Here is a 57,671-nt window from a genome sequence, read left to right as displayed (position 1 = left end):
ACGAATGGGTCGCACAACCGGCAAGGACTGAGGTGACAAGCAATACGGAAATGGCGAGAAAACGGTTCATGGCGAAGGTCCTGCGAAACGGGTTGAAGTCAATGAGCACAGGCTACTCCCGCCCCTGCATGGTGAAAAATCATCAGCCGTGATAGTCGCTATCAACCTTTGCGACACCTGTGATAGTCACGCCATATATTCCATACAGATCTATAAATATGGAAATACGTTCATTTACGGAATAAATACAACCCTCTATAAATGGCCTCAGCACTCACGCCACTGTTCGCCTGGCAACTGTTGCCCAGGCAACAGTCATTCAACAAAACACCAGGCAGACAACACCGCCATTTTCCAACACCTGGCCCAGAGGCCTCGCCAATCAAGGGCTGCGCAGTTTGGTACAGCTCTTGCTCAAGCCCAGCTACTGCTCTTGCCCTGAGCCACTGTTGAAAAAGGAACTGTTGATGACTCGTCCACTGAATGTCGTTGCCCTCTCCGGCGGAACCTGGCGCCCGTCCCGCACCCTGGTACTGACCCAGGCCGTGCTGGCCGAACTGGCCAATCAATTGCCGATCCAGACCACCCTGATTGAACTCGGCGACATTGCCCGGCCGCTGGGCGGCGCACTGTCGCGCCAGGAACTGCCCGCCGACGTCGAAGCCCAACTGCAAGCCATCGAACAGGCCGACCTGCTGATCGTCGCCGCCCCGGTGTATCGCGGCTCCTACCCTGGCCTGCTCAAGCACCTGTTCGACCTGGTCGACCTCAACGCGCTCATCAACACCCCGGTGTTGCTGGCGGCCACCGGCGGCAGCGAACGCCACGCCCTGGTACTCGATCACCAGTTGCGCCCGCTGTTCAGTTTCTTCCAGGCCCTGACGTTGCCGATTGGCGTGTACGCCACCGAGGCCGATTTCACCGATTACCACATAACCAGTGAGCCCTTGAAGGCCCGCATTCGCCTTGCTGCAGAACGCGCCGCGCCATTGTTTGCCGCGCATCCCACCTCTCTGCTGAAAATCGCTTAAGGATTTGTCATGGATGTTTTCTGGTTTCTGCCTACGCACGGTGACGGCCATTACCTGGGCACCACCCAAGGCGCTCGCCCGGTCACCCTCAACTATTTGAAACAAGTCGCCCAAGCGGCGGACAACCTCGGCTACCACGGCGTGCTGATCCCCACCGGCCGCTCCTGCGAAGACTCCTGGGTGATCGCCTCGGCGCTGGTGCCATTGACCGAACGCCTGCGTTACCTGGTGGCGATTCGCCCGGGGATCATCTCGCCGACCGTCTCGGCACGCATGGCCGCCACCCTCGACCGCCTGTCCGGTGGCCGCCTGTTGATCAACGTGGTGACCGGCGGCGACCCCGACGAAAACCGCGGCGACGGCAGCTTCCTCGATCACAGCGAACGCTACGAAGTGACCGACGAATTCCTCAAGATCTGGCGCCGCGTGTTGCAGGGCGAATCGGTAGATTTTGAAGGCAAACACCTGCGCGTACAGAACGCCAAGGCACTGTACCCACCGGTGCAGAAGCCGTATCCACCGCTGTACTTCGGCGGTTCCTCGGACGCCGCCCACGACCTCGCCGCCGAACAAGTGGATGTGTACCTGACCTGGGGCGAACCACCGGCCGCCGTCGCCGAGAAACTCGCCGACGTACGCGAGCGCGCAGCGCGCCATGGCCGCACCGTCAAGTTCGGGATTCGCCTGCATGTGATCGTGCGCGAAACCGAAGAAGACGCCTGGAAAGCCGCCGCCAAACTGATCGAACACATCAGCGACGAAACCATCGCCGCCGCGCAAAAATCCTTCTCGCGCTTTGACTCCGAAGGTCAGCGCCGCATGGCCGCGCTGCACGACGGGCGTCGCGACAACCTGGAAATCGCCCCCAACCTGTGGGCCGGCGTCGGCCTGGTGCGGGGCGGCGCGGGCACGGCCCTGGTGGGCAACCCTGAGCAAGTCGCCGAGCGGATCAAGGAATACGCGGACCTGGGCATCGAAAGCTTCATCTTCTCCGGCTACCCGCACCTGGAAGAGGCGTACCGCTTTGCCGAACTGGTGTTCCCGCTGTTGCCGGAGCCCTACGCCAGCCTGGCCGGGCGCGGCGTCACCAACCTCACCGGACCGTTCGGCGAAATGATTGCCAACGACGTCCTGCCGGCAAAAGCCCAGGCCTGACCTGCCGTCTGCCGGGGTACGCCCCGGCACACCATGAGGAATACCGCGTGACAGCCAAACCCAACAGCGTCCTGCCCTCACCCTTGCAGACCGCCAAACTGCTGGCCGCCGAATTCGCCCTCACCGCCGTCGAACGCGACGAGCGTGGCGGCACCCCGAAGACCGAACGTGACGCCCTGCGCCAGAGCGGCTTGCTGGCCCTGAGCATTCCTACCCAATACGGCGGCCTAGGCGCCCGCTGGAGTGAGACCCTGGAGATCGTGCGCGAGTTCGCCAAGGTCGACAGTTCCATCGCCCACGTCTTCGGGTTTCATCATCTGATGCTCGCCACCGTGCGCCTGTTTTCCCGCCCGGAGCAATGGCAACCCTGGTTCGAACAGACCGCGCGTAAAAACTGGTTCTGGGGCAACGCCCTCAACCCGCTGGACACACGCACGGTGGTCAAGGCCTTCGGCGGCTGGCGCGAATTTTCCGGCAAGAAAAGTTTCTGCTCCGGCGCCAGCGACTCGGAAATGCTGATCGCCTCGGCGGTGGATGAAAGCGCCGGCGGCAAACTGCTGATCGCCGCCATCCCCAGCGGCCGCAGCGGCATCACCTTGCACAACGACTGGAACAACATCGGCCAGCGCCAGACCGACAGCGGCAGCGCCACCTTCGAGCGGGTACGCGTGGAAGAGTCGGAATTGCTCCTCGATCCCGGCCCGCTCAGCACGCCCTTCGCCTGCCTGCGCCCGCTGATCGCCCAGCTGACCTTCACCCACATGTTCCTCGGCATCGCCGAAGGCGCCTTTGCCGAAGCCCGCAACTACACCCTGACCGAAACCCGGCCCTGGCATAAATCCACGGTGCAGGACATTCGCCAGGACCCGTACGTGCTCAACCACTACGGCGAATTCTGGGTCGCGCTGGAAGGCGTGCGCTTGTTGGTGGAGCGTGCCGCCGAACTGCTGGACCAGGCCTGGGCCAAAGGCCCGAGCCTCAGCGAAAGCGAGCGCGGCGAACTGGCCATCGCCATCGCCACCGCCAAAGTGGCCGCTACCCGCAACGGCCTGGAACTGTGCAGCCGCCTGTTCGAAGTCACCGGCGCGCGCTCCACCCACGCCTCCCTGCGCCTGGACCGGCACTGGCGCAACCTGCGCACGCAAACGTTGCACGACCCGGTGGACTACAAACTCCACGAACTGGGGGACTGGGCGTTGAACCAGTCCCTGCCGATTCCCACGTTCTACTCCTAGAAGAGGTGCCCATGCAGCTTTTAACCTTACCGCCCTCGCCCGCTCTTGCGACCTCGATCCGCGCCACGGCCCAGGTCTTCGAAGACCCGAAATCCCAGGCGTTGCTGGCGCACATCCAGCAAGTCGCGCCGAGCGAAGCCAGCGTGCTGATCATCGGCGAAACCGGCACCGGTAAAGAGCTGGTGGCGCGCCATATCCACAACCTCAGCGCGCGGCGCAACCGGCCGTTCGTGGCGGTCAACTGCGGCGCGTTTTCCGAATCCCTGGTGGAAGCCGAGCTGTTCGGCCATGAAAAAGGCGCCTTCACCGGTGCCCTCAGCGCCAAGGCCGGCTGGTTCGAAGAGGCCGACGGCGGCACCCTGTTCCTCGATGAAATTGGCGACTTGCCGATGGCGATTCAGGTCAAGCTGCTACGCGTCCTGCAGGAACGCGAAGTGGTGCGCCTGGGCTCGCGCAAAAGCATTCCCATCGACGTGCGGGTGTTGGCTGCCACCAACGTTCAGTTGGAAAAAGCCATCAACGCCGGGCATTTTCGCGAGGACCTGTACTACCGCCTTGACGTGGTCAGCCTGGAGCTGAGCCCGCTGCGGGACCGCCCCGGTGACATCCTGCCGCTGACCCGGCACTTCATCGAAGCCTACAGCCAGCGACTGGGTTATGGCCCCATCACCATCAGCCGCGAGGCCGAGCAGAAACTCAAGAGCTACAGTTGGCCGGGCAACATCCGCGAGCTGGAAAACGTCATCCACCACACCCTGCTGATCTGCCGCAATGGCGTGATCGAGCGCGACGACCTGCGCCTGTCGAACATGCGCATCGAGCGTCAGGACGACAGCCAGCACGGCATCGACAACAGCGCCGAAGCCCTGCTGGAACGGGCCTTTCAAAAACTCTTCGAAGAACAGGCCGGCGCCCTGCATGAAAAGGTCGAGGATGCGTTGCTGCGTGCCGCCTACCGCTTCAGCCATTACAACCAGGTACACACCGCCAACCTGCTGGGCCTGAGCCGCAACGTGACGCGAACCCGTTTGATCAAGATCGGTGAGCTGGCGGTAAACAAGCGACGCCCCGGCGAGAACGTACAGGGCGAGCGCATGCTGCACCTGTCAATTTAGGCGGCAGTGCAAGGCGTTGTCATGGCTGCGCTCGATGCTGCGCAGCACCTGGAACGAACCGAAGGTCACTGCCGTGGCCTGGTGGGCGCGGATCAGCGTCCAGAAATCTTCCTCACCGTGCTCAAAACACTTGAAGGCCGCCTCCCCGTCTTCGCGGGAGCGCCATTGCAGGCAACTGAGCACCCGGCGTCCATCATCGCTGACCTGCACACTGGCATTGATAAAGCCGCCATGGCCTTGGGCCAAACGCTCGCTCTGGGATGACAGGGCCGCCACCAAAGCCGATTGCTGCTGAGGTTCGATCTGGAATTCGACCATCTGGGTGAAACTCAGACTCTTCTCTGATACCTGCATGAACATTTCCCTCTCACTGTAGGCACAATCTTGCGATTCGATGCCACGCAGGGTAAAACCTTTAGTTAAGTCAAGGTCAAGGGCTTTTTCATGGTCACCAAAGAACTCACCGTCGGCCAGTTGGCGGCCCGCAGCGGCGTGGCGGTCACCGCGCTGCACTTCTATGAAACCAAGGGGTTGATCAAGAGCAACCGCAACGCCGGCAATCAACGACGCTACCCGCGGGACGTGTTGCGCCGGGTGGTGGTGATCAAGATTGCCCAGCGTTTGGGCATCCCCCTGGCGACGATCCATGAGGCGCTGCAAACCTTGCCCGATGGCCGCACGCCAACGGCTGCCGACTGGGAACGCCTGTCTGCGCTGTGGCGTGAGGATTTGGACCAGCGCATCGACAAGCTGGTGCTGCTGCGGGACAAACTCAGTGGCTGCATTGGCTGCGGGTGTTTGTCGCTGGAGGCGTGCCCGCTGCGTAATCACGATGATGTACTGGGTGAGCGCGGGCCTGGGGCACAACTCTTGGAGCCGTCCACATAATGGCGGGGTAAAACTCGATCAATGTGGGAGCGGGCTTGCTCGCGAAAGCGGGGTGTCAGTCGCCAGATGCTGTGGCTGACCCGCCGCCTTCGCGAGCAATCCCGCTCCCACATTTCGATCTCCATCGAGCTTAGAAACCCGGGGCTATCTGGCCCTTGTAGCGGGTCAGGATGAACTGGCGCACTTCATCGGAGTTCAACGCCTTGGCCAGTTTCTGGATGCCCGGGTCGTTGATGTTGTCCGGGCGCGCTACCAGGTACTCGACGTACAGGCTCTTGCCCTTCTCGACGATCAACGCGCTGTTGGTGTCGATCCCGGCTTCCAAGGCGTAGTTGGCGAACACGAACGCCAGGTCCACCTGGCTCACTGAACGCGCGAGCAACGCCCCTTCCAGCTCACGAATTTTCAGGTGCTTGGGGTTCTCGACGATGTCCCGTGGGGTGGCCAGGGTGTTGCTCGGGTCCTTGAGCTTGATCAGGCCGGCTTCGTCCAGCAGCACCAAGGCGCGGCCGGTGTTGACCGGGTCGTTGGGGATCGACACCGTGGCGCCGTCTTTCAGCTCGGAGATATTTTTGATCTTGGTCGAATAAGCGCCGAACGGCTCGATGTGCACGCCTACCACCGGCACCAGATTAGTGTGCCGGGTCTTGTTGTAGTCATCCAGGAATGGCCGGTACTGGTAGTAGTTGGCGTCGATGTTCTTCAGCGCCAGTTGCTGGTTGGGCTGGATGAAATCAGTGAAGACCTTGATCTGCAGGTCCACGCCTTCCTTGGCCAGCACGGGTTTGACGAACTCCAGGATCTCGGCGTGAGGCACGGGTGTGGCACCCACCACCAACGTCTCGTTAGCGAGGGCATTCAGGGAGAAGACAGCAGCCAAAATGGCCAGGGATTTTTTCATGATTGCTCCGAAAGCAGTCGTTCTAGGAATAGGTTTTAACGGCGGCTGTAACGCGCCACCAAGCGGTCGCCGGTCATTTGCAGGGCCTGCACCAGCACCAACAGCAGCAACACGGTGACCACCATCACGTCGGTCTGGAAACGCTGATAGCCGTAGCGGATGGCCAGGTCGCCCAGGCCACCGCCGCCAATCACCCCGGCCATGGCGGTGTAGTCCACCAGCACAATCGCGGTGACGGTGACCGCCGCCAGCAGCCCGCCCCGGGCTTCCGGCAACAGCGTGTGGCGGATCACCTGCCAGGTGCTGGCGCCCATGGACTGGGTGGCCTCCACCACGCCACGGTCGACTTCACGCAAGGCGGTTTCCACCAACCGCGCGAAGAACGGCGTACAGCCCACCACCAACGGCGGAATCGTGCCGGGCACGCCCAATGAGGTGCCCACCAGCAAGGTGGTCACCGGGATCAGCACAATCAGCAGGATGATGAACGGCAGCGAACGCAGCACGTTCACCACCACCGACAACGCGCGGTACACCACCAGGGTTTCGTGCAACTGGCGCTTGCCGGTGAGGAACAACACCACCCCCAGCGGCAACCCCAGCAGCACGGTAAAACCCAGGGCCGCGCTGAGCATGCTCAGGGTTTCCAGGCACGCTTGGCCGATGTCGGCCCAATAGATGTTTTTAAACAGCTCGGCCATGGTTCAAGACCAGTCGTGACGCGGGGGCTTGGCGCCGTTGAGCAACCAGTTACCCACCACGTGGTACTTCCACCGCACCGGGTCATGCAGGGTATGCACCCGGGCATTGCGCCAGTGCCGGTCGAAGTTGTGCTTCTTCAAGGTGGACCGGGTGCCGCCGAGTTCGAAGAGTTTGTTGCTGGCGTCGATGGCGATTTCGGTGGTCAGCACCTTGGCCCGGGCAACGGCCAGTGAGGCATGGGCGACGCTGTCTTCATCGGGTGCCGGGCGCGCGGCGTCGAGGGCTTTTCCGGCCCTTTCCAGCAAGGCTTCCGCCGCTTCCAGGCGAATATCCAACGCACCGACCTGGATAATGGTCAGCGGGTCTTCGCTGGCTTTTTCCACCCCGGCATCGATCCATGGGCGGGCAAATTGCCGGACGAACTGCACCGTATCGCGCAACGCGGCACGGGCAATGCCGGCGTCGATGGCCGCGGTGGTCAGCTGGGCGAATGGGCCGGCCAGGGTCGGCGAATCGTAGGAGCGATGGGTAGGAAACAGGTTGAACGCCGGCACCTTCAGGTCTTCGGCCAACACCGTACCGCTGGACGTGGTGCGCTGGCCCATGCTGTCCCAGTCATCGACCACCACCAGGCCTTCAGTGCCGCGCGGCACGAACGCCAGCTGTGCGTTTTGCTGTTCATCCAGCGCCAGCACCGCCAGCCAATGGGCGTACAGCGAACCGGTGCAATAACCCTTGCGGCCGTTGATCACATAGCCGTCGCCTTGCCGGCGGATGGTCGCCTGGATGTCCTGGACGTTCTTGCCGCCGGTTTCCGACAGCGCATTGGCAAACCGATGCCCCTCCAGCGCGAGGCCAAAAAAGTACGCCTGCTGTTCAGGCGTGCCTTGCAGGCGGATGTCTTCCAGCAGGCAGTAATGGTTCTGCGGGATTTGCCCCAGCGACGGGTCGGCCGCCGAGATAATCGCAATCACCTGGGCCAGTACCGCGTAGGACACCTGGGCACCGCCAAACTCGCGGGGCACGCTGATGCCCCACAGGCCGCTGTTGGAATACAGGTCGACCACGTCCGCCGGCACCTGGCGGGTGCGGTCGCGTTCGGCGTCTTGTTCCAGCAATACGGCGGCGACTTGGTGGGCAACGGCCAGGGCCTGGGCCTCGTCGCGGATCAGCTCGGCGTGAGGTGAGTGAATCGGGTAATCGGCAGATACAGGCAGTACAGACATACAACGCTCTCGGGCGAATGATTTACCTGAGGCATTGCAGCTTCTGTGCCTGAGGCACCGGGCCTTCAAACACAAGGGTTTGCGCCCGATGTACACGCGGCAGACCGCCCACGGCGCAGCAAACTGCCGGTTTGCTGTTGCCTGGGCAACACCTCGTCGGCTGCCCGCAGGCCACGGCGCACGTGGCCTATAGTGAAAAAGCCGTCCCTCCATAACCACAATCTGAGGAGAACGAAATGAGCGTTAAACCTATTCCCGAGGGCTATCACAGCATCACGCCGTACCTGGGCATCGACAAAGCCGCTGAAGCCATCGAGTTCTACAAACAAGCCTTTGGCGCCACCGAAGTCATGCGCCTGGACATGCCCGACGGCAAGGTCGGCCATGCCGAACTGCGCATTGGTGATTCACCGATCATGATGGCCTCGCCCTGCGGCGAAATGTCGTTCGGCAGCCCGGGCAAGGAACACCCCAGTGTGTGCCTGCATCTCTACGTGCAAGACGTCGACCAACAGTTCGCCCGGGCGATCAAGGCCGGCGGCACGGCGATTTCAGAGCCCAAGGATCAGTTTTACGGCGACCGTTCCGGGACGCTGAAAGACCCGTTCGGGCACGTGTGGTTCCTGGCCACCCGCAAGGAGGATTTGACCGAGGCACAGGTTCGCCAGCGTGCCGAGGCGTTGTTCAAGCAAGGATGAAGTCGCCTGGGCGACACAACCCAACTGTGGGAGCTGGCTTGCCTGCGATGGCATCACCTCGGTGCGACTGATACACCGAGTTGCCTGCATCGCAGGCAAGCCAGCTCCCACAGTTGACCTGCACTGCCTGAAAGATCGGGCTTCAACACACTTCATGAACAACCCCTCCACGTTTTCCCCCTTGCCCCAGGCGCCGTGTGATTTCAGGATGCAGGCAATCATCACAAGGAGTCATTCCATGTTCGCCGGATTCCAAAAAGACCAGCGCCACGTCAACGGTGTGGACATCAGCTACCGCAAAGGCGGCGCGGGTCCCGGCCTGCTCCTGCTGCACGGGCACCCGCAGACCCACGTCATCTGGCACAAAGTCGCCGAGCAACTGGCCGAACACTTCACCGTGGTCGCCGCCGACCTGCGCGGTTACGGCGACAGCAGCAAACCCGCCGCCGATGAGCATCACATCCACTACTCCAAGCGCGAAATGGCCCGCGACGGCGTCGAGTTGATGAAGGCCCTGGGCTTTGATGAGTTCTCGGTGCTGGCCCACGACCGTGGCGCCCGCGTCGCCCATCGCCTCGCCCTGGACCACCCCAAGGCCGTGCAACGCATGGTGCTGCTGGACATCGCACCGACGCTTTCGATGTACGCCCAGACCGACGAGGCCTTTGCCCGCGCCTACTGGCACTGGTTCTTCCTGATCCGCCCGGCGCCGTTGCCGGAAAGCCTGATTGAAAGCAACCCCGAGCTGTACCTGCGCAGCGTCATGGGCAGCCGCAGTGCCGGGCTCAAGCCGTTCACCGATGAAGCCTTCGCCGAATACCTGCGCTGCCTGAAACTGCCCGGCACCGCCACCGGCATCTGCGAAGACTACCGTGCCGCCGCCGGCATCGACCTCGAGCACGACCGCGCCGATATCGACAACGGCAACCACCTGAACCTGCCATTGCTGGTGATGTGGGGCGCCGAGGGTACCGTCGGGCGCTGTTTCGAACCCCTCAAGGAATGGCAAAAAGTAGCCACCGACGTACGGGGCAAGGCCTTGCCGGCCGGCCACTACATCGCAGAAGAAGCCCCGGAGCTGTTGCTCGGCGAAGTCCTGACCTTCCTTCGCTGAGCCTTTAGTCAACCGCTGATCTGATCGATCCCGCCCCGCAGGCTTGAAAAGGCCTGCGACGGGATCTGCTTGCCCAAAAAACGTCTCGAGATAATAAAAATGACAATCAGAAAACTGCTGGGAACCCTGTATGTGCAGGTGATCATCGCCATTGTGCTGGGCGTGTTGATCGGCAACCACTGGCCCCAGGTGGGCATTGACCTGAAGCCCTTGGGCGACGGTTTTATCAAGCTGATCAAGATGATCATCGGCCCGATCATCTTCTGCACCGTGGTCTCCGGCATCACCAGCATGCACGACGTGAAGCAAGTAGGACGCGTGGGCGGCAAGGCGCTGCTGTATTTCGAGATTGTCTCCAGCATCGCCCTGGTGATCGGCATCCTCGCCGCGCACCTGCTGCACCCGGGCGTGGGGTTCAACATTGATGTGAAGACCCTCGACAGCTCGGCCATCGCCGGTTTTGTCGGCCAGGCCGAACACGGCGAAGGCGTCACCGGGTTCCTGATGCACGTGATCCCGACCACCTTCTTCGACGCCTTCTCCAAGGGCGAAATCCTGCCGGTGCTGTTTGTGTCAGTGCTGTTTGGCCTCGGGCTGGTGATGATCGGCGAGAAGGGCCGGCCCTTGGTAGGCGTGATCAACCAGGCCAGCGAAGTGTTCTTTCGCATCGTCGGGATGATCAGCCGCGTCGCGCCGATCGGTGCATTCGGCGCGATCGCTTTCACCATCGGCAAATACGGCCTGGGTTCGCTGCTGCCGCTGCTGAAACTGGTGGGCACGTTCTACGTCACCGCGTTTTTCTTCGTGGCGGTGGTGCTGGGCAGCATTGCCCGCTATGTCGGCTTCAGCATCTTCAAGCTGCTGACGTACATCAAGGCCGAGCTGTTGATCGTACTGGGCACCAGCTCCTCCGAATCGGCCTTGCCGCAACTGATCCAGAAACTCGAAAGCCTCGGCGCCTCCAAAGGGGTAGTGGGCATCGTGGTGCCCACCGGCTACACCTTCAACCTGGACGGCACCAACATCTATATGACCCTGGCGGTGCTGTTCCTGGCCCAGGCCACCAATATCGACCTGACGCTGGAGCAACAACTGACCCTGCTGGCGGTGGCGATGCTCACCTCCAAAGGCGCCGGTGCAGTGGTGGGCGCAGGCTTCGTCGCGCTGGCCGCCAGCCTGGCGGTGGTGCCGACGGTGCCGGTGGCGGCGATGGTGCTGATCCTGGGTGTCGACCGCTTCATGGCCGAGTGCCGTTCGCTGACCAATATCATCGGCAATGCCGTGGCCGCCCTGGTGGTGGCTGCCTGGGAAGGCGAACTGGACCGCGAGAAGATGGCGCCTATCGCCCTCAAGCATGGCCGTCATGCGCGGGCTGCTGCGCAGGCGAAGATCGCCGCTGAGTAGACCTTAAGTACCAATCCCCTGTGGTGAGGGAGCTCCCTCGCCACACCGGTGCTATTCTGGCGGCTCATGCCGCCACGCCTGTTTCTGATGACTAACAAGAAAGATACCGTGCCCCTACCTGAAGACCTGCGGGTATTCCTGACCGTGATCCGCAAGGCCGGCTTTGCTGCGGCTGCCGATGAGCTGGGGTTGTCCCCGGCCTACGTCAGCAAGCGTATCCAGATTCTCGAAACCACCCTTGCCACCCGCCTGCTGCACCGTACCAGCCGCCGTATCGCCCTGACCGAAGACGGTGAGCGCGTGCAGCGCTGGGCCGTGCGTATTCTCGAAGACTTCCAGCAACTGTCCGATGAGCTTTCCGACGCCCACGACAGCCCCCGTGGCCATCTGCATTTGTGCAGCAGCTTCGGTTTCGGCCGCAACCATGTGGCGCCGGCTCTGTCGTTGCTGGCTGAGCAATACCCGGACCTGGAGATTCGCCTGGACCTGTTTGACCGGGTGGTGGATATCGTCAGCGAGGGTTTTGACCTGGAGATCCGCGTGGGCGACGACATTCCCGGGCAACACATCGGCCGCCGGCTGGTGAGCAACCGCCGGGTGTTGTGTGCAGCGCCCGCCTACCTCGAACGCCGAGGCACGCCGCAGCACTTGAGCGACCTGGAGCAACACGACTGCCTGGTGCTCAAGGAGCGCGACAACGCCTTTGGCATCTGGCACCTGGAGCGTGATGGCGTGCAGGACAGCGTGCGCGTGCGTGGGCCGCTGTCGTCCAACAATGGCGAGATCGTTTTGCAATGGGCACTTGATGGGCGTGGGGTGTTGTTGCGGTCGATGTGGGATGTGAAGCCGCTGCTGGAGCAAGGGAAACTGGTGCAGGTGCTGCACGACTACACCCAGAGTGCCAACGTGTGGGCGGTGTATCCGACGCGGTTGGCGTACTCCGGGAAGTTGCGGGCGTGTGTGGAGTTTTTGCAGGAGCACTTCAAGGGGTTGTCGATTTGACGGCCCAGGTCTTGGGTACATATCCGTTTCTTCGGTGATGGCTGGTATTGGTTCCGCTCTTACAGCGGCTCACTTTTGAACAGCGCAAAAGTAAGCAAAACGCTCTTGCCCCACCACTCGGCACCTCGCTTGGGCTCGGTGTGCCCTCACTCCGGCTTTGGAGCGTGGGCCGCCGCGATGGGCCATCCTTGGCCCAGCGCGGCTAACCCGGCGTCCTGCCGGGTTACCCACGCTCCAAAGCCTGCGTTCGGCCAGCGTGGTTTAACGGGGCGCCTAAGATCAAGATCAAAAGCAGATCAACAGCACAGCGGCCTACAGGCCGGCTTGAGTGGTGTGAAGCAAAGGCAAGATCAAATTCTAAAGCGGGCACGGTCAAATGTGGGAGCTGGCTTGCCTGCGATAGCATCAACTGGGTGTACCTGAAAAACCGAGGTGTCTGCATCGCAGGTAAGCCAGCTCCCACAGAAAAGCAGAGCTGCATCAGTTTCAGATTTGGTTTTCGCTTTGGCTTTTGATCTGGCTTCTACCACTCAAGCCGGCCTGTAGGCCGCTGTGCTCTTGCTCTTGATCTGGCCCTGACTGCCCCAATAAGCCCGAGGCCGAACGCAGGGATTGAGGAGCGGGTAAACCGGCAGGACGCCGGTTTAGCCGCGACGGGGCAGGGACGCCCCGTCGCGGCGGCCCGCGGAGCAATCCCGGAGTGAGGGAACACCGAGCCTAGGCGAGGTGCCGACAGGCGGGGCAGAGCCCTTTGGTTACTTTGGGGCTTTTCCAAAGTGACCCGCTGTAAGAGCGGAACCCTAAGCCGCCGTTACCTAAATAACGGATATGCCCCCCACAGTCACCGCACTCAAACTGCAACAACAACCCTATCACCCCAACCAAGGATTGGCCGCCAGATGTTCACGCTCAAACGCCCTGATCTGCTCACTGCGCTGCAACGTAGTACCGATGGCATCCAACCCCAGCAACAACGCAGTCTTGCGCAACGTATCAATCTGGAACGAAATCACCCGCCCGTCCGCCAAAAGAATCTCCTGCGCCTCAAGGTCCACACTGATCTGCGCCTGTTCAGGCTGACTGACGGTCTGCCCCAACCGCTGCAACACCGCCTCGTCCAGCGTAATCAACAACACCCCGTTACGCTGACAGTTGTCATAAAAAATCCCGGCAAAACTGCTGCCGATCAGCGCCCGAATGCCCATCTGCTTCAAGCCCCACACCGCATGTTCCCGGCTGGAACCACAACCGAAGTTCGGCCCCACCACCATAAAGCTCGCACCCTGCCAGGCCGGCTGGTTCAGCACGAATTGCGGGTTGGCCTCGCCCGACGGCAAGAAGCGCAAATCAAAGAACAACCCGCGGTCCAGCCCATTGCGATCGATGCCCTTGAGAAACTGCTTGGGCATGATCACGTCAGTGTCGATATTGGCCGCCAGCATCGGCGCGGCCTTGCCGGTGATGCGAGTGAAGGGTTGCAGGCTCATGTGCGGTCTCCAAAGTGGCGAATATCGGTCAACCGGCCAGTGATGGCAGCGGCGGCAACCATGGCCGGGCTCATCAGGTGGGTGCGTGCCCCCGCGCCCTGGCGGCCTTCGAAGTTGCGGTTAGTGCTGGAGGCGCAGCGGTCGCCCGGCTCCAGCACATCATCGTTCATCGCCAGGCACATCGAGCAGCCGGACTGGCGCCATTCAAACCCGGCGTCGATAAAGATCGCAGCGAGGCCTTCGGCTTCGGCCTGGTCGCGCACTTCGGTGGAGCCCGGCACGATCATCGCCCGCACGTGGTCCGCCACGTGCTTGCCACGCACCACGCTGGCGGCGTCCCGCAGGTCTTCGATGCGGGCGTTGGTGCAGGAACCGATAAACGCATGGCTGATGACGATCTCGCTCAGCGGCATGCCGGCTTCCAGGCCCATGTAGTTCAGGGCCCGGCGCATGTCCTGGCGCAGGATCAGGTCGCTGACGTCTTGCGGGTCGGGCACGCGGGCGCCGATGGGCGCGGCCTGGTCGGGACTGGTGCCCCAGGTGACCATCGGCTCCAGGGCCGTGGCGTCCAGGTGCACTTCGAGGTCGAACACCGCCTCGGCATCCGAGTGCAACTGGCGCCAGCCTGCAAGGGCGCGGTCCCACAGTTCGCCCTTCGGCGCGCGGGGTTTGCCCTTGAGGTAGGCGAAGACTTTTTCATCCGGCGCCATGAAGGCACCGCGTGCGCCCGCCTCCACCGCCATGTTGCAGATGGTCATGCGGGCCTCGACGCTCAGGGCATCAATGGTCGAGCCACGAAACTCAATGGCGTAGCCGGTGGCACCCGAGGCGCCGATCTTGCCGATCAGCGCCATGATCACGTCCTTGGAGGTCAGGCCGTGGGCCAATGCACCGTCCACGGTCACGCGCATGCTCTTCAGGCGTTTGTAGACCAGGGTTTGGGAGGCCAGCAAATGCTCGATTTCCGAGGTGCCGATGCCAAAGCCGAATGCGCCCAGTGCGCCATAGGTGGTGGTGTGGCTGTCGCCAGCGGCAATCACCATGCCCGGCAGGATAAAGCCCTGCTCCGGGGCGATCACGTGTTCGATGCCCTGGCGCTTGTCGAGGATGTCCAGCAGTTCAATCCCGAAGTCCCGGCAGTTTTCCGCCAGGTACGACACTTGCCGCGCGCCGCCCGCATCCGGCATGGCCGCAATGCGCTTGGGCGTGGTGGGGTTCACATGGTCGACCACCGCCAGCGCCGTGCCGGGGCGCCACACGCCACGGCCTGCCTCGCGCAGGCCGCTGAAGGCCTGGGGGCTGGTGTATTCGTTGATCACCTGGCGGTCGATGTACAGCAGCACATGGCCCTGGTCATCCAGGCGGCACACCGTGTGGGAATCGATGTGTTTGTCGTAGAGGGTTCTGGCAGAAGTCATTAGGGGGCTCGCTCAACGGTATGACCCCATCATAGGCAGCGCCCCCGCCCCATCAATCCCGCCTTGGTGATGACTCGGAACATGTTTCGTGTTGCATGAATGAGTATCTGAAACATTTACTTTCATATCTGCCTTAGGGTTTTGCATTTCTCATCCGTCTTAACTTAGATACAGCCGCTCGCGTCAGCAAAAGCTACGGGTGGCGTTTTCCGGGCCTTTACTGCCCCCCTCCGATCAAGACCCTCATTCACATGTCGAAGAAGTCACGCTCAAAACTCTGGTTTCTCGTGCACAGCTGGCTGGCATTGCCCATCTGGTTCTTTGTGCTGATCGTCTGCGTCACCGGCACCCTGGCGGTGGTCAGCCAGGAGATCGTCTGGCTGGCCAACCCGGACATCCGCGCCAGCAAGCCGTCGGACGATGCCGAACCGCTCACCTACGACCAGGTGATCGGCGCCATCAAGCGCGCCGAACCCCAGGTGATCGTCGAATCCCTGAGCCGCCCGGACGAATCGCATTTCGCCCTCAGCGCCGACCTCAGCTACCCCGACGGGCGCTCGCTGGAGGTTTACGTCAACCCGTACACCGGGGTGATCCAGGGCATCAGCCCATCGTTCAACTTCCAGCAATTTACCCGTGCCCTGCATGGCTGGTGGCTGGTGCCGTTCACCAATGGTTACAGCTGGGGCTGGTATCTGGTCTCGCTGCTGGGCTTGCCGCTGTTGGCCTCGCTGGTCACCGGCCTCGTGGTCTACAAGCGCTTCTGGAAAGGTTTTTTCAGGCCGACGCTGCGCATTCGTCACGGTGCGCGGATTTTCTGGGGCGACTTCCACCGGTTGAGCGGCATCTGGTCGATCTGGTTTATCGCGGTGATTTCGATCACCGGCACCTGGTTCCTGATCCAGGCGATCCTGGGCGATAACCAGATCACCATTTCCAGCGAGCCTATCGTCCCGGCGATTGCCCGCGACAAAGTGCCGATGTCCGCCCCGGGCGTGCCGGCGCCCATGATTCCGCTGGACGAGGCGATCACCATCGCCACCCAGCGGATTCCAGGGCTCGAGGCCAGCTTTGTGAGCCTGCCCAGCAACGCCTACAGCCACCTGCGCATCGGCGGGCGTGGCTGGTACCCGCTGATGTTCCAGACCGCAGAAATCAACCCATACAACGGCGAAATCGCCGCCTCGCACCTGCTGTCAGACCGTTCGGCCCTGGAGTTCGTCACCGAATCCATGCGCCCGTTGCACACCGGGGATTTTGGCGGGATCTGGATCAAGCTGATCTGGGCCTTCTTCGGCCTGGTACTGAGCATGATGGTCTTGAGCGGCCTGCTGATCTGGACCAAACGCACCGCCCTGGCCACCCTCAATGCCCTGAAACGCGAAGCCAAGGCGTCCCGTCAATCGGTGCAAATCCAGGCCTTGCAGGCTGAAACCACGGAGGGTAACCGATGAACAAGGCTACGACCGTTCAACCGCCCTCGCCCCTGCGGGCCTTTTGGCTCAAGTGGCGCTTCCACATCAATATCCTGCTGATCCTGGTGCCCTTGGGCTTCATGCCCAAGTACTTTGCCGACGCCGCGTTGTTTCGCGGTGACAGCGGCCTGGGTGAACGGGAGATCGGCGAAGTGCAAGTCGGCCCGTGGAGCGTAAAGCTCGCCGAATTGCGTAACGAGGGCCCGCGCCCCGACCCGGCGGGCCCGATGAAATCCTTCAACGCCGCCCTGTGCGCGACCTGCGTCGACCAGGTCAAGGCGACTTACCTCCGCATTGGCAAGCCCCGCAGCCTGCGGGCCGCCGGGGTGATCTTCTTCGGCACACCGTATCGCATGGGTGCCATGCTGCCGATCCCCGAACGTACCCCGCTGGACGCCGAAGTGTGGATCACCATGGAAGGCTGGGACGGCGTCATGCACCAGGCGTCCATTCCCTTGAGCCAGGCATCGCCGGCCACCATCGACTGGCTGAAAAAACGAGGAGTAAAACCATGACTTTGCCGCAACTGGCACGCACCGTTGGCGTGCTGATCCTCAGCGCCGGCTTCAGTACCGTTGCCCTCGCCCACAACCCGATGTGCGAATGCAAGGAAATCGCCGGTGAGCAGATCCAGTGCACCGGCGGTTTCTCCGATGGCAGCGGCGCCCCCGGCGTGACGCTCGACGTGATCGGCTATGACGAAACCATCCTGGTGCCCGGCAAGCTGGGTGAAGACTCGACGCTGACCTTCAAGAAACCGTCCGCCGAGTTCTACGTGTTGTTTGATGCCGGCCCCGGCCACGTGGTGGAAATCGACCAAGCGGATATCCAGCCCCAATGAGCACGACTCACGTTGTTCGCCCGGCCGGTGCCGGGCACGAAACCCTGTACGTCCTGCTGCTGTGCCTGATCATCCTCGCCGTCGCCGGCACCGTGGTAGCCTTGCGCGGTGAACGCCAGGAGATCGCCGCCGTGCCCAGCCACCAACTGGACGCCCGTCGCGACCTCAGCGCCGCCGAGCAAGGCATCTATGCCGACCTGCGGGTGACCCTGGATGAAATCCACTTGCTGCAGGAAGAACACAGCGCCCTGCCGACACCCGGGCAACTGGCCGAAGAAGGCTTTGCGCCTTTCGCCCAGGACGCCAGCTCGGTGAGCCGTGGCGACCACCACTGGCAGTTGCTGGACACCGCCTACCTGGGACTGAGCCAGACCCCGGCCCTCAGCGGTTCGCTGCTGATGCGCATCAGTGGCGCCGAGCCGGATATCTGGCTCAACCGCAGCGCCAACCTCAAGCCTCCCACCGACCTCACTGACCAGGCGCTGATCAGAGCGGGCTGGCAGCAAGTGGTCGCGCAGTTCGATGCCGGTGTCACCCGCCAGCATCGTCATTGAATTCACGCTGTAGCCGAGAGAAGACCATGTCTATTTCATCGCCCTTATTACGCCTGGTGCTCGCAGGCTTGTTCAGTTTGCTGCTGGCGCCCATGGCCAGTGCCGACGCTGCCAAGCGCCTGCGCATCGGTATCACCCTGCACCCGTATTACAGCTACGTCGCCAACATCGTGGGGGACAAAGCCGAGGTGGTGCCGCTGATTCCGGCCGGCTTCAACCCTCACGCCTACGAGCCCCGCGCCGAAGACATCAAGCGCATCGGCACCCTGGATGTGATCGTGCTCAATGGCGTCGGCCATGACGATTTCGCCGACCGCATGATCGCCACCAGCGAGCGCCCGGACATCCCGGTGATCGAAGCGAACGCCAACGTGCCGCTGCTGGCCGCCACCGGCAACGCGGCGCGCGGTGCCGGCAAGGTGGTCAACCCGCACACCTTCCTGTCCATCAGCGCCTCGATTGCCCAGGTGAATAACATCGCCCGGGAACTGGGCAAGCTCGACCCGGACAACGCCAAGACCTACACCCAGAACGCGCGCGCCTACGGTAAACGCCTGCGCCAGATGCGCGCCGACGCCCTGGCCAAACTCACCAGCGCGCCCAACCCGGACCTGCGGGTAGCCACGGTGCACGCGGCTTATGACTACCTGCTGCGGGAGTTCGGCCTGGAAGTCACCGCCGTGGTAGAGCCCGCCCACGGCATCGAGCCGAGCCCCAGCCAGTTGAAGAAAACCATCGACCAGTTGCGGGAACTGGACGTGAAAGTGATTTTCTCGGAAATGGATTTCCCGTCCAGTTATGTCGACACCATCCAGCGTGAGTCGGGCGTGAAGCTGTACCCGCTGTCGCACATTTCCTATGGCGACTACAGCGCTGAAAAGTACGAAGTGGAAATGACCGGCAACCTCAACACCGTGGTACGGGCGATTCAGGAGTCCGGGGCATGACGGCGGCGGAACATTTGAAGGTGGCCAGCGTTGGCCCGACCCTCGACTTCAATAACGTGGCGCTGACCCTGGGCCGCACGGTGATCCTCGATGCGGTGAGCTTCCAGGTCCAGCCCGGCAGCATCCATGCACTGGTCGGCCCCAACGGCGGCGGCAAAAGCTCGTTGATCAAGACCCTGCTGGGGCAAACGCCGCACCAGGGCCAGTTGAGCCTGCACTGGCCCGAAGGGCCGGGCACCATCGGCTACGTGCCCCAGGCGCTGGAGTTCGACCGGGGCTTGCCGATGACCGTGGACGACTTCATGGCTGCCATGTGCCAGCGGCGTCCGGCGTTTCTCGGGCTGTCCAAACATTACGCCGCCGCGATTGGCGAAGCACTCGAACGGGTCGGCATGCAGGACAAACGCAAACGGCGCATGGGCGCCTTGTCGGGGGGTGAACGCCAGCGGGTGCTGCTGGCCCAGGGCTTGATCCCGGCGCCGCAATTGCTGGTGCTGGACGAACCGATGTCGGCGCTGGACGAAGCCGGCATCCAGGTGTTCGAACGGCTGCTGAACGACTGGCGCCAGGCCGGGATCACCGTGCTGTGGATCGAACACGACCTGGAAGCCGTCGGCCGTTTGGCTGACCGTGTTACCGGCCTGAACCGCCGCGTGCTGTTCGATGCCACGCCCAAGGAGGCGCTGACCCCGGACCGTCTGCTGACCCTGTTCTCCACCCATCCACGGAGCGCGGCCTTATGAGCTACGAAGCCTTTCGCTTGATGGTCCAGGCTTGGGCGTCCTCCGGGTATTTGCCGGAAGCGCTGGCCTATGGGTTTGTGGTCAATGCGTTGCTCGCCGGGCTGTTGATCGGCCCGGTGCTGGGCGGCCTGGGCACCCTGGTGGTGGTCAAGCGCTTTGCGTTCTTTTCCGAAGCCGTGGGCCATGCCGCGCTGACCGGCGTGGCCGTGGGCATTCTGCTGGGAGAGCCCTACACCGGGCCTTACGGCAGCCTGTTCGGCTACTGCCTGCTGTTCGGCATCCTGCTCAACTACCTGCGTAACCGCACGGGGCTTGCGCCGGACACGCTGATCGGGGTGTTCCTGTCGGTGTCCCTGGCCCTGGGCGCGAGCCTGCTGCTGATTCTGGCGGGCAAGATCAACGTGCACATCCTCGAAAACGTGCTGTTCGGTTCGGTACTGACGGTGAACGGCAATGACCTGCTGGTGCTGGCGATTGTCGGCTCGCTGGTGATGGCCCTGGCGTTGCCGCTGTACAACCGCATCATGCTCGCCAGCTTCAACCCGCAATTGGCGGCAGTGCGCGGGGTGGCGGTCAAAACCCTGGACTATCTGTTTGTGATCCTGGTGACGTTGATCACCGTCGCAGCGGTCAAGGTCATCGGCGCGATCCTCGTAGGCGCGTTGCTGGTGATTCCGGCGGCCGCCGCACGCCTGTTGAGCCAATCGCTCAAAGGCTTCTTCTGGATCTCGGTGCTGATCGCCACGGTCAGCACCCTGTGCGGGATCCTGCTGCCGATCATCTTCGACCTGCCGATTCCGTCCGGTGCCGCAATCATTCTGGTAGCCGGTATCGCCTTCGCCCTCGCCGCCATTGCCCGCGGCACGGTCCCCAGCCTGAAAGGGAATCTTGGATAATGCGCCCGATTTTTCGACCACTGCTTCTGGCCCTGGCAATCGCCACACCAGCGTTCGCCGCCGACGGCGTCAAGCCGTTGCAAACCACCGCCAACCCAGGCGTCGGCCATGCGGCCCTGAACAAGGCCAAGGCCGCAGCGCCGGTGAAAGTCCTTGCCGCCCTGCCGATCACCTATGGCCTGGCGCAGGTACTGCTCAAAGGCACCGACGTGCAGCTTGAGCGCGCAGCACCGGCCAACCTGCCCGGCTCACGGCAAGTCGCGTATTTCACCGGGCGCGGCGCGCAGGCCCTGAATACGCTGGCGCTCGACGCCGATGCGGCCATCGGCCTGCGCTCGTTATGGCCCGACGACCCGCTGTACCCGGTGGCCCGGCGCAGCAATATCCGCATCGTCGAAATCGACGCCGCCCGCCCGGTAGACGGCGGTTTGCCGGGGATTGCCGTACAGCCAGGCTCCACCGATGGCCTGAACAGCCAGCCGTGGCAGGCCAGCAACAACATGGGCCGCATGGCCGACGTGATGGCCGCCGACCTGAGCCGCCTGGCCCCCGAGGCCAAGCCGCAGATCGAAGCCAACCTGGCCACCCTCAAGCAACGCCTGCTCAAGCTCACCGCCGACAGCGAGGCACGCCTGGCCAAGGCCGACAACCTGACGGTGGTCAGCCTGAGTGATCATTTTGGTTATCTGGTGAGCGGGTTGAACCTGGAACTGGTCAGCACCGATCCACGGGCGGATACCGAGTGGACACCCGAGGCGTTGCAGCAATTGAGCGAAGGCTTGAAAGAGAATGAGGTGGCCGTGGTGCTGCATCACCGCACGCCTAGCGAGGCGGTACAGGCGGCAGTCACGGCTGGCGGGGCGAAGTTGCTGGTGCTGGGCACCGATGGCGCCGACCCGGTGGCGGAGCTTGAGGGCAATGTGGATCAGGTGATCAAGGCGTTGTAACCCTGATTCCTACAGGTAAAACACAATAAGTGTGGAAGCGGGCTTGGTGAGGGGCTGCTTCGCAGCCCAGCGCGGGGCAAGCCCGCTCACCACAGCAGGCCCGCTCCCACATTGGGTTCTATGTGATGCCCGAGACCTGGATCAGCCGGCCAGCGACTGGCTGTCCATCTTCTGGCGCAGGCTCAGCGGGCGCATGTCGGTCCACACCTCTTCGATGTAGGCCAGGCACTCTTTCTTCATCCCGCTCTTGCCCACGGTGCGCCAGCCTTGCGGCACAGCCTTGTAGTCGGGCCAGATGGAATATTGTTCTTCATGGTTGACCACTACCTGAAACAGGATGTCTTCGCGGTCGAATACTGAGGTCATTGCTGTTCTCCGTCGGTGTAAGGCTGGCTGCGCACCACGCACAGCTGATGTAAGAAAGAACGTGCCAGCCCGGTAAAAAATTAGAGGCTGGCGACGGCTGCCGCCAGGGCGCGACCGAAGATCTCGGCCACCCGGTCGATTTCTGCGGCGGTAATCACCAACGGCGGCAGGAAACGCACAACGCTGCCGTGTCGCCCGCCCAGTTCAAGAATCAGCCCGCGTTTGAGGCATTCACGCTGCACCAGCGGCGCCAGTTGGCGATGCACCGGTGGATGGCCCTGGGTGTCGGGCGTGCCGGCGGAGTCCACCAACTCCACACCGAGCATCAGCCCGCGGCCACGAATGTCCCCCAACTGCGGGAAGTCGCGCTGCAGGATGCGCAGGTGTTCGCCGAGGCGCTCGCCCATGGCCGCTGCGTGGGCGGGAATGTCGTGGTCCTTGAGGTAGCGCATCACCGCTGAACCCGCGGCCATGGCCATCTGATTGCCACGGAAGGTCCCGGCATGGGCACCCGGCAACCAGGTGTCGAGCCAGTCGCGATACACCACTACCGCCAGCGGCAGGCTGCCGCCAATGGCCTTGGACAGCACCACCACGTCCGGAACGATGCCGGCGTGTTCGAAAGCAAACATCTTGCCGGTACGGCCGAAGCCGCTCTGGATTTCGTCGACAATCAACGCCACGCCAGCCTGTTCGGTAATGCGGCGCAGGCCGCGCAGCCAGTCGAGATCGGCCGGGATCACACCGCCCTCGCCTTGGACCACCTCGACGATCACCGCCGCCGGCAGCAATACACCGGCCTCGGGGTCGTTGAGCAGGTTTTCCAGGTAGTGCAGGTTGACCTTCACCCCTTCCGCCCCGCCCAGCCCGAACGGGCAACGATAGTCGTAAGGGAATGGCAGGAATTGCACGCCACTGCCGAGCAGCGCGCCCAAGGGTTTCTTCGGCCCCAGGCTGCCCATCAGGCTCAGCGCGCCCTGGCTCATGCCGTGATAACCGCCCTGGAACGACAACACCGTGCTGCGCCCGGTGGCGGTGCGCACCAGTTTCAGCGCGGCTTCCACCGCGTCGGTGCCGGTAGGGCCGCAAAACTGAATCTTGGCTTCCCGCGCCAGCGCCGGCGGCAGCAGGCCGAACAGGTCCTGCACGAACTGGTCCTTGACCGGCGTAGTCAGGTCCAGGGTGTGCAACGGCAATTCATCGCTCAGCACCTGGCGAATCGCCTCAATCACCACCGGGTGGTTGTGCCCCAGCGCCAGGGTACCGGCACCGGCCAGGCAATCGATAAAGCTGCGGCCTTCGACGTCCTCGACATAAATCCCGCGCGCCCGCTTGAGCGCCAGGGGAATGCGCCGCGGATAGCTGCGGGCATTGGACTCCTGCTGGCGCTGGCGGGCCAGCAACGGGGTTTCGTCGAACTGGTAGAGCGTTTCCGCAGGGACCGCCTGGGTCTCTTCAATACGGCTGGTAGCGACTGACATCTCTAGATCCCTCAATACGCTGATGATGGTGACCACACTGCCAACCCGTTGGCGTCTGGCCCAAGAGCAGCGCACGGATTTCCTGTTCTGGAAACGCATCAGCGCGGGGAGGATTTACACCTGTGGTCGTTAAAAACCGCTTTAGCGGTTTTACCCGGCAACCCCGGTGTATTTTTCATTCAACGCATACAGGATGGCGCAGGTCTGCGCATCCAGCCGCCCGCTGTAGTCACAGGGACGAAAATGCATCTGGAACGCGCGGACACGTTGCTGAAAACCCAGGCGATTTTTTGCCGGGGCATAACCGTAGCGCTGAAACGCCCGTTCGACCTCAACCTCTGGCGGCAGGCTGATGTCGAACCGGCGTTGAAAGGCCATCTTGGCCACGTCCTCATACCAGGCACCCACGCCCGCCTCGAACAGGCAGCGCCACGGCAAACGCGGCCCCGGGTCGCTCTTGCGCCAATAGGCAATGTCCGAATGCCCGAGAATGTCGGTGGGGCCGATCGCCGGGTACCGTCCCTGGATGTCCCGGAGCAGGTCGATCAACACGTCGATCTGCTCTGCGCCATACGCAGGGAAGGTAAACACACCGGCGTCGTCCCGGGCCTGGTTGACGATTTCAATGCCAATGGAGCGGCTGTTGAGGTTGTCGCGCCCGGCCCAATGGCTGGCGCCCGCATGCCAGGCGCGATGGGCTTCATCCACCAGGCGAAACACCCGCAACTCCTGATAACCCGCCGCGCGGTAACCGGGGTCATGGGGATCGGCCAACAAGTAATGCGAACTGACGCCGCCACAGGTCAGCGTCTTGAGTGACGGGGCAAAGGCCGAGGCGGTGTAATGCACAATCACCTGGCGCACGGCTTCGCCGTTACGGCCGTTAAAGTCTGTTGCGGGGTAAGTGGAGTCGATGACCAACATGGAAGCTGTCCTTTTCAACACAGGCCGAGTCATTCAGCCCGTTCAAACACAAAAAAATTACCGCCATCCTGAAGCGTTGCGCTTGAGGATGGCGGTACCTATTTGTGCCGAGAAAAGAAGGTTCAGCGACGCAGCGGCATGCCCAGGTCGACCCGCAGGCCATCGGCCTGGCTGTCGAATTTCAGCGAGCACGAGCATCGCTGCACGATCGCCTGGACAATCGCCAGCCCCAAGCCGCAACCGGGGCTGTTGCCATTGCGCCAGAAGCGCTGGGTCAGGTGTTGCAGGTCTTCGCTGGAGATCGGTGCGCCGTGGTCACGTACACGGAACACCACGTTATCGCCCGCACTGGACACACTCAGCTCCACCCGGGTATCGGCCGGCGTGTGGCGCAGGGCGTTATCCAGCAGGTTGCGCAAGGCGGCGACGGCCAGGCCCACCGGCATTTCCACCGGTTTTTCGGAAAGGTCGTCCGCCAGGATCAGGTCAATACGCTGATTGTCGCCGCCATTGGCATCCTGGATCGCCAGTTGTGCCACCTGCTCGGCGCTCGATTGCAGGCCGTCGTCGAACGACAGGCTGCCCTCGACCCGCGCCAGCAGCAGCAACTGCTCCAGGGTACGGTGCAAGCGGTCGGCACCTTCCTCGGCGTGGGCCAGGGACTGGTCACGGGCGGCGCCTTCGGTCATGCGCGCCACTTGCAGGTGGGTCTTGATCGCAGTCAACGGGCTGCGCAGTTCGTGGGCGGCGTCGCCGGTCAGGCGGCGCTCGCGCTCGATGGTCTTGGCGATGCGCTGCAGCAACTGGTTCTGGGTGTCGAGCAGCGGCTTGAGTTCGCTGGGCAGCGGGCTGATCTGCAAGGGTTCGAGGGAGTCGGCACTGCGGCGCATCAAGGCGTCACGCATGCGGTTGAGCGGCAACAGGCTTTGGCCAATACCCAGCCACAGCAGGCACAGGCAGCCCAACAGCGCCACGCCCACCGGCACCGACGCCGCCAATAGGATCGACAGGTTCAGCGCTTCACGCTCCACTTGCCGGTCGGCAGTGGTGATAAACAAATCGCCACGGGACAGGGTGAAGCTGCGCCACCCCACGCCATCAATCATCTGGTCGCGAAAGCCGCTCTTGCGCGACTCCAGGCCCTGGTCCGGCGTGGTGTGACTGCGGGCGAGCACCACGCCACGCAAGGAACTGACCTGGCACGCCATGCCGCCCGGCACATTCAATTGCTCAGCGCTGAAGTGCGCGCCCTCGCCCGTGCTGGACAGGCCCGGCATCTGCTCCATCAGCCCGGCCACCATGCGTGCCGAGGCCACCAGGCGTTGGTCCAGGGAAAACATCATCTGATTGCGCAGGTCGTTGAGCATCCACGCGGCGGCCAGTGCCCAGATCAGCACGAAGGCCGCGCCGAGCTTGAAGGTCAGCCGCAGGCGCAGGCTCATCACGAAGCGTCCTCTCCACCGTCAGCCGGGCCGAGGCGATAGCCCAGGCCACGCACGGTTTCAACGATGCCGTTGCCGAGTTTGCGCCGTAGGTGGTGGATGTGCACGTTGAGGGCGTTGCTTTCCAGTTCGTCATTCAAGCCGTAGACGCTGTCCTTGAGCTGCTCGCTGGACAGCACCCGGCCCCGGTTTTGCAGCAGGGCCTGCAACAGCGCCTGCTCGCGACGGGACAGGTCCACCGACTCGCCACCCAGCAGGGTTTCGCGGCTGCTGGGGTTGTAGGTCAGGCGCCCGTGTTCGATCAGGTTGACGCTGCGCCCGGCCACCCGACGCAACAGGGTGTGCAGGCGCGCGGCCAGTTCCCGCAGGTCGAAGGGTTTGAGCAGGTAATCGTCGGCACCGGCCTGCAGGCCGTCAACCCGGTTGGTCACCGAGTCCCGCGCCGTGAGGATCAGCACCGGAATCTCCAGGCCCTGGCTGCGCAATTGCTGCAGCAACTTCAAGCCGTCTTCATCCGGCAGGCCGAGGTCGAGTACCATCACGTCGAATTCCGCCACCTTGAGCATCGCCCGGGCAGCCGCAGCCGTGCCGACGCGCTCGACCGTCAGGCCCTGGGCGCTGAGCCCGGCAACAATGCCGCTGGCGATCAGTTCGTCGTCTTCACAAACCAGTACGTGCATGGTGAACCCTTTGCAAAATGTGAGGCTGATTTAAAAGGCGCTGGATTAAGCGTGCATTATGCCGCCAACGCCAAGAATCCCGGATAATCCCTTCTTTCTAGGATAGCCCGGTTAATCATCGGTTAATCAACGCCACACATTGTGTGTCCCACTTGCTTCGAACTAAGGCTTGATCATGCGGCATCTGTTTATCTTTCTGCTGGTGTTGTTTGCTGGATTTGCCCAGGCCGCGCCTGGCAGCAATCCTTTCGAGACCAAACCCGACTTCCTCCCGGTAGGCAAAGCCTTCACCTTTACCTCCGAACGTCTGGCCTCCGGCGAAACCCAGTTGTTCTGGCAGATTGCCGACGGTTATTACCTGTACCAGCAGCGCATGAAATTCGACGGCCTGGCCGAAAAGCCGGCGTTGCCCCAGGGCGAAGCCCATAGCGACGAATTCTTCGGCGAGCAGCAGGTTTATCGCCAGGGCCTGGAAGTGAAGATTCCTGCCGGCGCCACCGGCCAGGTCAAGGTCGGCTGGCAGGGCTGCGCCGATGCCGGCCTGTGCTACCCGCCGCAATCGATCACTGTGGACCTTGGGGGCAACCCCGCCGTCGCCGCCACCGGCCAGGCCCAGGACCAAAGCCTGGCCAGCGGCCTGCAACAGCGCAGTCTGGGCTGGAGCCTGCTGGTGTTCTTCGGCCTGGGCCTGCTGCTGGCCTTTGCCCCGTGCTCCTTGCCGATGCTGCCGATCCTCGCCGGCCTTGTGGTCGGCAGCGGCGCCAGTCCACGCCGCGGCTTTGCCCTGGCCGCCAGCTACGTGGTGTGCATGGCGCTGGTGTATGCCGCCCTCGGCGTATTGGCCGCACTGCTCGGCGGTAACCTGGCCGCCCTGCTGCAAACCCCGTGGATCCTCGGCAGTTTCGCCGCGTTGTTTGTGATCCTGGCCTTGCCGATGTTCGGCTTCTTTGAACTGCAACTGCCGGCCTTCCTGCGGGACCGCCTGGATAACGTCAGCCGTAACCAAAGCGGCGGCAGCCTGGTAGGTGCCGGCGTGCTCGGCGCCTTGTCCGGCCTGCTGGTAGGCCCCTGCATGACCGCCCCCCTGGCCGGCGCCTTGCTCTACATCGCCCAAAGCGGCAACGCCCTGCACGGCGGCCTGATCCTGTTTGCCATGGGCATCGGCATCGGCGTGCCGCTGTTGCTGCTGGTGACCGTAGGCAACCGCTTCCTGCCAAAGCCCGGTACCTGGATGAATATCCTCAAGGGCATCTTCGGCTTCCTGTTCCTTGCCACCGCCGTGTTGATGATTCGCCCGGTAGTCGGCGAAACCCTGTGGCTCGGCTTGTGGGGTGTGCTGGCGCTGGTCATGGCCTATTGCGGCTGGCGCCTGGCCCGGGATTTCGGGCGCACCGCCATGCTGTTCGGTGCCGGCTCGCTGGTACTGGGCCTTTGGGGCAGCGTACTGGTGATCGGCGCGGCCGGCGGCAGCGACGACCTGTGGCAACCGTTGAAGGTCTACAGCGGCTCGCGGGTAGCCGGAGCCCCCACCGCCCACGAAGCCTTCATGACCATCAACGACCCGGCTGTGCTGCAAGCCCAGCTCGACAGCGCCAAAGCGCAGGGCCAATGGGTGCTGGTGGACTACTACGCCGACTGGTGCGTGTCGTGCAAGATCATGGAGAAACAGGTATTCGGCAAACCCGAAGTACTGAACGCCCTCAAGGACGTACGCCTGTTGCGCCTCGACGTGACCGCCGACAACGCCGCCAGCCGCGAGCTGCTGGGCCGCTACAAGGTGCCCGGCCCGCCGAGCTTCGTCTGGATCGGCCCCGACGGTGAAGAACGCCGCGCCCAGCGCATCACCGGTGAAGTCGACGCCGCCGCTTTCTTGCAACGCTGGACCCAAGCCAGGGACACCCTCTGATGCTGACACTGACCATCGGCACGTTCGCCATCGCCCTGAATCACTTGCTGCTGATCACGGCGTTGATCCTCGCCACCCTGGTGGGCTGGCGGGTGGCCAAGCGCGGCGGCGAGAACCCGGAGTCAGTGCTGTTCACCCTGTTCTTGCTGGGCATGCTCGCCGCGCGCGTCAGCTTCGTGCTGATGTACTGGACGTACTACCAGAATGACCCGCTGCAAATCGTCGACCTGCGCGACGGCGGTTTTCTCGCCTGGCCCGGCGTCATCGCGCTGATCGTCGGCACCCTGATCTACGGCTGGCGCCGCCCGCTATTGCGCAAGCCACTGGGCGCCGGTGTGATCACCGGCCTGGCGTTCTGGGCCTTGACCAGCCTGTCCCTGACCCTCTACGAAAAAGGCACCCAACTGCCGGACATCGCCCTGCGCAACGCCAATGGCGAAACCGTGCAACTGGCCGACTACAAGGGCGGCCCGCTGGTGATCAATCTGTGGGCCACCTGGTGCCCGCCATGCCGGCGTGAAATGCCGGTACTGGAAAGCGCCCAGCGCCAACGCCCGGACGTGACCTTCCTGTTCGTCAACCAGGCCGAAAGCATGCAAAGCGTCGCCACCTACCTGGCGACCCAGGGCCTGAACCTGGACAACGTGCTGTTTGACGCCAGCGGCCGCCTCGGCCAGGCGGTTGGCTCCATGGCCTTGCCCACCACCCTCTTCTATCAACCGGACGGTCGCCTGATCAACAGCCACCTGGGCGAACTCTCACAGGCCAGCCTGGCCCGCGCCATGGAGCGCTTCGAACCGATCAACGCCAAACCGGCCCTGCCGGCCACCACAAGGAATTCGCCATGCTCCGCCTCCGCCACCTGCTGACACTCCTGCCCCTGACCCTGGCCGCCAGCCTGGTCCACGCCGAGGACTGGCCAGCGCCGATCAAGAACATCGAGGCCAAGGGCGCCAAGATCATCGGCAAGTTCGATGCCCCCAGCGGCCTCACGGGTTATGCGGCGCAATACCAGAACCGCGGCATGGCGCTGTACCTGACCGCAGACGGCAAAAGCGTGATCGCCGGCAACCTGTACGACGCCGCCGGCAATGACCTGAGCACCGCGCCCCTGGAAAAACTGGTGTATGCACCCATGGCCAAGGAAGTCTGGGCCAAGATGGAACACAGCAACTGGATCCAGGACGGCAACAAGGATGCGCCACGCGTCGTTTACCTGTTCAGCGATCCGAACTGCCCGTACTGCAACATGTTCTGGGAACAGGCGCGGCCGTGGGTGAAGGCAGGCAAGGTGCAGTTGCGGCACATCATGGTGGGGATTATTCGTGAGGACAGCCCGGGCAAGTCGGCGGCGCTGTTTGCAGCCAAGGATCCCCAGCAGGCTCTGGAAGCCCATGAGTCGGCCGGTAAAGGCAGCAAATTGCAGGCGCTGGAAAAGATCCCGGCGGATATCCAGGCCAAGCTCGATTCGAACATGAAGCTGATGGATGAGCTGGAGCTGTCGGCGACGCCGGCGATTTTCTATCTGGATGACAAGGGTGGTTTGCAGCAACAGCAAGGGGCACCGTCGCCGGATAAGTTGGTGAAGATTCTGGGGCCTAAATAGTCCACTGACACAATCGTCAGCAATTGAACACTCCTACCCATCGTAGGAGTGTTCGACAGTACCCGTCTCGTTTTGGCGTAACTTCTACACCTCCCTTACATAGATCTTGTCCAGGAGGTAGTCATTGCCCTGGCCAGTAAAGACATGACTGGTGATATCCAGGTCCATGGTCGGCGAAGTCGCCGTGAACGTACCCACCAGTTGTACCCAGACCATGGTTGGAAAATCAGTTTGCGCGGTGATGGGAACCTGATTCACGCTCAGCGACATACGAGGAACAGCACCTGCCAGATTGAAACGCTTCACCTCGATGCTGAAGCTGTAACGGCGGCCGACTTCAAAACCAGTAAGGGATTTAAACAACAAAACACCATTACTGATTTGGGTATAGGTGTAGTTCCACAGACACCCATTGCCGTTTTCCTCCCTGTAAAACACCAAATCCCTCGGGTCGGTCGCCGCCGGGCCACGCTGCCAACCGTTGAGGTCGGCACTGCTATCAAAATCCGATAGATCTTCGAAGGGCTTGGTAAAAATGTACTCCGCCACCGGGAACATGATCGCGTCACTCCGGTGGGTACTGTCATCCGGTGTGCATTCATACGTCACCCTCAAAGATGTGAGATTGCGCAACAGCAACAGTTCAGAACGCTTGAGTATCCGATCCAGGCCATTGGCGACATCCTGCGCTGTCACCGCCTCGCCGATCATCACCTGGATAACATAAGGCGTTCCATCCTCCTTCGTGCCGGCCACGTTAAGCCAGCCGTTCTGGTGTTCCAAAATAAACCACCATTGCGCCACCGTGGCATTGGCGTCGCCTTCAAAGGTGCGCAGGTCCAGAACTCCCTCAACTGCCTGCGGTATCACCGGTGGAGGCAAGATATTGGGGCCAGGGAAGCTGACGTGCAGTTTCAGCGCAGGTGACGTCGCAAGCTTGCATCGACTGGTCACGGTGTAATTAATGGGCACCGTGTTGCCGATTGCGTGAATCACTGCCTCTCTCGGGATGTGGAAATCGACGTAGCCGGGGGTGCTGTTTCCAGGTTTTGCCGCCAACGGTAAACAGCTGCCGTCCGCACGCTGCCAACAAGGCTGGATACTCTGGTAAGGGCTGATGTGATCGTATTGCACGCGCAAGGTCACACCCTCACGGCCATTGTAGGCGGTGAGTTCCGAACCCACGGCTTCACGCACAGTGGGTGCCTTGAGCACGAGATCTGCCTGAACGATATTCAGCGTGCGCATCGAGTATTTTTTGGCGCAGGGGTTATCGGCCTGATCGTTGAGCCGCACCGCAAAGTGCACGGTGAAATCACTGCAATCGGCCAGTCTCTGCAACTCATGGCGCAGTAATAACGCACTGACGCCACTGTTCAGCCATTTCTCGCTGACCGGTACACCTTCCAGTACGTCGAAGCGATAATTGCCTCCGCCCTCGAGTTCACCCGTTACCCAGAGATCGCAAGGCTGGCCTGCTGCGATGAAGGGCCAGGGGACGACCGTCGCCTCGGCATCATCAGTGAACGTATTGAGATCCAAAACCGGACCGGTGGATTGCAGTACTTCAGGGAGCGGCAAATCAGCCGTTCCAAGAATTCTGACCGGGCGCGCTGGAGAGGCCCAGGAACGCCCCCTGCGCAAGACGGTGTAACTCACAGGGACCGTCTCACATAAATTGGCCACGATCGCCGAGGCGGGCACCGGGATGGTGACAAACGCCGCGTCGCCCGCGAAGGTACAGGTAAGCGCCGGTGTCCCCTCTCCGGGCGTTCCTTCCCAATAAGCGCAGATCCAATCGCAGGGACACATGTGGTCGTAGCTGATGCGAAGGTTTGCACCGTGCTCGGCATGGGCCGGATTGAGCGTGGAACCACCCGGGTGAAGCTCGACGGCCTCAACCACACTGGGAGGCGGCAGCTCCAGGTGGTCTTCCGTGAGCAGCGTCAGAACACGCCCGGGGAACCCACGATACACCTCTCTACCCCCTTCTCTCCTGGGCATATATTCCACCAGGAAGTAAGCATAAAACTCGCTGTCATGCTTGAGTGACGCCAGAATTTCCCTCGGCACGCGCCGGCTCCACCCGTTGCGTACCTCCTCTTCAGTAACCGGTTCGTCTTTAAAAAGCTCGATTCTGACCTTGGTGCCATCCGGATTGATGCCGCTCATGTAAAGCATCGTGAGTTGGGTCGTCCCAATGAAATCCCAAGGATCAACATGAATCACGGGGTCTTCGCAGTACCGGCCAATATCCAGAATATCGTGCGGTAACTGATCAAAATACGGGCGGGTCAAATTGTCCGGCAGCGGAATTCTGACCGTGACAGTGGGTGAGCGATACTCCTCGCCCTCACGGGTGACGGTGTAATAAAAATGCGTGAAATTATCCAGGCGCATGCCGACATACAGCGGCGGGATATAGAACTCGACACACCCGTCTTCGACACCGTACAGGGGTTCGATAGGCGCGTAATCACCAAACGTGGATTCCCAGAACACCCGAATGAGGTCCTCGGCATTCATGTCCTTGTAGCACACCTCAATCGTAGCGCCCTTCAGCAATAGTCTCGAAGGAACGGTGGTTGCCCCCTGCCCGGCTTCAACTATCCAAGGTGCATAAAGATTAAGGGCTAACGGCGTTGACTCTGACATGGGTGGTACTCCTTTCCAGTGGATAGAGGGCCAGAATTTCCTCTGGCACCGTCCTATCACACGCTGAAATGCAGTCACCGCCTACTGTCAGAATTCACAGGTTCGCCTTGAAACAGGCGAATTTCAGACCGGTGGTAATCAATCCCGGCCAGTCAAGACTAGCGTACCGATGCCCTGAAAAATGGGGGTGTTGATGCCTGCGATGAGGCCGTCACAAACAGCGAAGATTCAGCGCCTTACAATCCCTCCAGCTCCGCCATCAAATCACTCAGCCGATCCACCTTCTCCGCGCTGATCTCATTCGCCGCCAGCCCGTCGATATACCCCGCCAATTCCTCCACCGTGCTGCACTCGAACATCGCCCGCAACGGCACATCCCGCTGCAGCGTCTTCTGCACCCGTGAAGCGATCTGCGTGGCCAGCAACGAATGCCCGCCCAGTTCAAAGAAGTTGTCCTGCACCCCCACACGCTCGACTTTGAGCACTTCGGCCCAAATGCCGGCCAACGTCTGCTCCAGCTCATTGCGCGGCGCCAGATAATCCTGGCTGTGCAACTGGCCGATCTCCAGCGCCGGCAAGGCCTTGCGGTCGAGCTTGCCGTTGGCGTTCAGCGGCAAACGGTCGAGCCACAGCCAATGCAACGGCACCATGTACTCCGGCAGCTCGGCCCGCAGGCGTTGCTTGATGCGATCAAGGCGCTCACCCGGGTTTAGCTGCGCATCCGCCGCCACCAGGTAGCCCACCAGATGTTTGCCATTGACGCCCTCCTGCACCCCGACGGCCGCATCGCGAACTTCCGGTTGCTCATGCAGGCGCGCTTCGATTTCTCCCAGTTCGATCCGGTAACCCCGAATCTTCACCTGATGGTCGATGCGACCGACATATTCCAACACCCCATCACTGCGACGGCGGGCCAAATCCCCTGTTCGGTACAACCGGTCCGCACCAAATGGATTCGGCACAAACGCTTGCGCCGTGCGCAACGGGTCGCTGACATAGCCACGACCCACGCCAGTCCCGGCCACGCACAACTCGCCGACGGCGCCTTGGGGCACCAACTCCAGCGCGCCATCCAGCAGGTACAAACGGTTGTTGTCGGTCGGCGTGCCAATCGGCAGGTAAGTGCCACGGGTCGACGCCAGGTCGACGCGGAAGAACGCCACGTCATCCGAGCACTCCGCCGGGCCATACGCGTTGACCAGGCCAATCTCCGGGTAACGCAGCAACCACTGGTGAGCCAGCTCCGGCGGCATTGCCTCACCCGTCGGCAGCATCCAGCGCAAACCATCCAGACTGATCCGATCCTGGGCGAGCATGCCCTGGATCAGCGACGGCACGCTTTCCAGCACGGTAATGCCCTGGGCCTGGACGTGAGCCAGCAAGCCTTGGGGATCATGGGCAAGGGTGTTCGGCACAACGTCCACCCGCGCCCCGAACAGCGGCGCCGCGAGGAATTGCCACACCGAGATATCGAAGCTTTGCGAAGCGGTTTGGGCAATCACATCGCTCTCGCTCAAACTCAGGTACGGCACTTTGCTCAACTGGTTATTCAGCATGCCGCGCTGTTCGACCATCACGCCCTTGGGCAGGCCAGTGGAGCCCGAGGTGTAGATCACGTAGGCCAGGTTATCCGGGCCGCTGTAGATGCCCGGGTTCTGCTCTGAACCCACCAGTTCTTCCCAGACCAACAGCTTCGGCCGCGCGCCACAGGCGAACTCTTCCAGCAATACCTGCGCCTGCTCAAGGCACGCCTCGGTGCACACCAGCAACGGCGTACGACTGAGGTCGATAATCCGGCTCAAGCGCTGGCTCGGCAGCCCCGGGTCCAGCGGCAAGTAACCCGCCCCGGCCTTGAAGCTGCCGATGATCATGCCCAGCAAATCCAGATTACGCTCGGCCAGCAACGCCACCGGTTGATCCAGCCCGACACCGGCGGCAATCAGCGCATGGCCCAGGCGGTTGCTGCGCCGGTTCAGCTCCGCATAGCTCCATTGCTGATCCAGGCAACTGGCGGCAATCCGTTGTGGATGCCGTGCCACTTGCTCCTCGAACAGCTCGACGTAACTACGCTCCAGCGGGTATTCATGCGCGCTCTGGTTGCAGCCGTCCACCAGGAACTCACGCTCCTGCTCACCAATCAGCGGCAAGTCGGCCATGTCACCGTGGAAGCCCTGCACCAGCGCAAGCAGCAGGCGCTTGAACTCACCGAGCATGCCTTGCACGGTGGTTTCATCGAAATAACGCTGGTCGTAGGACAGGTGCAAGCCCAGGTCATCGCCTGGGTAGCACACGGCGGTCAGCGGGAAGTTGGTGTGGGTGCGACCGGAATCCGAGGTGGCATTCAGGCTTTGCGCACGGTCCAGCACCGAGACTTCCACCGGGGCGTTTTCGAACACGAACAGGCTGTCGAACAGCGGCTGACCCTTGGGCAGTTCGCTGTGCTCCTGGATAGTCACCAGCGGCAGGTATTCGTACTCGCGCAGTTGCATGTTGCTGTCGAGCAGGCCGCTCAACCATTGGCGCACGCTGCACGTCTGGTCATCCTCGGGCAACTTGACCCGCAACGCGATGCTGTTGATAAACAGCCCGACCGTGCGCTGCATCTCCGGCATTTCCACCGGGCGCCCGGCCACGGTGACGCCGAACAGCACGTCGCGATCACCACTCAAGCGCCGCAGCACCAGGGCCCACGCCGCCTGGGCGAAGGTGTTCACCGTCAGTTGATGCGCCTGGGCCAGCTCGCGCAATTGCGCGCCATCGCGCACATCGAGGCGGGTGTAGCAGTCACCCACCACCATGCCGCCGCTGTGGCCCGCGTGTTCGCGCAGGAACGGCCGGTCGCTCGGGATCGGCGTGGTGCGCTCAAAGCCTTGCAGGTTCTGCTGCCACCACTGGCGCGCCTCGGCCAGGTTCTGGCGTTGCAGCCAGGCGATGTAATCGCGGTAACGCGGTGGCGTCGCCAGTTGCGCGTCACGGCCTTCGCCGAGGGCCATATAGATGTCGAAGAAATCATTCATCAACAGCGAGCGGCACCAGGCATCGATCAAAATATGGTGGTTGCTCATCATGAACCAGTAGCGCGCCTCGCCCACGCGGATCAGCCGCAAGTGGAACGGCGCCTGGTTGAGCAGATCGAAGCCGGCTTCACGCTCGCTTTTAAGCAGTGCTTGCAGACGCGGTTCCTGTTCACTTTCTGGGTCGGCGCTCCAGTCGAGGTATTCGATCCGCGTGCTGCCCGGCTTGTGGATAACCTGCAGCATGTCTTCACCGACGTTCCAGCAGAACGAGGCACGCAACGCTTCATGCCGGGCGATCACCGCCTGCCAGGCCTGGGCGAAACGCTCCGGGTCCAGGGCGCTGTTGATGCGGTAGCGGTCCTGCATGTAGTAGAGGCCAGTGCCCGGTTCCAGCAGGGTGTGCAGCAGCAAGCCTTCCTGCATCGGCGTCAGCGGGTACACATCTTCGATGGCCGCGGCCGGCACCGGCAGCGCGTCGAGTTGCCCTTGGGTCAGGTGCGCCAGCGGGAAGTCCGACGGCGTGAGGCCGCCCGCGTCTGGCTTGAGGCAATGCTCGATCAGGCTCTGCAATTCCGCCAGGTAAGCGTCCGCCAGTTCAGTGATGGTCTGGCTGTCGTGGCGCTCGCGGCTGAAGGTCCAGCGCAGCACCAGCTCACCGCCATACACCTGGCTGTCGACGCTCAGCTCGTTAGGCAGCGGCGCGTCCGGGTCGTGGGCAATCCCGGCAAATTCGTCCAGCGGGTGAAACAGCGCGTCGGCGCCAAAGCTCTGGTCGAACTGGCCAAGGTAGTTGAAGGTGATGCTGGCCGTCGGCAACGCGGCCATGGTCTGGCGGCACAGGTCGTCGGCCAGGTAGCGCAGCACGCCATACCCCAAACCCTTGTGGGGTACGCCGCGCAATTGCTCCTTGATCGCCTTGATCGAGGCGCCCTGCCCGGCCGCTTCTTCGATGTGCAGCGGAGTCAGGCGCAGCGGGTAAGCGCTGGTGAACCAGCCGACGCTGCGGGTCAGGTCGATCTCGTCAAACAGGGTTTCGCGGCCGTGGCCTTCGAGCTGGATCAGGGCCGACGTGTGGCCGCTCCAGCGGCACAGCACACGGGCCAGGGCGGTCAGCAGCAAATCGTTGACCTGGGTGCGGTAGGCGCTCGGTGCCTGCTGCAACAGCTGGCGCGTGCGCTCGGCATCCAGGCGCACGCTGACGGTATCCGCGTCACGATTGCGCAGCGAACCTTGCGGGCGATCCACCGGCAATTCAACGGTGGGGCCAGCCAACTGCTGCTGCCACACGTCCAGTTCTTCACGCAGGGATTCGCTGCCGGCATAGGCCTGCAAACGCGCCGCCCAGTCGCGCAAGGCGCTGGTCTTGGCGGGCAGGCTGACGGGTTGGCCGTCGCTCAACTGGCGATACACAGTCTGCAAATCTTCCAGCAACACGCGCCAGGAAACGCCGTCCACCACTAGGTGGTGGATCGCGATCAGCAGGCGACGCTGGCCTTGCGGCCCGTCCACCAGCAACGCGCGCAGCAGCGGGCCATGGGCAAGGTTGAGGCTGCGCTGGGTGTCGGTGAACAGCGCGTGGCACTGCTCCATGTCCGCCACCTGGGCTTGCAACAGCAAACCGCCTTCCGGTACCGCCAAGTGTTCGGCGTGCCATTGCGCGTCGCGCCGGGTGAAGCTCAGGCGCAAGGCGTCGTGGTGCTCCAGTACGGCCAGCAACGCTTGTTCCAGGCGATGGGGTTCGAGGGCCTGAACCGGCTCCAGTAGCAATGCCTGGTTCCAGTGCTGGCGCTCCGGGATGTCGGTGTCGAAGAACCAGTGCTGGATGGGTGTCAGCCCGGACGCGCCGGTCAACACGCCTTGCTCGGCGATGACCTGCTCGGTGCGGGTCGCTACGGCGGCCAGGGTCTGTACGGTCTGGTGCTGGAACAGATCACGCGGGCTGAAATGAATCCCCGCCTGCCGTGCCCGGCTGACCACCTGGATCGACAGGATCGAGTCGCCGCCCAGCTCAAAGAAGTTATCGTCGAGTCCGACCTGCTGCACGTTCAATACCGCACACCAGATCGCCGCCAGGGTTTGCTCCAACTCGTTGCGCGGCGCCACGTACTGTTGACGGTTCGCCTCGGGGTCCGGCTGCGGCAAGGCGCGACGGTCGAGCTTGCCGTTGGCGGTCAGCGGCATGCTGTCGAGGACGATCAGGTGCGCGGGCACCATGTAGTCCGGCAGCTGTGCTTTCAGATGGTTCTTGAGGGATTCACGCAAGGCGCCCTGTTCTTCGTCGCTGACCAGGTAGGCCACCAACTGTTTGCCACTCGGTGAGTCCAGCGCCAACACCACCGCTTCACGCACCGCTGTGTGTTCCAGCAGGCGGGTTTCAATTTCCCCCAGCTCGATACGGAAACCGCGAATCTTCACTTGATGGTCAATACGGCCGAGGTACTCCACCAGGCCATCGGCACGCTGGCGCACCAGGTCGCCGGTGCGATACAGCCGACCGCCGTTCGTGGCAAACGGATCAGCCACAAACCGCTCCGCCGTCATGCCCGGGCGCTGGTGATAACCCTGAGCCAGGCCAGCACCGCCGACATACAACTCGCCGGTCGCACCTTGCGGCACCAGGGCCAGATCCGCGTCCAGAATGTAGGCCACGCGCGCGCCGATGATGCTGCCGATCGGCACGCTGCCGGCGCCCTCCTCCAGGGTTTGCGGGGCAAGACTGGCCAGCGGCATCACCACCGTTTCTGTCGGGCCATAGGCGTTGAAAAACAGCGCCGGCTTGAACGCGGCGCGAATACGCTGCAGGTGTTCGCCGGTCAAGGCCTCCCCGCCGGTGATGCACATGCGCACCGGCAGGGTCTGGTTTTGCGTGGCCAGCCATTGCGCCAACTGGCTGCCGTAGCTCGGGGTAAAGCCGAGGATATTGATGCGGTGCTGACGAATCAGCCCGCAGATTTCTTCCGCATCCCATTGGCCCTGGGCCCGCAATACCACCTGCGCACCGCTGAGCAACGGCACCAGCAGACGCTCGGTGGCGGCGTCAAAGTTGATGGAATAGAAGTGCAGCTCGCAGTCATCCGGGCGCATGCCGAAGCGCTCGATCACCGCCTGGCAATGCATGGCGATTTCACCGTGGGACACCACCACGCCCTTGGGCTTGCCGGTGGAGCCGGAGGTGTAGATCAGGTACGCCTGATGTTGCGGCAGGCTGATAAACGGCAACTCGCTGGCCGGGTACGCGGCCAGGGTCGGCTGGTCATCTTCCAGGCACCAACGGCCCACGCTGGCGGGCAATTCACCCAGCGCGTCGAACATCGCGGCGTCGCTGAGCAGCAGGCCGATGCCACTGTCTTCGATCATGTAGTGCAGGCGGTCCAGCGGGTATTCCGGGTCCAGCGGCACGTAGGCGCCACCGGCCTTGAGGATTGCCAGCAGGCCGACGACCATCTCCAGCGAACGCGGCAGCGCCAGGCCGACCCGCACCTGCGGGCCTACGCCACGCTCGCGCAGCATCCAGGCCAGGCGGTTGGCGCGGCCGTCGAGTTCGCTGTAGCTCAGGGTCTGCCCGGCAAAGGTCAACGCCGGGGCATCCGGACGGGCCAGGGCCTGCTCGCTGAACAGGTGATGGATGCACTGGTCGAGGCGATGTTCGCCGGCTTCAATGCCCAGGCTGTCTTGCAGGGCGCGCTGTTCGGCGGCTTCCAGCAACGGCAACTCGCTCAGGCGCTGGTGCGGATCGGCGAGCAAAGCTTCCAGCAGGTTTTGCCAATGCGCGGCCATGCGGGCAATACGCGGCTCGTCGAACAGATCGGTGCTGTAAGTCAGGCAGCAGCCCAGGCGATGGTCGAGGTCGGTGACTTCCAGGTTGAGGTCGAACTTGGTGGCGCGGGCATCATTGGCCAGGTACTCGACGGTCATCCCCGCCAGCGTGCGGCTTTGCTGGAACTCCCAGCGCTGCACGTTGCACATCACCTGGAACAGCGGGTTGTACGCCGCGCTGCGGGGTGGCTGCAGGGCCTCCACCAAGTGGTCGAACGGCAGGTCTTGATGGGACTGGCCTTCGATCACCGTGTGACGCACCTGCTCGAACAATTCGCCGACGCTCATCTGCCCGTTGAGCTGGCAACGCAGCACCTGGGTGTTGAGGAACGCGCCGATCAGCCCTTCGCTTTCCGGGCGAATCCGGTTGGCCACCGGCGCACCGATGCGCAGGTCGGTCTGGCCGCTGTAGCGGTACAGCAACACGGCGAGGGTGGCGGTCATGGTCATGAACAAGGTCAAACCACGCTCGGCGTTGAACGCTCGCACACGGGCGGCGAGGTCATCGCTCAAATCGAAACGGTACAGCTCGCCCTGATGACTTTGCACCGGTGGCCGCGGACGGTCGCCCGGCAGCTCCAGCAGTGGATGCTCAGTGCCCAGTTGCGCGGTCCAGTAATCCAGCTGGCGCTGACGCTCGCCGGATTCCAGCCACTGCCGTTGCCACACGCTGTAGTCGAGGTACTGCACCGGCAGCGGCGCCAGTGGCGATTCGCGGTCGTCGATGAAGGCTTCGTACAGTGCGCTGAGTTCACGGGCAAAGATGTCCATGGCCCAGCCTTCGGTGACGATATGGTGCAGGGTCAGCACCAGGTAATGTTCCTGCTCGCCGGCCTTGACCAGGCAGGCACGCAGCAACGGCCCGGTTTCCAGATTGAAAGGCGTGTGGGCTTCATGGTCGGCCAGTTGCTGCACACGGCGTTCCCGCTCGGCTTGATTGAACCCCGAGAAATCCTGCCAATCCATGCGCACGCCGGTTTGCGCCGCAACCTTCTGCTGCGCCACGCCGTTGATGCTCGGGAAGGTGGTGCGCAGGGTTTCGTGACGCATGATCAAAGCCTGCAACGCCGCCTCGAAACGCCCCACGTCCAGCACGCCACGCAGCCGCGCCATGCCGCCGACGTTATACGCCGGGCTGTCCGGTTCCATCTGCCAGAGGAACCACATGCGCTGCTGGGAATAGGACAGCGGCACCGGTTGGCTGCGGTCGACCTTGCCGATGGCCCGTTGTTGATTGCGTTGGCCCGAGGCCTGGATCAGCCGCACCTGTTCGGCGAAAGCCCCCAGCTCGCTGGCTTCGAACAGCGTGCGCAGCGGCAGCTCGACGTCGCAGGCCTGGCGGGTACGGGAGATGATTTGCGTGGCCAGCAACGAATGGCCGCCGAGGGCAAAGAAGTCGTCCCGCAGGCCGATGCGCGGCAGGACCAGCACTTCGCGCCAGATCGCGGCGATTTGCTGTTCCAGCGGTGTTTCAGGCTCGACGTGTTCACGCACCCGCCACACCGGTTCCGGCAAGGCCCGCCGATCCAGTTTGCCGCTGGGGCTCAGGGGCATTGCGTCCAGGCGCATCAACTGCGCCGGCACCATGTACTCCGGCAGCTCGGCGGCCAGGGCGGTTTTTACGTCCTGTTCATCCAGCGCTTCGCTGGCGGTGTAGTAGCCGATCAACTGCGCACCGGCAGCGGTTTCGCGCACCAGCACCACCGCTTGGGCGATGCCGTCGAGGGCCAATAGACGCGCTTCGATTTCTTCCGGTTCGACACGGAAGCCGCGCAACTTCACCTGCTGATCCAGGCGCCCGAGGTATTCCAAAACACCGTCGGCAGCCCAGCGCACGCGGTCACCGGTGCGATACAGGCGTGCGCCCGCCTCGCCCAGCGGGTCGGCGACAAACCGTTCAGCGGTCAGCCCCGCACGCCCGAGGTACCCGCGCGCCAGGCCGATGCCGCCGATGCACAATTCACCCGGCACACCCGCCGGCAGCGGGTTGAACTGATCATCCAGCACTCGGCAAATCACATTGCCCAGTGGCCGGCCAATCGGCGAGCGCTCACCGTCATCCCCCCGGCAATGCCAGTGCGTCACGTTGATCGCGGTTTCGGTGGGGCCATACCGGTTGTGCAACTGCACCGCCGGCAACTGCGCCAGCACCCGGTTGCGCAATTCGGCGGGCAACGCTTCGCCGCCGGAGAATAGGCGGCGCAGGCTGGTGCATTCGGCCGCCAAAGGTTCATCGACAAACAGCTGCAACAGCGGCGGCACAAAGTGCAGCGTGGTCACGCCGTATTCCTGCACCAACTGGGCGATGCGATGGGGATCGCGGTGCTCACCCGGCCCGGCCAGTACCAGCCGGCAACCGGTGATCAGCGGCCAGAAGCATTCCCACACCGACACGTCGAAACTGATGGGCGCCTTTTGCATCAGCACATCGGTTTCATCCAGTAGGTAGGTGGCTTGCATCCACTGCAAGCGCTCGGCTAGCGCAGCATGGGTGTTGCCTACGCCTTTGGGCTGGCCGGTGGAGCCGGAGGTGTAGATCACGTAGGCCAGGTTGTCGCCATTCAGGTGCAGGCCCGGCGCGTGGGTTGGCCAACTTTCCAGCTTTAGGCTGTCCATGGCGATGACACTGACGCCTTCAGCCGTAGGCAGTTGTTCCAGCAGAGAAGTCTGGGTCAACAGCAGTTGCACGCCGCTGTCCTTGAGCATGTAGGCCAGGCGGTCCGCCGGGTAATCCGGGTCCAGGGGCACGTAGGCGCCGCCGGCCTTGATGATCGCCAGCAGGCCGATCAACAGTTGCGGCGAGCGCTCGGCGGCGATGGCCACGCACACGTCCGGGCCGACGCCCTTGTCCCGCAGGTAATGGGCCAGGCGGTTGGCCTGGGTGTGCAGTTGGGCGAAGGTCAGGCTGCCGTCCTGCCACACCAGCGCGGTGCGTTCCGAGACCTGTTGGTTGAGGTGTTCCGGCAGCCACTGCTGCGCCGCCGCGCAAGGGGCAGCGCTCCACTGGTGTTGCTGCGTGTGCTCGTCGTCGTGCAGCAGTTTCAAGTCGCCGATGGCCTGTTGCGGTTGTTCGCAGGCGGCTTGCAGCAGGTTGATGAAGTGCTCGGCCAGACGCTCGATAGTCGCGGCGTCGAACAGTTCGTCGGCGTAGTCGAAGGACAGGCTCAGGCGCCCGTTACGGTCTTCTTCGCTGTGCAGTTGCAGGTCGAACTTGGCTTCGCGGCTGTGCCACGCCAGCTCGTCGGCGAGCAGGCCCGGCAGGCGACGCAAGGCACTCAGGTCGCGTTGCTGGTGGTTGAACATCACCTGGAACAGGCCTTGTTCCCGGGCTTGCGGAAAGGCTTCCAGCAACTGCTCGAACGGCAGGTCCTGATGGGCCTGGGCACCCAGCGCGGTGGTTCGCGTCGCCGCCAGCAACTCGGCGAAGGGCAGGCGTGCATCCAGTTCGGCGCGCAGCACAAGGGTGTTGATAAAGAACCCGATCAGACCTTGGGTTTCCTGGCGCGGACGGTTGGCGTTGGGCACGCCGATGCGGATATCGCGCTGACCGCTGTAGCGATGGAGCAGGCTCTGGAACGCCGCGAGCAACAGCATGAACGGGGTGGATTCGTGGGTTTGGGCGGTCTTGCGAATGGCTTCGCCGAGGCTCGCACTCAAACGCACACTGTGGCGTGAAGCACCGCGTACCGTTTGAGCCGAGCGCGGGTGATCGGTGGCCAGGCTCAGGGTCGGGTGTTCGTCACCAAGCTGTGCTTTCCAGTAAGCCAGTTGCCGCTGGCTCTCGCCTTCGGCCAGCCACTGGCGCTGCCAACTGCCGTAGTCAGCGTATTGCAGGGCCAGCGCTGGCAGCTCAAGGGTTTGGCCCTGGGACGCTGCGGCATACAGGCGCGAGAATTCGTCGATCAATACAGTGAGCGACCAACCGTCCGCAATGATGTGGTGCATCGTCACCAGCAACTGGTGGTCTTCGTCGTCCAGGCGCACCAACGTCACCCACAGCAACGGGCCTTTCTCCAGGTCGAACTGGGTGCGGGCTTCGTCTTCGCGGATCTGGTTCGCGCGGGCTTCGCGCTCGGCGGCAGGCAGGTCGCTGAGGTCGATGACTTGCAGCTCGAAATCAACCTGAGCGTCGACTCGCTGGAAGCCTTGGCCATCGCGTTCAAAGAAGCGCGTGCGCAAGGCTTCGTGGCGCTGGATCAGTTGCTGGAAGCTCACACGCACCGCGTCTTCGTCCAGCTCGCCGCGCAAACGCAGGCCGCCGGGGATGGTGTAGGCGCTGCTGTGCGGGTCCAGTTGCCAGGTGATCCACAGGCGGTTTTGTGCCAGGGATTGCGGCAAGTCTTCCTGACGCGACAGGGCATGGATCGCGCCTTGGGCGACGCCGCCGTCCTGCTGCAATTGCGCGACGCTGGCGGCGAAGGCAGCCAGGGTTGGCGCTTCGAACAACAGGCGCAGGTTCAGCTCCAGACCCAGGGTTTCCCGCAGCCGGGCGACCACCTGGGTGGCGCTGATGGAGTTGCCCCCCAGCAGAAAGAAGTGATCGTCGGCAGCGACTTGCGCCACCTGCAATTGCTCGCACCAGATCGCGGCAATCTGGCTGTGCAGTTCGGATTCCAGCGCCGCATCACCGGCCTGGGCCTGCACGCCGGGGAACTGCGCATAACTGTCGAGACTGCCATCCGCCAGGCGCGTGCGGCAAGCCGAACGCTGCACCTTGCCGCTGGAGGTTTTCGGCAAGCCACCTGGGTTAAGCAACACCACCACGCTTGGGGCTTCCTGGCAGGCTTCGGCCACCGCTTGGCGGATCGCCTTGATCAACGCTTCGGGGGGCAGGATTTTTTGCACGCTGCGGCTGATTTCCGCGGCGATGCCGATGCCTTCCTGGCCGTTGTCATTCACCGCAAACGCCGCGACGCGGCCCTTGCGCACCACTTCCACTTCACGCTCGATGGCTTGCTCGATGTCCTGGGGATACAGGTTGTGGCCGCGCACGATCAGCAGGTCTTTGAGGCGGCCGGTGATGAACACCTCACCTTCGCGGATAAAACCCAGGTCGCCGGTCCGCAGCCAGGTGCGACCAGCGTGCTGGACGAACGTCTGGGCGGTGGCTTGCGGGTTGCGCCAGTAACCGTGGGCGATGCTCGGGCCGGCAGCCCAGATTTCACCCACGGCATTGTCAGGGAGCGTCATCAGGGTGGCGGGGTCGGCAATCAACACGGCATGTTCAGGCTGGCTGGTGCCGCAACTCATGATCGCCGCGCCCTGCCCCGGCTCGGCGCGGTTGGCGGCCAGGGCCTTGTCGTCCAGGCGCAGGGCCGGGATGCCCTGGCCTCGGGTGCCGCCGGCAACAAACAGCGTGGCTTCAGCCAACCCGTAGGAGGCGAAGAAACTGTTCGGGGTGAAACCGCAGACGGCGAACTTCTCGGCGAAGCGTTCCAGGGTATCGAGGCGGATCGGCTCCGAGCCGGAATACGCCACGCGCCACTTGCTCAAGTCCAGGCGCTCCAGGGCCGAATCACTGACCCGCTCGCTGCACAGCCGATAGGCAAAGTCCGGCCCGCCGCTGATGGTGCCGCCGTATTCGCTGATCGCTTCCAGCCAGCGCAGTGGCCGGCCGAGGAAGTACGCCGGCGACATCAAGACGCACGGCACCCCGCTGAAGATCGGTTGCAGCAGGCCGCCGATCAGGCCCATGTCGTGGTACAGCGGCAGCCAGCTGACGATCACGTCATCGGGGTTCAGGTCGATGCCAAAGCCCCGGCGAATCAGCAGCTCGTTGGCCACCAGGTTGCCGTGGGTGACTTGCACCCCCTTGGGCAACGCGGTGGAGCCGGAGGTGTATTGCAGGAACGCGATGTCATCGTCCGAAAGGTTCGGCGCCACCCAGTCGGTGGCGATGTCGGCACTCAGTTGGTCGACGCACAGCAGCTGCGGCGCACCTTCCAGTTGCTGCAGCGAATCACCGAGGCTGGCGGTGGTCAGCAGTAACCGGGGCTCGGCGTCCGCGATGATCGACAGCAGCCGCTCCTGATGATGACGGCGAGCGGACTCCGGCGGATACGCCGGCACCGCGATCACCCCGGCATACAGGCAACCAAAAAACGCCGCGACGTAATCCGGCCCGCTGGGGAACAACAGCACCGCGCGATCACCCAGCCCGGCGCTGGCCTGCAAGGCGGCGGCGATCGTGCGGGCGCGCAGGTCAAGGTCACGGTAGCTGAGGACAGCGCCCTGCTCAGCCGTCTCGGCGAGAAAGCGCAACGCCGTTTGATCCGGGGTTCGCGCGGCGCGGCGTTGAAGGGACTGAACCAGGGTGCGGGGAAGTTCGAAGGCGTCCATCATGGGGTTCCTGCCTGAAATCGGCTTACTGGGAAATCGGGGAATGTGTGGCCGGAGTGGGCTGGTTCAGCCGGTCGCCCGGGCCATCTGCCGCGCCGCGCCATTGCGCCAGCGGGCCAGGTGTTCGTCGGCATAGCGCCGCACACAGCGCAGTACAGAACTTTCGTGCTGCACCAGGAAGAAGTGGTGACCGTCAAACATGTCGAGGGAGAAACCGCTGGCGGTGTCTTGCTGCCAATCCAGTAGTTGATCGGCGCGCACACTGTCCTGCTTGCCGCCAAACACATGGATGGGCAGGGCCAACGGCTCACGCTCGCCGTATTCAAAACTGCCGCACAGGAGGAAGTCGGCCCGCAGGATCGGCAGCATCAACTGCATCAGCTCGGCATTGGCCAGCACGTCTTCGCCGGTGCCCTTGAGTTCACGCAGGCGGGCGATCAGTTGTTCGTCGTTTTTCTCGATGGCGTACTCGCTGACATCCCGACGGGCCGGGCCGGCAGTGCCCGACGCAAACAACGCCAGTGGCTGCGGCACACCTCGCTCACGCAGGGCATGGGCCAACTCGAATGCCAGCAGGCCGCCGAGGCTGTGGCCAAACAAGGCGTAGGGGCCGTCCAGCTCCGCGCTGATCTCTTCGGCGAGTTGCCCCGCCAGGGCCTTGATGTCGCGCTGCAACGGCTCGTCCATGCGCATGCCGCGCCCCGGCAACTCCAGCGGCCGCACCTGCAACCACTCGGGCAGCACCCGCCGCCAGCGGCTGTAAACCATGGCGCTGGCGCCGGAATAAGGCAGGCAAAACAGGCGTAATCGAGCCGGCGTGTTCATTTCAGACCACTCCCGCTCACACGATAAAAACCCATTTTGTCCTCCTCCAGGCGCTGATCCTTGGCCGGTTTGTTAACTGGCCTGTCACCCATGAGAACGGATGGCCCCTGGAAATAATTAGTCAGCGAGACGCGGTTCACACCTCTCGATAAGGCATAAGATTAGTTCGTCTTCTCATTTGACAATCATTATCATTAAGCATAATTTGTTGCCCGATGTGTAGGAGGCCTCAGCAAGGACGCCCTCCCCCAACCTTCTCTTGCAACAAGGTGATTTCCATGACGGAACAAGTATCCACAGGCAGGTGCGACTCACCCCTCCTCCAGGCCTTCGTCGATAACCGGCTGATCCTGGTCAAGATCGCGGCGCGTATTACCGGCTGTCGCTCCCGCGCCGAAGATGTGGTGCAAGACGCCTACTTCCGGTTGCAATCGGCACCGACTATCACCTCATCGTTCAAGGCGCAGCTCAGTTACCTGTTCCAGATCGTGCGTAACCTGGCCATTGATCATTACCGCAAGCAGGCGTTGGAGTTGAAATATTCCGGCACTGAAGAGGAAGGGTTGAATGTGGTTATTCACGGGGCTTCACCTGAGACTTCGCACATCAATTTTTCTACGCTGGAAAACATCGCGGATGCGTTGACGGAGTTGCCTCAGCGCACGCGTTATGCGTTTGAGATGTACCGGTTGCATGGGGTGCCGCAGAAGGATATTGCCAAGGAGCTGGGGGTGTCGCCGACGCTGGTGAACTTTATGATTCGGGATGCGTTGGTGCATTGCCGCAAGGCTTCCGGGACCCATAGCGACACGTTTGCGCGGCGGGTTTGATTGGCTTTGCTTTGCCCTGCCCTGCTGCTGAGTGCATATCCGTTATTTGGGTGATGGCTGGTATGGGTTCCGCTCTTACAGCGGGTCACTTTTGAAAGGAGCCCAAAAGTAACCAAAAGGCTCTTGCCCCACCACTCGGCACCTCGCTTGGGCTCGGTGTGCCCTCACTCCGGCATTACTACGCGGGCCGCCGCGACGGGGCGTCCCTGGCCCGTCGCGGCTAACCCGGCGTCCTGCCGGTTTACCCGCTCCGTACTACCTGCGTTCGGCCAGCGTGGTTTAACGGGGCGCCTAAGATCAAGATCAAAAGCAGATCAACAGCACAGCGGCCTACAGGCCGGCTTGAGTGGTGTGAAGCAAAGGCAAAATCAAAATCTAAAGCAGGCACGGTCAAATGTGGGAGCTGGCTTGCCTGCGATGGCATCGCCTCGGTGTACCTGAAAAACCGAGGTGTCTGCATCGCAGGCAAGCCAGCTCCCACAGAAAAGCAGAGCCGCATCAGTTTCAGATTTGGTTTTCGCTTTGGCTTTTGATCTGGCTTCTACCACTCAAGCCGGCCGGTAGGCCGCTGTGCTCTTGCTTTTGATCTTGATCTGACTGCCCCAATAAGCCCGAGGCCGAACGCAGGGATTGAGGAGCGGGTAAACCGGCAGGACGCCGGTTTAGCCGCGACGGGGCAGGGACGCCCCGTCGCGGCGGCCCGCGGAGCAATGCCGGAGTGAGGGAACACCGAGCCTAGGCGAGGTGCCGACAGGCGGGGCAGAGCCCTTTGCTTACTTTGGGGCTTTTCCAAAGTGAGTCGCTGTAAGAGCGAAACCATATTCAGCCGTTACCTAAATAACGGATATGTACACACTCAAACCAACCCACACCGCTCAAAAAACCGCTCCCGCCCCAGGATCATCAACGCCGCCCGCTTATGCGGAAAATCAAACTCCTTCTCACAGTGGAAACACTGATTCTGCATATACCCAATCATCTTCCCGTTATCCGCCCGAGGCTCAGCCACCACCCGCTGCGTACGCGGATCATCCAGAAACAGGTAATGCACCAACGCCGACAACCAACTCGCTACCTTGTGCGGCCCCCGGTGATGCTCTTCCCCCACCAGCATATGAATCCCACGATCGTAATCCGCCACGTCATAGAACGGCGCAATCCGATCCTCCTTGGCCCAATACGCCTCGAAATACGCAAACGGCTCATCATCGAAACAGCCGATCAACGTCAACGCATGAGGATCCGCTTCCAGCGTGTCCAGATACTCCCGATGCTGCTCAAGGCTGCCACTTTCCTGCCAGAAATTCGCCACGCGCGTGCTGTTCTGCCACCGATTAAACCGCGCCAGATCAACATCAATCTCCACCGTGCGCAGTGAAATCCACGCCCCCAACCGCGCATCGAACCGTCGATAAACCTCACCCCGAGGCTTCGGCGCACGGGCAGGATGACGCTTACCCGCGCTGATAATCATCTGCTGCGGATAAGTCCCTGTGAGGGATTGCCCCAGCCACGGTTGCGGCAATTGCCAAAACAACGTGCGCTCGCAATAAAACTGCCCGGCAACCTCGGTGGCCACCAGCAACCCACTGCGCAAGGCATCCTCCGGCACATGCTCAAGGCGCCAGACCAGCCGCTGCCGCCCGGGCTCCCTGGCAAACAACCAGTAACAGGCCGCCCACAACGCACGGGCAGCCGGCACACTGCCGGGCTCCTGCAAGTGCACCTGCAGCTCATCGCCCCGCTCAAGGCGCAGGCGAATCAGCGGCTGCCCTTCAAGGGTAAGGCTCAGGCGCGTGTCAGTTTCATCAGCATTCAGGGCAGGCCCCGCCGGCAACGGCAGGGAAGACAGGTCATTCAGATTGGACATGGGGTGGGCTCACGAATCGTCGACAGTTCAACAAGTGACGTGAGCCACGGGCAAAAATTTAGACGATCAGGGCACCGGCATCACATCGATGCGGTAAGGCTCGAAGATCTTCAACAACTGGCCATTGTCCCGCAACTGCTTGAGCAGCCCGGCGAACGCCGGCCCGGTGATCGGTGCCTTGGGCCGCAGCAATGCGTAGTGGTGGTACACCTGGTCAATCCGCTCGGACACCAGGAATTGCCCCGCCGTGTCGGCATTGCGCACCAGGAAATCGCTGAGGTAGGAGCGCGTCACCAGGGCGATGTCGGCCCGACCCCGGGCGACCATCAGCAGGTTGCTGTCGTGGGAATAGGTCAAGGTGGCGTTGAAGTGCTCCGCCAGGTACTTGGGGTCTGGGTTGAAATTGGCGAACGCATAGTGATAACCACTGAACACCGCCAGGCGCTTGCCGGCCAGGTCGGTGAAATAGGATTGGTCGCGGCCGGGCTCCTGCTGGGCGACGAAGATTTCGGCGTCTTCCAGGCCCATGTCGACCGCGGTGTGGGGAATATCCTGCCAACCCCATTTCGGGTTTTCGAAGATCGCCATGTCGACCCGGCCTTGCTGAAAATCGCGAAAACGCCGGGGAATCGAGGTGGGCACCAGCACAAACTGGTAGTCGGTTTGCAGCGCGTTCAAGGCTTCTACCAGTTGCGGCAGTAAACCGGTGTCGGCGCCCTGCTCCGGGCGCACGGTGTACGGCGGAAAATGCGCAGCACCGATCCTCACCAATTGGGCGGCCGAAGCCGGCATCAGCCACAGTGCGCCAAGCGCCAATATTGAGAGTCCTGCAGCCAATCGCCAAGGCGAAAACATCAAGGCACACACCGTCGAAAACTTTGATCCCGCTAAGCTAGGCGTTTTTGTCTATCGAGACAACTTTCTGCCACACAATTAATAGCTTGCGCGAACGGGCTAGTCAGCTTTCAACACCATCAGCAAGGCTTCATCGGCCAGTTGCTCCAGGGTCATGCTGCCCTGGGCGCGAAACCAGGTGGTGGTCCAGGACAACGCGCCGGTCAGAAAGCGCCGGGTGATAAATACATCGCCCCTGATATAACCGGCCTCCTTGGCCTCTCCCAGCACCTGCAACCAGATGTCTTCATAAATATCACGCAGGGCCAGCACCTGGGCCTGGCCCTCGGCCGAGAGTGAGCGCCACTCGTACACCAGCACCGCCATGGCCTCGCCGCTGCCGCCCATGATCGACTGCAATTCGCAGCGAATCAGCGCCAGCACCCGTTCACGCACGTTATTCGCTTCGGCCAGGGAAGCGCGCATCAGGGCGGTGTTGTAGTGGATGGTTTCCTCCATCACCGCCCGCAGGATTTCGTCCTTGCTCTTGAAGTGATGAAAGATACTGCCGGACTGAATCCCGACCGCGCCGGCCAGGTCACGCACGGTGGTGCGCTCAAAGCCCTTGTTGCGAAACAGGTGCGCCGCGGTTTGCAGCAGCTTGCCACGGGCACTGTCGGGGTCGGTCAATTGGCCGGCGTCGACCATGGTGCGCATCACCCGCAGGGCTTTTTGCTCATCCATGCTGCTCTCCTTAACTTCTGATTACGTCTTGGCCGGCAATTTAGGCCGTGGCAGCCAACCAAGCAAGCGCTTGGGGCAAAGTTGTGACCAGAGTTTACAAACCAAGCGCTTGCTTGGTAGTCTCGACTCATCCAACCGGAGGAAGGACGCCCCATGAACAAGACGGTACGCATCGGCTGCGCCAGCGCCTTCTGGGGCGACACCTGCACCGCCGCTGCGCAGTTGGTGCACGGCGGCGCGCTGGATTACCTGGTGTTCGACTACCTGGCGGAAGTCACGATGTCGATCCTGGCCGGGGCACGGATGAAGGATCCCCAGGCCGGCTATGCCACGGACTTCGTCGAAGTGCTGACGCCGCTGCTGGCGGATATCCAGCGCCAGGGCATTCGCGTGATCAGCAATGCCGGCGGGATCAACCCCCAGGCCTGCGCTGCCGCGTTGCAGGCGGCCTGCGACCTGGCCCGAATTCCATTGAAGATCGCCGTGCTGCTGGGGGATGACCTGCAACCGCAGTTCAAGCAGTTGCACGGCATCACCGACATGTTCAGCGGCGCGCCGCTGCCGGCGATGTGCGTGTCCACCAACGCCTACCTCGGCGCGCCGGGCATCGTGCAGGCGCTGAAGCTCGGTGCCGATATCGTCATCACTGGCCGTGTGGTCGACAGCGCGGTGGTCAGCGCGGCGCTGGTGCATGAGTTCGACTGGTCCTGGCAGGATTACGACCGCCTGGCCCAGGCGGCATTGGCCGGGCATGTCATCGAATGTGGCGCCCAGTGCACCGGCGGCAACTTCACCGATTGGCGGGAAGTGCCGGACTACGAACACATCGGTTTCCCGATTGTGGAGGTCAGTGCCGACGGCCAGTTCACCGTCAGTAAAGTCGACGGCACCGGCGGGCTGATCAGCGAACTGAGCGTTGCCGAGCAACTGTTGTATGAAATCGGCGACCCGCGCGCCTACTTGCTGCCCGACGTGATCTGCGACTTCAGCCAGGTGAAACTCCAGCAGCAAGGTAAAAACCACGTGCACCTGCACGGCGCCAAAGGCCTGCCACCGACCGACCAATACAAGGTCAGCGCCACCTACCCGGACGGCTTTCGCTGCACCGCCAGTTGCCTGATCGCCGGGATCGACGCAGTGGCCAAGGCCGAGCGGGTCAGCCAGGCGATCATCAACAAGACATCAGAACTGTTCAACCAGCGCGGCTGGGCGCCCTACACCGACGTCAACATCGAACTACTGGGCAGCGAAGCCACCTACGGCCCCCACGCCCAACGCCAGGACTGCCGCGAAGTGGTGGTGAAACTGGCGGTGCGTCACCCCAACAAACAGGCGCTGGTGCTGTTCGCCCGGGAGATTGCCCAGGCAGCCACCGGCATGGCGCCAGGGCTTACCGGCATCGTCGGCGGGCGGCCCACGGTGTACCCGCTGATTCGGCTGTTTTCGTTCCTGATCGATAAAAGCGTCTGCCCATTGCAGGTCGATTTCCTTGGGAAGCGGCATGCCTGCGAGCTGCCGACAGCCGAGCCGCTGAACACTGCGATCGCCTTGCTCGACCCGCCCAAACCCCAGGGTCGCGCCGATGCCAACGTGCCGCTGGTCAAACTGGCCGTGGCCCGCTCCGGCGACAAGGGCAACCACAGCAACATCGGGGTGATCGCCCGCGACCCCGAGTACCTGCCGTGGATCGCCGAAGCGCTGACGCCCGAAGTGATCGTCGACTGGATGAGCCACGTGCTCGACCCGATTCACGGCCGCGTCGAACGCTGGTACTTGCCCGGCAGCAACAGCCTGAACTTCCTGCTGGAAAACGCCCTGGGTGGCGGCGGGATTGCCAGCCTGCGCATCGACCCGCAAGGCAAGGCCTTCGCCCAGCAACTGCTGGAAATCCCGATTGCCGTGCCGCAGCACATCGCCGATCAACTCACTTAAAGGACCCACGCCGTGGCCTTCGACTCGATCTTCAAAGCCGACCTGTTCCAGAGGCAGAGCATTATCGTCACCGGCGGCGGCAGTGGCATTGGCCGCTGCACCGCCCACGAACTGGCGGCCCTTGGCGCCCATGTGATTCTGGTGGGGCGCAAGCCGGAAAAACTGCAAACGGTGGCGGCAGAGATTGTTGAAGACGGCGGCCGCGCCAGCTGGCAGGCCTGCGACATCCGTGATGAAGAAGCGGTCAAGGCGCTGGTCAGCCAGGTTCTGCAGGAACACGGCCCGATTCATGGCCTGGTAAATAACGCCGGCGGCCAGTACCCCTCGCCGCTCGCGTCGATCAACCAGAAGGGCTTTGAAACCGTGTTGCGCACCAACCTGGTGGGCGGTTTCCTGATGGCTCGGGAAGTGTTCAACCAGTGCATGAGCAAGCACGGCGGGTCGATCGTCAACATGCTCGCCGACATGTGGGGCGGCATGCCGGGCATGGGCCACTCCGGCGCGGCGCGTTCGGGCATGGACAACTTCACCAAGACCGCCGCCTTCGAATGGGGTTACGCCGGGGTGCGGGTCAACGCCGTGGCGCCGGGCTGGATTGCATCCAGCGGCATGGACACCTACGAAGGTGCGTTCAAGGCGGTGATTCCGACCTTGCGCGAGCATGTGCCGCTCAAGCGCATCGGCACCGAATCGGAAGTCAGCGCGGCGATTGTGTTTTTGCTCAGCCCCGCCGCCGCGTTCGTCAGCGGCAGCACCCTGCGCATCGACGGCGCCGCCAGCCTCGGCAGCCGCGCCTGGCCGCTGCACAAGGCGCAACCGCCGAGCGCGTCCTTTAATGGTTTCCACCGGGCGTACGTGCCGGATGTGCTCAAGGAGGAGAAATAAGCCATGCCGGTGATCGACTCGCAACTCGACGCCCACAGCGTGCCATTCGCGCAGAACCGCGAAGCGATGCTCACGGGCGTCAATCAACTGCGCCAGTTGGAGCAAAACCTGCTGGCCAAGGCAGCTGAAGCCAAGGCCAAGTTCGACAAGCGCGGGCAACTGCTGCCGCGGGAACGCCTCAATTTGCTGCTGGACCCCGGCGCGCCGTTCCTCGAACTGGCAAGCCTGGCCGGCTACAAACTGCACGACGACAAGGACGGCAGTGCCGCCGGCGGCGGGTTGATCGCCGGTATCGGCTACGTCAGCGGCGTGCGTATGCTGGTGGTGGCCAATAACAGCGCGATCAAGGGCGGGACCATCTCCCCCTCGGGCCTGAAAAAATCTCTGCGCCTGCAACAGATCGCCATGGAAAACAAACTGCCCGTCGTGACCCTGGCGGAAAGCGGCGGCGCCAACCTCAACTACGCCGCCGAGATTTTCGTCGAAGGCGCCCGCAGCTTCGCCAACCAGGCGCGGATGTCGGCCATGGGCCTGCCGCAGATCACCGTGGTGCATGGCTCGGCCACGGCGGGCGGCGCGTATCAGCCAGGGCTTTCGGATTACGTGGTGGTGGTGCGCGGTAAAGCCAAACTGTTTCTGGCCGGCCCGCCACTGCTCAAGGCCGCCACCGGCGAAATCGCCACCGACGAAGCGTTGGGCGGCGCCGAAATGCACGCACAAACCGCCGGCACCGCTGAGTACCTGGCGGAAAACGACGCTGACGGTGTGCGCATCGTGCGCGAGATCGTCAGCCTGTTGCCGTGGGATGACCGTTTGCCGGTCGTGCAAAAGCGCGCGTATGCCGAGCCGCTGTACCCGATTGAAGAGCTGCTGGGACTGATCCCCGACGACCCGAAAAAACCCTATGACGTGCGGGAAATCCTTGCGCGACTGGCGGACGGTTCCAACTTCCTCGAATTCAAGGGCGAGTTCGACCCGCACACCGTCTGCGGCCACCTGCATATCCAGGGCCGCGCTTGCGGTTTTATCGGCAACAACGGGCCGATCACCCCGAAGGGCGCGAGCAAGGCCGCGCAATTTATCCAGCTGTGCGACCAGAGCCAGACGCCCCTGCTGTTCTTCCACAACACCACCGGCTTCATGGTGGGCACCGAGTCGGAACAGCAAGGCGTGATCAAGCACGGTGCGAAGATGATCCAGGCGGTGGCCAATGCCCGGGTACCGAAGCTGACCATCGTCGTCGGCGGCTCCTACGGCGCCGGCAACTACGCGATGTGCGGCCGAGGCCTCGACCCGCGTTTTATCTTCGCCTGGCCCAACAGCCGCACCGCCGTGATGGGCGGCGCCCAGGCCGGCAAGGTGCTGCGGATCGTCACCGAGGCCAAGCAACTGAAAGACGGCCTGGTGCCTGATCCCAAGGTGCTCGACATGCTCGAACAGGTCACCGCCCAGAAACTCGACAGCCAGTCCACCGCGCTCTACGGCAGTGCGAACCTGTGGGACGACGGGCTGATTGATCCACGGGACACCCGGACCTTGCTGGGGTTTCTGCTGGACATCTGCCATGAGGCCGAAGTGCGGCAGTTGCAGCCCAACAGCTTTGGTGTGGCGCGGTTCTAAACCTTCAGGAGAACAATAAAAATGATCTTCACCCAGGAACACGAAGAATTGCGTCGCACCGTCCGTGGCTTTGTCGAACGCGAGATCAACCCGCATGTGGATGAATGGGAAAAGGCCGGGCGTTTCCCGATCCACGAGATCTTCCGCAAGGCCGGTGAACTTGGATTACTGGGCATCTCCAAGCCGGAAAAATTCGGCGGCATGGGTCTCGACTACAGCTACTCCATCGTCGCCGCCGAAGAGTTCGGCAGCATCCGTTGCGGCGGCATCCCCATGTCCATCGGTGTGCAAACCGACATGTGCACCCCGGCCCTGGCCCGCTTCGGCTCCGATGAACTGCGCGACGAATTCCTGCGCCCGGCCATCAGCGGCGAACAGGTGGGCTGCATCGGCGTCTCGGAAACCGGCGCCGGCTCCGACGTGGCCGGGCTGAAAACCCATGCCCGCAAGGACGGCAGCGACTACGTGATCAACGGCAGCAAGATGTGGATCACCAACTCGCCGAGTGCCGACTTTATCTGCCTGCTGGCCAACACGTCGGACGACAAGCCGCACATCAACAAGTCACTGATCATGGTGCCGATGAACACCCCCGGCATCAGCGTCAGTCCGCCCCTGGAAAAACTCGGCATGCACAGTTCGGAAACCGCCCAGGTGTTTTTCGACGACGTGCGCATCCCCCAGCGCAACCGCATCGGCCACGAAGGCGCGGGGTTCATGATGCAGATGTTGCAGTTCCAGGAAGAGCGGCTGTTTGGCGCGGCCAATATGGTCAAGGGCCTGGAGTACTGCATCGACAGCACCATCGAGTACTGCAAGGAGCGCAAGACCTTCGGCAAGGCATTGATCGACAACCAGGTGATCCACTTTCGCCTGGCCGAACTGTCCACCGAAATCGAGTGCCTGCGGGCGCTGGTGTACCAGGCCACCGAGCAGTACATCAAGGGCCAGGACGTGACACGCCTGGCCTCCATGGCCAAGCTCAAGGCCGGGCGCCTGGGTCGGGACGTCAGCGACAGTTGCCTGCAATACTGGGGCGGCATGGGATTCATGTGGGACAACCCGGTGGCCCGGGCTTATCGGGATGTGCGGCTGGTGTCGATTGGCGGGGGGGCGGACGAGATCATGCTGGGGATCATCTGCAAATTGATGGGCACCCTGCCGGGGAAAAAGTCGTGAATACGTTGCTGCTGGAGCCGCATAACGGGGTGTTGCACGTGACCCTCAACCGGCCCGACAGCCGCAATGCCATGAGCTTGGAGATGGTCGAGGAACTGCGCGCGGTGCTGGCGGATGTGGCTGGGGACCAGAGCGTACGGGCACTGGTTATCAGTGGCGCGGGTGGGCATTTTTCGGCGGGCGGGGATGTGAAGGACATGGCTCGCGCGGGGGCCACGGGTGGCTTGCAGGCGTTGAACCGGGCGTTTGGCACGCTGTTGCAGGAGGTTGAGGCGCTGCCGCAGGTGGTGATCGTGGTGCTGCAGGGGGCGGTGTTGGGCGGTGGGTTTGGGCTGGTGTGTGTCAGTGATGTGGCGATTGCGGATCATCAGGCGCAGTTCGGGTTGCCGGAGACCAGCCTGGGGCTGCTGCCGGCGCAGATTGCGCCGTTTGTGGTGAAGCGCGTTGGGTTGACTCAGGCACGGCGGCTGGCTTTGACCGCGGCGCGGTTTGATGGGGTTGAGGCGCAGCGGTTGGGGTTGGTGCATTTTGTGGAGCACGATTCGCAGGCGTTGGCGGAGCGGGTGGATGAGGTGTTGGGGCAGGTTTTGCGCTGTGCTCCCCGGGCTAATGCGCGGACCAAGGCGTTGGTGTTGGCCAGTGGTGAGCAGGCTTTGGGGCCGTTGTTGGACCAGGCTGCCGAGTGGTTTGCCGAGGCGGTGGGTGGTAAGGAAGGGATTGAGGGGACACAGGCTTTTGTGCAGAAGCGTAAGCCGGGGTGGGCGCGATGAATCGGGGGCATATCCGTTGTTTGGGTGATGGCCGCTTAGGGTTCCGCTCTTACAGCGGGTCACTTTTGAACAGCGCAAAAGTAACCAAAACGCTCTTGCCCCACCACTCGGCACCTCGCCTAGGCTCGGTGTGCCCGAACGCAGGCATTACTCCGCGGGCCGCCGCGACGG

43 protein-coding genes and 1 pseudogene (1 of these 44 running past the window's edge) are annotated in these 57,671 nt (G+C 62.7%); 26 read left to right on the top strand and 18 right to left on the bottom strand.

What is annotated here, in order from left to right; translation table 11 throughout:
• On the bottom strand, positions 1 to 70 hold the beginning of the coding sequence (locus tag MUM_RS0102420) for a DUF547 domain-containing protein (protein ID WP_029615744.1). The gene continues 200 nt to the left of window position 1, outside the view; 70 of the gene's 270 nt are visible here — the first part of the coding sequence; the start codon lies at positions 68 to 70; its stop codon lies beyond the left edge, outside the window.
• A 397-nt stretch (positions 71 to 467) separates the two neighbouring features.
• On the opposite strand from MUM_RS0102420, the gene msuE reads away from it, so the two are divergent.
• From msuE to MUM_RS0102400, 4 genes are read left to right on the top strand one after another with little or no spacing between them, the layout of a single operon-like run.
• Positions 468 to 1,031: an FMN reductase gene (msuE, locus tag MUM_RS0102415; RefSeq protein WP_010166573.1), complete on the top strand. Its 564-nt coding sequence runs from the start codon at positions 468 to 470 to the stop codon at positions 1,029 to 1,031.
• A gap of 9 nt (positions 1,032 to 1,040) precedes the next feature.
• Complete coding sequence (gene ssuD / locus MUM_RS0102410; protein ID WP_010166571.1) at positions 1,041 to 2,186, top strand: FMNH2-dependent alkanesulfonate monooxygenase; 1,146 nt, start codon at positions 1,041 to 1,043, stop codon at positions 2,184 to 2,186.
• Between the two features lie 47 nt (positions 2,187 to 2,233).
• Complete coding sequence (locus MUM_RS0102405; protein WP_010166569.1) at positions 2,234 to 3,421, top strand: acyl-CoA dehydrogenase family protein; 1,188 nt, start codon at positions 2,234 to 2,236, stop codon at positions 3,419 to 3,421.
• Positions 3,422 to 3,432: 11 nt separating this feature from the next.
• Positions 3,433 to 4,536, top strand: coding sequence for a sigma-54 interaction domain-containing protein (locus MUM_RS0102400; protein WP_010166567.1), 1,104 nt, complete (start codon positions 3,433 to 3,435; stop codon positions 4,534 to 4,536).
• On the opposite strand, the gene MUM_RS0102395 is transcribed toward MUM_RS0102400, so the two are convergent.
• Positions 4,528 to 4,890 carry an antibiotic biosynthesis monooxygenase gene (locus tag MUM_RS0102395; protein ID WP_029615743.1) on the bottom strand — a complete coding sequence of 121 codons (363 nt, stop codon included), beginning with the start codon at positions 4,888 to 4,890 and terminating at the stop codon, positions 4,528 to 4,530. The genes MUM_RS0102400 and MUM_RS0102395 overlap by 9 nt on opposite strands.
• A gap of 90 nt (positions 4,891 to 4,980) precedes the next feature.
• On the opposite strand from MUM_RS0102395, the gene soxR reads away from it, so the two are divergent.
• Positions 4,981 to 5,424, top strand: coding sequence for a redox-sensitive transcriptional activator SoxR (gene soxR, locus MUM_RS0102390; protein WP_010166563.1), 444 nt, complete (start codon positions 4,981 to 4,983; stop codon positions 5,422 to 5,424).
• Between the two features lie 130 nt (positions 5,425 to 5,554).
• Here the strand turns inward: soxR and MUM_RS0102385 are convergent, their stop codons facing one another.
• From MUM_RS0102385 to MUM_RS0102375, 3 genes are read right to left on the bottom strand one after another with little or no spacing between them, the layout of a single operon-like run.
• Positions 5,555 to 6,325, bottom strand: coding sequence for a MetQ/NlpA family ABC transporter substrate-binding protein (locus MUM_RS0102385; protein ID WP_010166561.1), 771 nt, complete (start codon positions 6,323 to 6,325; stop codon positions 5,555 to 5,557).
• Between the two features lie 35 nt (positions 6,326 to 6,360).
• Entirely contained in the window at positions 6,361 to 7,026 is a 666-nt protein-coding gene (locus MUM_RS0102380) for a methionine ABC transporter permease (protein WP_010166559.1), read from the bottom strand.
• Positions 7,027 to 7,029: 3 nt separating this feature from the next.
• A complete protein-coding gene (locus MUM_RS0102375) occupies positions 7,030 to 8,253 on the bottom strand; it encodes an SfnB family sulfur acquisition oxidoreductase (RefSeq protein WP_010166557.1) in 1,224 nt (407 codons plus the stop codon).
• A gap of 236 nt (positions 8,254 to 8,489) precedes the next feature.
• Here MUM_RS0102375 and MUM_RS0102370 point away from each other — a divergent pair, with 236 nt between their 5' ends.
• The 4 genes from MUM_RS0102370 (at position 8,490) to MUM_RS0102355 (ending at position 12,471) form a co-directional block, all read left to right on the top strand.
• Positions 8,490 to 8,951 (top strand): VOC family protein, encoded by a 462-nt coding sequence (locus MUM_RS0102370; RefSeq protein WP_010166555.1) that lies wholly within the window; start codon positions 8,490 to 8,492, stop codon positions 8,949 to 8,951.
• Positions 8,952 to 9,189: 238 nt separating this feature from the next.
• Positions 9,190 to 10,065, top strand: coding sequence for an alpha/beta fold hydrolase (locus MUM_RS0102365; RefSeq protein WP_010166553.1), 876 nt, complete (start codon positions 9,190 to 9,192; stop codon positions 10,063 to 10,065).
• Positions 10,066 to 10,164: 99 nt separating this feature from the next.
• Entirely contained in the window at positions 10,165 to 11,469 is a 1,305-nt protein-coding gene (gene dctA / locus MUM_RS0102360; RefSeq protein ID WP_010166551.1) for a C4-dicarboxylate transporter DctA, read from the top strand.
• Between the two features lie 87 nt (positions 11,470 to 11,556).
• Positions 11,557 to 12,471 carry a LysR substrate-binding domain-containing protein gene (locus MUM_RS0102355; RefSeq protein ID WP_201124923.1) on the top strand — a complete coding sequence of 305 codons (915 nt, stop codon included), beginning with the start codon at positions 11,557 to 11,559 and terminating at the stop codon, positions 12,469 to 12,471.
• Positions 12,472 to 13,343: 872 nt separating this feature from the next.
• On the opposite strand, the gene leuD is transcribed toward MUM_RS0102355, so the two are convergent.
• On the bottom strand, positions 13,344 to 13,958 hold the full coding sequence (gene leuD, locus MUM_RS0102350; RefSeq protein ID WP_010166547.1) for a 3-isopropylmalate dehydratase small subunit: 615 nt from the start codon (positions 13,956 to 13,958) through the stop codon (positions 13,344 to 13,346).
• Positions 13,955 to 15,376, bottom strand: a complete 1,422-nt coding sequence (gene leuC / locus MUM_RS0102345) for a 3-isopropylmalate dehydratase large subunit (protein ID WP_010166546.1) — start codon at positions 15,374 to 15,376, stop codon at positions 13,955 to 13,957. The genes leuD and leuC overlap by 4 nt, the downstream gene beginning before the upstream one ends.
• 251 nt (positions 15,377 to 15,627) lie before the next feature.
• On the opposite strand from leuC, the gene MUM_RS0102340 reads away from it, so the two are divergent.
• The 8 genes and pseudogenes from MUM_RS0102340 (at position 15,628) to MUM_RS0102305 (ending at position 21,779) form a co-directional block, all read left to right on the top strand.
• Complete coding sequence (locus tag MUM_RS0102340) at positions 15,628 to 16,830, top strand: PepSY-associated TM helix domain-containing protein (RefSeq protein WP_010166544.1); 1,203 nt, start codon at positions 15,628 to 15,630, stop codon at positions 16,828 to 16,830.
• Entirely contained in the window at positions 16,827 to 17,366 is a 540-nt protein-coding gene (locus tag MUM_RS0102335; protein WP_010166542.1) for a hypothetical protein, read from the top strand. The genes MUM_RS0102340 and MUM_RS0102335 overlap by 4 nt, the downstream gene beginning before the upstream one ends.
• A 24-nt stretch (positions 17,367 to 17,390) precedes the next feature.
• Positions 17,391 to 17,692 (top strand): annotated as a pseudogene (locus MUM_RS0102330) (hypothetical protein).
• Positions 17,689 to 18,246, top strand: a complete 558-nt coding sequence (locus MUM_RS0102325) for a DUF6162 family protein (RefSeq protein WP_010166537.1) — start codon at positions 17,689 to 17,691, stop codon at positions 18,244 to 18,246. The pseudogene MUM_RS0102330 and the gene MUM_RS0102325 overlap by 4 nt, the downstream one beginning before the upstream one ends.
• A 26-nt stretch (positions 18,247 to 18,272) precedes the next feature.
• Positions 18,273 to 19,193, top strand: a complete 921-nt coding sequence (locus MUM_RS0102320) for a metal ABC transporter substrate-binding protein (RefSeq protein WP_029615742.1) — start codon at positions 18,273 to 18,275, stop codon at positions 19,191 to 19,193.
• The gene (locus MUM_RS0102315; protein WP_010166533.1) at positions 19,190 to 19,936 is read left to right on the top strand and encodes a metal ABC transporter ATP-binding protein; all 747 of its coding nucleotides are present in this window, start codon (positions 19,190 to 19,192) and stop codon (positions 19,934 to 19,936) included. Before MUM_RS0102320 ends, MUM_RS0102315 begins: the two co-directional genes overlap by 4 nt.
• Complete coding sequence (locus MUM_RS0102310) at positions 19,933 to 20,832, top strand: metal ABC transporter permease (RefSeq protein WP_010166531.1); 900 nt, start codon at positions 19,933 to 19,935, stop codon at positions 20,830 to 20,832. The genes MUM_RS0102315 and MUM_RS0102310 overlap by 4 nt, the downstream gene beginning before the upstream one ends.
• Positions 20,832 to 21,779, top strand: coding sequence for a metal ABC transporter solute-binding protein, Zn/Mn family (locus MUM_RS0102305; RefSeq protein WP_010166528.1), 948 nt, complete (start codon positions 20,832 to 20,834; stop codon positions 21,777 to 21,779). Before MUM_RS0102310 ends, MUM_RS0102305 begins: the two co-directional genes overlap by 1 nt.
• A 141-nt stretch (positions 21,780 to 21,920) precedes the next feature.
• Here the strand turns inward: MUM_RS0102305 and MUM_RS0102300 are convergent, their stop codons facing one another.
• From MUM_RS0102300 to MUM_RS0102280, 5 genes are all read right to left on the bottom strand, one after another.
• Entirely contained in the window at positions 21,921 to 22,145 is a 225-nt protein-coding gene (locus MUM_RS0102300) for an MbtH family protein (protein WP_010166526.1), read from the bottom strand.
• Between the two features lie 80 nt (positions 22,146 to 22,225).
• On the bottom strand, positions 22,226 to 23,626 hold the full coding sequence (locus tag MUM_RS0102295) for an aspartate aminotransferase family protein (protein WP_010166525.1): 1,401 nt from the start codon (positions 23,624 to 23,626) through the stop codon (positions 22,226 to 22,228).
• A gap of 150 nt (positions 23,627 to 23,776) precedes the next feature.
• Complete coding sequence (locus MUM_RS0102290; protein ID WP_010166523.1) at positions 23,777 to 24,550, bottom strand: N-acetylmuramoyl-L-alanine amidase; 774 nt, start codon at positions 24,548 to 24,550, stop codon at positions 23,777 to 23,779.
• A 122-nt stretch (positions 24,551 to 24,672) separates the two neighbouring features.
• Positions 24,673 to 25,992 (bottom strand): ATP-binding protein, encoded by a 1,320-nt coding sequence (locus MUM_RS0102285; RefSeq protein WP_010166521.1) that lies wholly within the window; start codon positions 25,990 to 25,992, stop codon positions 24,673 to 24,675.
• On the bottom strand, positions 25,992 to 26,672 hold the full coding sequence (locus MUM_RS0102280; protein ID WP_003209011.1) for a response regulator: 681 nt from the start codon (positions 26,670 to 26,672) through the stop codon (positions 25,992 to 25,994). The genes MUM_RS0102285 and MUM_RS0102280 overlap by 1 nt, the downstream gene beginning before the upstream one ends.
• Before the next feature lie 175 nt (positions 26,673 to 26,847).
• Between MUM_RS0102280 and dsbD the strand changes: the two genes are divergently transcribed.
• Genes dsbD through dsbG form a run of 3 tightly spaced genes read left to right on the top strand, consistent with a single transcriptional unit; the run spans position 26,848 to position 30,184 of the window.
• Positions 26,848 to 28,578 (top strand): protein-disulfide reductase DsbD, encoded by a 1,731-nt coding sequence (gene dsbD / locus MUM_RS0102275; RefSeq protein ID WP_010166515.1) that lies wholly within the window; start codon positions 26,848 to 26,850, stop codon positions 28,576 to 28,578.
• Positions 28,578 to 29,447, top strand: a complete 870-nt coding sequence (locus MUM_RS0102270; RefSeq protein ID WP_010166513.1) for a TlpA disulfide reductase family protein — start codon at positions 28,578 to 28,580, stop codon at positions 29,445 to 29,447. Before dsbD ends, MUM_RS0102270 begins: the two co-directional genes overlap by 1 nt.
• Complete coding sequence (gene dsbG / locus MUM_RS0102265) at positions 29,423 to 30,184, top strand: thiol:disulfide interchange protein DsbG (protein WP_010166511.1); 762 nt, start codon at positions 29,423 to 29,425, stop codon at positions 30,182 to 30,184. Before MUM_RS0102270 ends, dsbG begins: the two co-directional genes overlap by 25 nt.
• 84 nt (positions 30,185 to 30,268) lie before the next feature.
• Here the strand turns inward: dsbG and MUM_RS0102260 are convergent, their stop codons facing one another.
• From MUM_RS0102260 to MUM_RS0102250, 3 genes are all read right to left on the bottom strand, one after another.
• Complete coding sequence (locus tag MUM_RS0102260; protein WP_010166505.1) at positions 30,269 to 32,839, bottom strand: hypothetical protein; 2,571 nt, start codon at positions 32,837 to 32,839, stop codon at positions 30,269 to 30,271.
• Between the two features lie 236 nt (positions 32,840 to 33,075).
• Complete coding sequence (locus tag MUM_RS0102255; RefSeq protein ID WP_010166503.1) at positions 33,076 to 46,014, bottom strand: non-ribosomal peptide synthetase; 12,939 nt, start codon at positions 46,012 to 46,014, stop codon at positions 33,076 to 33,078.
• Between the two features lie 63 nt (positions 46,015 to 46,077).
• Positions 46,078 to 46,836 (bottom strand): thioesterase II family protein, encoded by a 759-nt coding sequence (locus tag MUM_RS0102250; RefSeq protein ID WP_010166501.1) that lies wholly within the window; start codon positions 46,834 to 46,836, stop codon positions 46,078 to 46,080.
• 278 nt (positions 46,837 to 47,114) lie between these two features.
• Here MUM_RS0102250 and MUM_RS0102245 point away from each other — a divergent pair, with 278 nt between their 5' ends.
• Positions 47,115 to 47,666, top strand: a complete 552-nt coding sequence (locus MUM_RS0102245; protein ID WP_010166498.1) for an RNA polymerase factor sigma-70 — start codon at positions 47,115 to 47,117, stop codon at positions 47,664 to 47,666.
• Between the two features lie 856 nt (positions 47,667 to 48,522).
• Here MUM_RS0102245 and MUM_RS0102240 read toward each other — a convergent pair.
• From MUM_RS0102240 to MUM_RS0102230, 3 genes are all read right to left on the bottom strand, one after another.
• A complete protein-coding gene (locus MUM_RS0102240; protein WP_010166496.1) occupies positions 48,523 to 49,536 on the bottom strand; it encodes a GNAT family N-acetyltransferase in 1,014 nt (337 codons plus the stop codon).
• 66 nt (positions 49,537 to 49,602) lie between these two features.
• Entirely contained in the window at positions 49,603 to 50,391 is a 789-nt protein-coding gene (locus MUM_RS0102235) for a substrate-binding periplasmic protein (protein WP_029615741.1), read from the bottom strand.
• Positions 50,392 to 50,490: 99 nt separating this feature from the next.
• Positions 50,491 to 51,114, bottom strand: a complete 624-nt coding sequence (locus MUM_RS0102230) for a TetR/AcrR family transcriptional regulator (protein ID WP_010166492.1) — start codon at positions 51,112 to 51,114, stop codon at positions 50,491 to 50,493.
• A gap of 153 nt (positions 51,115 to 51,267) precedes the next feature.
• On the opposite strand from MUM_RS0102230, the gene MUM_RS0102225 reads away from it, so the two are divergent.
• The 5 genes from MUM_RS0102225 to MUM_RS0102205 are packed head-to-tail and all read left to right on the top strand — an operon-like array spanning position 51,268 to position 57,500.
• Positions 51,268 to 53,046: an acyclic terpene utilization AtuA family protein gene (locus MUM_RS0102225; RefSeq protein WP_010166491.1), complete on the top strand. Its 1,779-nt coding sequence runs from the start codon at positions 51,268 to 51,270 to the stop codon at positions 53,044 to 53,046.
• 12 nt (positions 53,047 to 53,058) lie between these two features.
• Positions 53,059 to 53,931, top strand: a complete 873-nt coding sequence (locus tag MUM_RS0102220; RefSeq protein WP_010166489.1) for an SDR family oxidoreductase — start codon at positions 53,059 to 53,061, stop codon at positions 53,929 to 53,931.
• Positions 53,932 to 53,934: 3 nt separating this feature from the next.
• Complete coding sequence (gene atuC, locus MUM_RS0102215; RefSeq protein WP_010166487.1) at positions 53,935 to 55,551, top strand: geranyl-CoA carboxylase subunit beta; 1,617 nt, start codon at positions 53,935 to 53,937, stop codon at positions 55,549 to 55,551.
• Between the two features lie 21 nt (positions 55,552 to 55,572).
• The gene (atuD, locus tag MUM_RS0102210) at positions 55,573 to 56,730 is read left to right on the top strand and encodes a citronellyl-CoA dehydrogenase (protein ID WP_010166485.1); all 1,158 of its coding nucleotides are present in this window, start codon (positions 55,573 to 55,575) and stop codon (positions 56,728 to 56,730) included.
• On the top strand, positions 56,727 to 57,500 hold the full coding sequence (locus tag MUM_RS0102205; RefSeq protein WP_010166484.1) for an enoyl-CoA hydratase/isomerase family protein: 774 nt from the start codon (positions 56,727 to 56,729) through the stop codon (positions 57,498 to 57,500). Before atuD ends, MUM_RS0102205 begins: the two co-directional genes overlap by 4 nt.
• Positions 57,501 to 57,671: the final 171 nt, after the last annotated feature.

The sequence above is a fragment of the Pseudomonas sp. PAMC 25886 genome, from assembly GCF_000242655.1.
Taxonomy (GTDB): domain Bacteria; phylum Pseudomonadota; class Gammaproteobacteria; order Pseudomonadales; family Pseudomonadaceae; genus Aquipseudomonas.
This window is presented reverse-complemented; position numbering and strand designations above follow the sequence as displayed.

Bases quoted from the DNA above. Each gene is read 5' to 3' on its own strand.
- msuE (WP_010166573.1), top strand. From the start codon at position 468: ATGACTCGTCCACTGAATGTCGTTGCCCTCTCCGGCGGAACCTGGCGC.
- ssuD (WP_010166571.1), top strand. From the start codon at position 1,041: ATGGATGTTTTCTGGTTTCTGCCTACGCACGGTGACGGCCATTACCTG.
- MUM_RS0102400 (WP_010166567.1), top strand. From the start codon at position 3,433: ATGCAGCTTTTAACCTTACCGCCCTCGCCCGCTCTTGCGACCTCGATC.
- MUM_RS0102395 (WP_029615743.1), bottom strand. From the start codon at position 4,890: ATGCAGGTATCAGAGAAGAGTCTGAGTTTCACCCAGATGGTCGAATTC.
- soxR (WP_010166563.1), top strand. From the start codon at position 4,981: ATGGTCACCAAAGAACTCACCGTCGGCCAGTTGGCGGCCCGCAGCGGC.
- MUM_RS0102385 (WP_010166561.1), bottom strand. From the start codon at position 6,325: ATGAAAAAATCCCTGGCCATTTTGGCTGCTGTCTTCTCCCTGAATGCC.
- MUM_RS0102380 (WP_010166559.1), bottom strand. From the start codon at position 7,026: ATGGCCGAGCTGTTTAAAAACATCTATTGGGCCGACATCGGCCAAGCG.
- MUM_RS0102375 (WP_010166557.1), bottom strand. From the start codon at position 8,253: ATGTCTGTACTGCCTGTATCTGCCGATTACCCGATTCACTCACCTCAC.
- MUM_RS0102370 (WP_010166555.1), top strand. From the start codon at position 8,490: ATGAGCGTTAAACCTATTCCCGAGGGCTATCACAGCATCACGCCGTAC.
- MUM_RS0102365 (WP_010166553.1), top strand. From the start codon at position 9,190: ATGTTCGCCGGATTCCAAAAAGACCAGCGCCACGTCAACGGTGTGGAC.
- dctA (WP_010166551.1), top strand. From the start codon at position 10,165: ATGACAATCAGAAAACTGCTGGGAACCCTGTATGTGCAGGTGATCATC.
- MUM_RS0102355 (WP_201124923.1), top strand. From the start codon at position 11,557: ATGACTAACAAGAAAGATACCGTGCCCCTACCTGAAGACCTGCGGGTA.
- leuD (WP_010166547.1), bottom strand. From the start codon at position 13,958: ATGAGCCTGCAACCCTTCACTCGCATCACCGGCAAGGCCGCGCCGATG.
- leuC (WP_010166546.1), bottom strand. From the start codon at position 15,376: ATGACTTCTGCCAGAACCCTCTACGACAAACACATCGATTCCCACACG.
- MUM_RS0102340 (WP_010166544.1), top strand. From the start codon at position 15,628: ATGTCGAAGAAGTCACGCTCAAAACTCTGGTTTCTCGTGCACAGCTGG.
- MUM_RS0102335 (WP_010166542.1), top strand. From the start codon at position 16,827: ATGAACAAGGCTACGACCGTTCAACCGCCCTCGCCCCTGCGGGCCTTT.
- MUM_RS0102325 (WP_010166537.1), top strand. From the start codon at position 17,689: ATGAGCACGACTCACGTTGTTCGCCCGGCCGGTGCCGGGCACGAAACC.
- MUM_RS0102320 (WP_029615742.1), top strand. From the start codon at position 18,273: ATGTCTATTTCATCGCCCTTATTACGCCTGGTGCTCGCAGGCTTGTTC.
- MUM_RS0102315 (WP_010166533.1), top strand. From the start codon at position 19,190: ATGACGGCGGCGGAACATTTGAAGGTGGCCAGCGTTGGCCCGACCCTC.
- MUM_RS0102310 (WP_010166531.1), top strand. From the start codon at position 19,933: ATGAGCTACGAAGCCTTTCGCTTGATGGTCCAGGCTTGGGCGTCCTCC.
- MUM_RS0102305 (WP_010166528.1), top strand. From the start codon at position 20,832: ATGCGCCCGATTTTTCGACCACTGCTTCTGGCCCTGGCAATCGCCACA.
- MUM_RS0102300 (WP_010166526.1), bottom strand. From the start codon at position 22,145: ATGACCTCAGTATTCGACCGCGAAGACATCCTGTTTCAGGTAGTGGTC.
- MUM_RS0102295 (WP_010166525.1), bottom strand. From the start codon at position 23,626: ATGTCAGTCGCTACCAGCCGTATTGAAGAGACCCAGGCGGTCCCTGCG.
- MUM_RS0102290 (WP_010166523.1), bottom strand. From the start codon at position 24,550: ATGTTGGTCATCGACTCCACTTACCCCGCAACAGACTTTAACGGCCGT.
- MUM_RS0102285 (WP_010166521.1), bottom strand. From the start codon at position 25,992: ATGAGCCTGCGCCTGCGGCTGACCTTCAAGCTCGGCGCGGCCTTCGTG.
- MUM_RS0102280 (WP_003209011.1), bottom strand. From the start codon at position 26,672: ATGCACGTACTGGTTTGTGAAGACGACGAACTGATCGCCAGCGGCATT.
- dsbD (WP_010166515.1), top strand. From the start codon at position 26,848: ATGCGGCATCTGTTTATCTTTCTGCTGGTGTTGTTTGCTGGATTTGCC.
- MUM_RS0102270 (WP_010166513.1), top strand. From the start codon at position 28,578: ATGCTGACACTGACCATCGGCACGTTCGCCATCGCCCTGAATCACTTG.
- dsbG (WP_010166511.1), top strand. From the start codon at position 29,423: ATGCTCCGCCTCCGCCACCTGCTGACACTCCTGCCCCTGACCCTGGCC.
- MUM_RS0102260 (WP_010166505.1), bottom strand. From the start codon at position 32,839: ATGTCAGAGTCAACGCCGTTAGCCCTTAATCTTTATGCACCTTGGATA.
- MUM_RS0102255 (WP_010166503.1), bottom strand. From the start codon at position 46,014: ATGATGGACGCCTTCGAACTTCCCCGCACCCTGGTTCAGTCCCTTCAA.
- MUM_RS0102250 (WP_010166501.1), bottom strand. From the start codon at position 46,836: ATGAACACGCCGGCTCGATTACGCCTGTTTTGCCTGCCTTATTCCGGC.
- MUM_RS0102245 (WP_010166498.1), top strand. From the start codon at position 47,115: ATGACGGAACAAGTATCCACAGGCAGGTGCGACTCACCCCTCCTCCAG.
- MUM_RS0102240 (WP_010166496.1), bottom strand. From the start codon at position 49,536: ATGTCCAATCTGAATGACCTGTCTTCCCTGCCGTTGCCGGCGGGGCCT.
- MUM_RS0102235 (WP_029615741.1), bottom strand. From the start codon at position 50,391: ATGTTTTCGCCTTGGCGATTGGCTGCAGGACTCTCAATATTGGCGCTT.
- MUM_RS0102230 (WP_010166492.1), bottom strand. From the start codon at position 51,114: ATGGATGAGCAAAAAGCCCTGCGGGTGATGCGCACCATGGTCGACGCC.
- MUM_RS0102225 (WP_010166491.1), top strand. From the start codon at position 51,268: ATGAACAAGACGGTACGCATCGGCTGCGCCAGCGCCTTCTGGGGCGAC.
- atuC (WP_010166487.1), top strand. From the start codon at position 53,935: ATGCCGGTGATCGACTCGCAACTCGACGCCCACAGCGTGCCATTCGCG.
- atuD (WP_010166485.1), top strand. From the start codon at position 55,573: ATGATCTTCACCCAGGAACACGAAGAATTGCGTCGCACCGTCCGTGGC.